Annotated in this window: 52 protein-coding genes and 3 tRNA genes (2 of these 55 only partly in view); 22 read left to right on the top strand and 33 right to left on the bottom strand. The window is 67.7% G+C overall.

The genetic code is table 11. The annotated features are described in order from the left end of the window. The 8 genes in view from PV781_RS05330 to PV781_RS05295 are tightly spaced (at most 37 nt apart) and all read left to right on the top strand, a layout consistent with a single transcriptional unit that may run on beyond the window. A protein-coding gene (locus tag PV781_RS05330) for a DUF2460 domain-containing protein (protein ID WP_274774576.1) crosses the window boundary here: on the top strand, positions 1 to 306 show its 3' end. 333 nt of this gene lie to the left of the window's left edge; the window shows 306 of its 639 coding nt (coding positions 334-639); its start codon lies off the left edge, out of view; it ends in the stop codon at positions 304 to 306. Between the two features lie 31 nt (positions 307 to 337). Next, positions 338 to 1228 carry a DUF2163 domain-containing protein gene (locus tag PV781_RS05325; protein WP_274774575.1) on the top strand — a complete coding sequence of 297 codons (891 nt, stop codon included), beginning with the start codon at positions 338 to 340 and terminating at the stop codon, positions 1226 to 1228. Continuing rightward, positions 1225 to 1662 (top strand): NlpC/P60 family protein, encoded by a 438-nt coding sequence (locus tag PV781_RS05320; RefSeq protein WP_274774574.1) that lies wholly within the window; start codon positions 1225 to 1227, stop codon positions 1660 to 1662. The genes PV781_RS05325 and PV781_RS05320 overlap by 4 nt, the downstream gene beginning before the upstream one ends. 29 nt (positions 1663 to 1691) lie before the next feature. Further along, positions 1692 to 5597, top strand: coding sequence for a baseplate multidomain protein megatron (locus tag PV781_RS05315; protein ID WP_274774573.1), 3906 nt, complete (start codon positions 1692 to 1694; stop codon positions 5595 to 5597). Between the two features lie 36 nt (positions 5598 to 5633). Then, positions 5634 to 6335, top strand: coding sequence for a DUF2793 domain-containing protein (locus tag PV781_RS05310; RefSeq protein WP_274774572.1), 702 nt, complete (start codon positions 5634 to 5636; stop codon positions 6333 to 6335). A gap of 37 nt (positions 6336 to 6372) precedes the next feature. Then, entirely contained in the window at positions 6373 to 6696 is a 324-nt protein-coding gene (locus PV781_RS05305) for a spike base protein, RCAP_Rcc01079 family (protein WP_274774571.1), read from the top strand. 20 nt (positions 6697 to 6716) lie between these two features. Continuing rightward, positions 6717 to 7475 carry a hypothetical protein gene (locus PV781_RS05300; RefSeq protein WP_274774570.1) on the top strand — a complete coding sequence of 253 codons (759 nt, stop codon included), beginning with the start codon at positions 6717 to 6719 and terminating at the stop codon, positions 7473 to 7475. Then, positions 7472 to 7693 carry a hypothetical protein gene (locus PV781_RS05295; RefSeq protein ID WP_274774569.1) on the top strand — a complete coding sequence of 74 codons (222 nt, stop codon included), beginning with the start codon at positions 7472 to 7474 and terminating at the stop codon, positions 7691 to 7693. The genes PV781_RS05300 and PV781_RS05295 overlap by 4 nt, the downstream gene beginning before the upstream one ends. Before the next feature lie 22 nt (positions 7694 to 7715). Here PV781_RS05295 and PV781_RS05290 read toward each other — a convergent pair whose 3' ends face one another. Continuing rightward, positions 7716 to 7928, bottom strand: coding sequence for a hypothetical protein (locus tag PV781_RS05290; RefSeq protein ID WP_274774568.1), 213 nt, complete (start codon positions 7926 to 7928; stop codon positions 7716 to 7718). Positions 7929 to 8038: 110 nt separating this feature from the next. Between PV781_RS05290 and PV781_RS05285 the strand changes: the two genes are divergently transcribed. The 5 genes from PV781_RS05285 to PV781_RS05265 all read left to right on the top strand — a co-directional run bounded on the left by PV781_RS05285 (position 8039) and on the right by PV781_RS05265 (position 12138). Then, positions 8039 to 8896 (top strand): glycoside hydrolase family 108 protein, encoded by an 858-nt coding sequence (locus tag PV781_RS05285; protein ID WP_274774567.1) that lies wholly within the window; start codon positions 8039 to 8041, stop codon positions 8894 to 8896. Beyond that, positions 8893 to 9294: a hypothetical protein gene (locus PV781_RS05280; protein WP_274774566.1), complete on the top strand. Its 402-nt coding sequence runs from the start codon at positions 8893 to 8895 to the stop codon at positions 9292 to 9294. Before PV781_RS05285 ends, PV781_RS05280 begins: the two co-directional genes overlap by 4 nt. A 186-nt stretch (positions 9295 to 9480) precedes the next feature. After that, a complete protein-coding gene (locus PV781_RS05275; protein ID WP_274774565.1) occupies positions 9481 to 10149 on the top strand; it encodes a response regulator transcription factor in 669 nt (222 codons plus the stop codon). A 36-nt stretch (positions 10150 to 10185) separates the two neighbouring features. Then, positions 10186 to 11589 carry a sensor histidine kinase gene (locus PV781_RS05270; RefSeq protein ID WP_274774564.1) on the top strand — a complete coding sequence of 468 codons (1404 nt, stop codon included), beginning with the start codon at positions 10186 to 10188 and terminating at the stop codon, positions 11587 to 11589. Positions 11590 to 11697: 108 nt separating this feature from the next. Further along, positions 11698 to 12138 (top strand): RT0821/Lpp0805 family surface protein, encoded by a 441-nt coding sequence (locus PV781_RS05265; protein ID WP_274774563.1) that lies wholly within the window; start codon positions 11698 to 11700, stop codon positions 12136 to 12138. A 92-nt stretch (positions 12139 to 12230) separates the two neighbouring features. Here the strand turns inward: PV781_RS05265 and PV781_RS05260 are convergent, their stop codons facing one another. From PV781_RS05260 to fabI, 4 genes are all read right to left on the bottom strand, one after another. Next, positions 12231 to 12812: a histidine phosphatase family protein gene (locus PV781_RS05260; protein WP_274774562.1), complete on the bottom strand. Its 582-nt coding sequence runs from the start codon at positions 12810 to 12812 to the stop codon at positions 12231 to 12233. Position 12813: 1 nt separating this feature from the next. Continuing rightward, positions 12814 to 13164: a hypothetical protein gene (locus tag PV781_RS05255; RefSeq protein WP_274774561.1), complete on the bottom strand. Its 351-nt coding sequence runs from the start codon at positions 13162 to 13164 to the stop codon at positions 12814 to 12816. A gap of 101 nt (positions 13165 to 13265) precedes the next feature. Further along, complete coding sequence (locus PV781_RS05250; protein WP_274774560.1) at positions 13266 to 13805, bottom strand: hypothetical protein; 540 nt, start codon at positions 13803 to 13805, stop codon at positions 13266 to 13268. Positions 13806 to 13833: 28 nt separating this feature from the next. Beyond that, positions 13834 to 14661, bottom strand: a complete 828-nt coding sequence (gene fabI / locus PV781_RS05245) for an enoyl-ACP reductase FabI (RefSeq protein ID WP_209104909.1) — start codon at positions 14659 to 14661, stop codon at positions 13834 to 13836. A 170-nt stretch (positions 14662 to 14831) separates the two neighbouring features. Here fabI and PV781_RS05240 point away from each other — a divergent pair. Beyond that, positions 14832 to 14908, top strand: a tRNA-Pro gene (locus tag PV781_RS05240). A 223-nt stretch (positions 14909 to 15131) separates the two neighbouring features. Here PV781_RS05240 and PV781_RS05235 read toward each other — a convergent pair. Continuing rightward, on the bottom strand, positions 15132 to 17942 hold the full coding sequence (locus PV781_RS05235) for a tetratricopeptide repeat protein (RefSeq protein WP_274774559.1): 2811 nt from the start codon (positions 17940 to 17942) through the stop codon (positions 15132 to 15134). Positions 17943 to 18480: 538 nt separating this feature from the next. On the opposite strand from PV781_RS05235, the gene PV781_RS05230 reads away from it, so the two are divergent. Together PV781_RS05230 and PV781_RS05225 are read left to right on the top strand one after the other, a co-directional pair. Next, positions 18481 to 19911 carry a porin gene (locus tag PV781_RS05230; protein ID WP_274774558.1) on the top strand — a complete coding sequence of 477 codons (1431 nt, stop codon included), beginning with the start codon at positions 18481 to 18483 and terminating at the stop codon, positions 19909 to 19911. A gap of 249 nt (positions 19912 to 20160) precedes the next feature. Continuing rightward, positions 20161 to 21423 carry a porin gene (locus PV781_RS05225; protein WP_274774557.1) on the top strand — a complete coding sequence of 421 codons (1263 nt, stop codon included), beginning with the start codon at positions 20161 to 20163 and terminating at the stop codon, positions 21421 to 21423. A 314-nt stretch (positions 21424 to 21737) separates the two neighbouring features. On the opposite strand, the gene PV781_RS05220 is transcribed toward PV781_RS05225, so the two are convergent. From PV781_RS05220 to PV781_RS05165, 12 genes are all read right to left on the bottom strand, one after another. After that, positions 21738 to 21814, bottom strand: a tRNA-Pro gene (locus PV781_RS05220). Between the two features lie 171 nt (positions 21815 to 21985). Continuing rightward, positions 21986 to 22552 (bottom strand): biotin transporter BioY, encoded by a 567-nt coding sequence (locus PV781_RS05215; protein ID WP_274774556.1) that lies wholly within the window; start codon positions 22550 to 22552, stop codon positions 21986 to 21988. 87 nt (positions 22553 to 22639) lie between these two features. Continuing rightward, positions 22640 to 23308 carry a GntR family transcriptional regulator gene (locus PV781_RS05210; RefSeq protein WP_274774555.1) on the bottom strand — a complete coding sequence of 223 codons (669 nt, stop codon included), beginning with the start codon at positions 23306 to 23308 and terminating at the stop codon, positions 22640 to 22642. A gap of 106 nt (positions 23309 to 23414) precedes the next feature. Then, complete coding sequence (locus PV781_RS05205) at positions 23415 to 24440, bottom strand: LacI family DNA-binding transcriptional regulator (protein WP_274774554.1); 1026 nt, start codon at positions 24438 to 24440, stop codon at positions 23415 to 23417. Positions 24441 to 25032: 592 nt separating this feature from the next. Then, positions 25033 to 27084, bottom strand: a complete 2052-nt coding sequence (locus tag PV781_RS05200; RefSeq protein ID WP_274774684.1) for a hydantoinase/oxoprolinase family protein — start codon at positions 27082 to 27084, stop codon at positions 25033 to 25035. Positions 27085 to 27086: 2 nt separating this feature from the next. After that, positions 27087 to 28748: a hydantoinase B/oxoprolinase family protein gene (locus PV781_RS05195; protein ID WP_274774553.1), complete on the bottom strand. Its 1662-nt coding sequence runs from the start codon at positions 28746 to 28748 to the stop codon at positions 27087 to 27089. Positions 28749 to 28845: 97 nt separating this feature from the next. Beyond that, complete coding sequence (locus tag PV781_RS05190; RefSeq protein ID WP_274774552.1) at positions 28846 to 30162, bottom strand: aspartate aminotransferase family protein; 1317 nt, start codon at positions 30160 to 30162, stop codon at positions 28846 to 28848. A 24-nt stretch (positions 30163 to 30186) separates the two neighbouring features. Next, positions 30187 to 30894 (bottom strand): ABC transporter ATP-binding protein, encoded by a 708-nt coding sequence (locus PV781_RS05185; protein WP_274774551.1) that lies wholly within the window; start codon positions 30892 to 30894, stop codon positions 30187 to 30189. Next, positions 30881 to 31618 carry an ABC transporter ATP-binding protein gene (locus PV781_RS05180; RefSeq protein WP_274774550.1) on the bottom strand — a complete coding sequence of 246 codons (738 nt, stop codon included), beginning with the start codon at positions 31616 to 31618 and terminating at the stop codon, positions 30881 to 30883. Before PV781_RS05180 ends, PV781_RS05185 begins: the two co-directional genes overlap by 14 nt. Continuing rightward, a complete protein-coding gene (locus PV781_RS05175; protein WP_274774549.1) occupies positions 31615 to 32568 on the bottom strand; it encodes a branched-chain amino acid ABC transporter permease in 954 nt (317 codons plus the stop codon). The genes PV781_RS05180 and PV781_RS05175 overlap by 4 nt, the downstream gene beginning before the upstream one ends. Before the next feature lie 9 nt (positions 32569 to 32577). Further along, entirely contained in the window at positions 32578 to 33453 is an 876-nt protein-coding gene (locus PV781_RS05170) for a branched-chain amino acid ABC transporter permease (RefSeq protein WP_274774548.1), read from the bottom strand. Positions 33454 to 33584: 131 nt separating this feature from the next. After that, entirely contained in the window at positions 33585 to 34733 is a 1149-nt protein-coding gene (locus PV781_RS05165) for an ABC transporter substrate-binding protein (protein ID WP_274774547.1), read from the bottom strand. Between the two features lie 175 nt (positions 34734 to 34908). Here PV781_RS05165 and PV781_RS05160 point away from each other — a divergent pair, with 175 nt between their 5' ends. Next, positions 34909 to 35697 carry an IclR family transcriptional regulator gene (locus PV781_RS05160; RefSeq protein WP_274774546.1) on the top strand — a complete coding sequence of 263 codons (789 nt, stop codon included), beginning with the start codon at positions 34909 to 34911 and terminating at the stop codon, positions 35695 to 35697. A gap of 28 nt (positions 35698 to 35725) precedes the next feature. Here PV781_RS05160 and PV781_RS05155 read toward each other — a convergent pair. After that, positions 35726 to 35812, bottom strand: a tRNA-Leu gene (locus PV781_RS05155). Positions 35813 to 35908: 96 nt separating this feature from the next. Further along, on the bottom strand, positions 35909 to 37360 hold the full coding sequence (locus PV781_RS05150) for an NAD(P)-binding domain-containing protein (RefSeq protein ID WP_274774545.1): 1452 nt from the start codon (positions 37358 to 37360) through the stop codon (positions 35909 to 35911). A gap of 208 nt (positions 37361 to 37568) precedes the next feature. Here PV781_RS05150 and PV781_RS05145 point away from each other — a divergent pair, with 208 nt between their 5' ends. Beyond that, a complete protein-coding gene (locus PV781_RS05145; RefSeq protein WP_274774544.1) occupies positions 37569 to 38870 on the top strand; it encodes an MFS transporter in 1302 nt (433 codons plus the stop codon). 5 nt (positions 38871 to 38875) lie between these two features. Here PV781_RS05145 and PV781_RS05140 read toward each other — a convergent pair whose 3' ends face one another. From PV781_RS05140 to PV781_RS05110, 7 genes are all read right to left on the bottom strand, one after another. Beyond that, positions 38876 to 39661, bottom strand: coding sequence for an alpha/beta fold hydrolase (locus tag PV781_RS05140; protein ID WP_274774543.1), 786 nt, complete (start codon positions 39659 to 39661; stop codon positions 38876 to 38878). Positions 39662 to 39668: 7 nt separating this feature from the next. Continuing rightward, positions 39669 to 40394 (bottom strand): isochorismatase family protein, encoded by a 726-nt coding sequence (locus PV781_RS05135; protein ID WP_274774542.1) that lies wholly within the window; start codon positions 40392 to 40394, stop codon positions 39669 to 39671. A gap of 4 nt (positions 40395 to 40398) precedes the next feature. Then, positions 40399 to 41217 carry an ABC transporter permease gene (locus PV781_RS05130; protein ID WP_274774541.1) on the bottom strand — a complete coding sequence of 273 codons (819 nt, stop codon included), beginning with the start codon at positions 41215 to 41217 and terminating at the stop codon, positions 40399 to 40401. 57 nt (positions 41218 to 41274) lie between these two features. Continuing rightward, positions 41275 to 42093: an ABC transporter ATP-binding protein gene (locus PV781_RS05125; RefSeq protein ID WP_274774540.1), complete on the bottom strand. Its 819-nt coding sequence runs from the start codon at positions 42091 to 42093 to the stop codon at positions 41275 to 41277. Then, positions 42090 to 43211, bottom strand: coding sequence for an ABC transporter substrate-binding protein (locus PV781_RS05120; protein WP_274774539.1), 1122 nt, complete (start codon positions 43209 to 43211; stop codon positions 42090 to 42092). The genes PV781_RS05125 and PV781_RS05120 overlap by 4 nt, the downstream gene beginning before the upstream one ends. 114 nt (positions 43212 to 43325) lie before the next feature. Next, positions 43326 to 43793 (bottom strand): RidA family protein, encoded by a 468-nt coding sequence (locus PV781_RS05115; protein WP_274774538.1) that lies wholly within the window; start codon positions 43791 to 43793, stop codon positions 43326 to 43328. Between the two features lie 292 nt (positions 43794 to 44085). Then, the gene (locus PV781_RS05110) at positions 44086 to 44832 is read right to left on the bottom strand and encodes a maleate cis-trans isomerase family protein (protein ID WP_274774537.1); all 747 of its coding nucleotides are present in this window, start codon (positions 44830 to 44832) and stop codon (positions 44086 to 44088) included. A gap of 138 nt (positions 44833 to 44970) precedes the next feature. Here PV781_RS05110 and PV781_RS05105 point away from each other — a divergent pair, with 138 nt between their 5' ends. Genes PV781_RS05105 through PV781_RS05095 form a run of 3 tightly spaced genes read left to right on the top strand, consistent with a single transcriptional unit; the run spans position 44971 to position 49420 of the window. Next, the gene (locus PV781_RS05105) at positions 44971 to 45867 is read left to right on the top strand and encodes an FAD binding domain-containing protein (protein ID WP_274774536.1); all 897 of its coding nucleotides are present in this window, start codon (positions 44971 to 44973) and stop codon (positions 45865 to 45867) included. After that, positions 45864 to 48650 (top strand): molybdopterin-dependent oxidoreductase, encoded by a 2787-nt coding sequence (locus PV781_RS05100; RefSeq protein ID WP_274774535.1) that lies wholly within the window; start codon positions 45864 to 45866, stop codon positions 48648 to 48650. Before PV781_RS05105 ends, PV781_RS05100 begins: the two co-directional genes overlap by 4 nt. Then, positions 48647 to 49420, top strand: a complete 774-nt coding sequence (locus PV781_RS05095) for a TetR/AcrR family transcriptional regulator (RefSeq protein ID WP_274774534.1) — start codon at positions 48647 to 48649, stop codon at positions 49418 to 49420. Before PV781_RS05100 ends, PV781_RS05095 begins: the two co-directional genes overlap by 4 nt. Positions 49421 to 49485: 65 nt before the next feature. On the opposite strand, the gene PV781_RS05090 is transcribed toward PV781_RS05095, so the two are convergent. Next, complete coding sequence (locus tag PV781_RS05090; protein WP_274774533.1) at positions 49486 to 50499, bottom strand: 1-aminocyclopropane-1-carboxylate deaminase; 1014 nt, start codon at positions 50497 to 50499, stop codon at positions 49486 to 49488. 146 nt (positions 50500 to 50645) lie between these two features. Here PV781_RS05090 and PV781_RS05085 point away from each other — a divergent pair, with 146 nt between their 5' ends. Next, a complete protein-coding gene (locus tag PV781_RS05085; protein ID WP_274774532.1) occupies positions 50646 to 51125 on the top strand; it encodes an Lrp/AsnC family transcriptional regulator in 480 nt (159 codons plus the stop codon). Positions 51126 to 51194: 69 nt separating this feature from the next. Here the strand turns inward: PV781_RS05085 and PV781_RS05080 are convergent, their stop codons facing one another. The 5 genes in view from PV781_RS05080 to PV781_RS05060 are tightly spaced (at most 30 nt apart) and all read right to left on the bottom strand, a layout consistent with a single transcriptional unit that may run on beyond the window. Beyond that, positions 51195 to 52604, bottom strand: coding sequence for a M20 family metallopeptidase (locus tag PV781_RS05080; RefSeq protein WP_274774531.1), 1410 nt, complete (start codon positions 52602 to 52604; stop codon positions 51195 to 51197). Positions 52605 to 52634: 30 nt separating this feature from the next. Then, positions 52635 to 53612: an ABC transporter ATP-binding protein gene (locus PV781_RS05075; RefSeq protein ID WP_274774530.1), complete on the bottom strand. Its 978-nt coding sequence runs from the start codon at positions 53610 to 53612 to the stop codon at positions 52635 to 52637. Further along, positions 53609 to 54589, bottom strand: coding sequence for an ABC transporter ATP-binding protein (locus tag PV781_RS05070; RefSeq protein ID WP_274774529.1), 981 nt, complete (start codon positions 54587 to 54589; stop codon positions 53609 to 53611). The genes PV781_RS05075 and PV781_RS05070 overlap by 4 nt, the downstream gene beginning before the upstream one ends. Positions 54590 to 54592: 3 nt before the next feature. Next, positions 54593 to 55507: an ABC transporter permease gene (locus PV781_RS05065; RefSeq protein ID WP_274774683.1), complete on the bottom strand. Its 915-nt coding sequence runs from the start codon at positions 55505 to 55507 to the stop codon at positions 54593 to 54595. Between the two features lie 2 nt (positions 55508 to 55509). Next, on the bottom strand, positions 55510 to 55544 hold the 3' portion of the coding sequence (locus PV781_RS05060) for an ABC transporter permease (RefSeq protein WP_274774528.1). The gene runs 883 nt beyond the window's last position; 35 of the gene's 918 nt are visible here — the last part of the coding sequence; its start codon lies off the right edge, out of view; it ends in the stop codon at positions 55510 to 55512.

The raw sequence follows: 55544 nt of genomic DNA, 5'->3' as shown, positions 1-55544 counted from the left end.
CAGCTCGCCAAGACCTATGGCGCCCTTCACGCCCCCTATGTGCGGGCCATCGCCAAGCCCGTGGCGGGCTCGGTGCGGGTGGCCGTGGCGGGGGTGGAAAAGGCGGCCGGCACCTTCGCCTGCGATGTCGCGACCGGCCTCGTCACCTTCCTGCCCAGCCATGCGCCGCCCCTTGGCGCGCGGGTGAGCGCGGGCTTCCTGTTCGACGTGCCCGTGCGCTTCGACACCGACTTCCTGGAGGTGGATCTGAGCGCGTTTGCCGCCGGCGCCATCCCGCGCATCCCGGTGGTGGAAATCCGCCCCTGAGCCTCCCTTCTCCTCCTCCCCTGGAGCCCTCATGCGACAGGTCCCGTCCGCGCTCGCCGCGCAGCTCTCCGGCGGCGTCACCACCTTGTGCCACGGCTGGCGCGTGACCCGCCGCGATGGCCTCCAGCTCGGCTTCACGGACCATGACCGCGACCTTGAAATCGACGGCCTCCCCTTCCTCGCCGCCTCCGGCGTGGCGGGGTCGGAAAGCGTTTCGGCGCAAGGGCTTGCGGTGAGCGGCGCGGAGGTGTCGGGGGCGCTCAGCGCCGCCACCCTCACCGAGGCGGACCTGGCCGCCGGGCGGTTTGATGGGGCTGAGGTCGACCATCTCCTTATCGACTGGTCGGCGCCTGAAAACCACATGCTGCTGCGCCGGGCGACGATTGGCGAGGTGCGGCGGGAGGGCGGGGCCTTCACCGCCGAATTGCGCGCCCTGACCGACGTGCTGAACCAGACCCGCGGCCGCCTGTTCGGCGCCCTGTGCGATGCCGATCTCGGCGACGCGCGGTGCGGTGTCGACCTCACCGCGCCGGCCCATCGGGCGGAGGTGAACGTGGTGGCCGTCGAGGGGCCGCTGCGGCTCGTGGTGTCCGGCCTGTCCGGCCATGATGAAGGCGCCTTCTCCCATGGCCGCCTCGCCTTTTCCGACGGCCCCAATGCGGGCGTGTCGCTGGAGGTGCGCAGCCATTTGCGGGAGAGCGGGGCGGACATTCTGGAGCTGTGGCAGCGCCCGCCGGAAACGGTGATAGCGGGCGACGCAGCGCAGGTCACCGCCGGCTGCGACAAGCGCTTTTCCACCTGCCGCGCGCGGTTCGCCAATGGAGTGAATTTTCGCGGCCATCCGCACATGCCGGGCAATGACTTCCTGCTCACCATCGCGGTGCCCGGCGAGGGCGGCTATGACGGCGGAAGCCTGTCATGAGCGCGCAAGAGTTGCGCGCGTGCATCCTCGCGGAGGCGCGGGCGTGGATCGGCACGCCCTATCTGCACCGCGCCTCCGTGCGCGGCTCCGGTGCCGATTGCCTGGGGCTCGTGCGCGGCGTCTGGCGCGCCGTGATGGGCGCCGAGCCCGAGCCCTTGCCTCCCTATGCCCCCGACTGGGCGGAAGCCGCCCGGCGGGAGACGCTGCGCGACACCGCGCGGCGGCATCTGATGGAAATGGAGATCGCGGCGGCGCAGCCCGGCGACGTGCTGCTCTTCCGCTTCCGGCCCCATCTGCCGGCCAAGCACGCGGCGATCCTCAGCGCGCCAGCCCGCATGATCCACGCCTATGACGGCGTCGCCGTCTGCGAGACCCATCTGACCCCCTGGTGGCGCCGGCACCTGGCAGCCGCCTTCGCCTTTCCCGGCGCCTGAGCGCCTGTCCTGACGCGGAGAAATGACCCATGGCGACACTGCTTCTCGGCGGTGCGGGCGGGCTCGTGGGCGGCGCCCTGTTCGGTCCGCTCGGCGCCATTGCGGGCCGGGCGCTGGGCGCCCTTGGGGGCGCGGTGGCCGATGCGGCGCTCACCGGCGGCGGGCGCAGCCAGGTGGTGCAGGGCGCGCGGCTTTCCGACCTTGATGTGATGACCTCCAATGCGGGGGCGCCGATCCCGCGCATCTATGGGCGCGTGCGGGTGGCGGGGCAGGTCATCTGGGGCACGCGGCTGGAAGAGGTGGTCTCCACCCAGGTGCAATCGACGGGGGGAAAAAGCGCGCGCACCTCCACGCGTACCACCACCATTTCCTATTCCTACTACGCCAATTTCGCGGTGGCCCTGTGCGAGGGGCCGGTGACGCGCATCGGCCGCATCTGGGCCGACGGCAAGCCGCTGGACGCCACCGCCTATGTGATCCGCGCCTATCTGGGGAGCGAGGACCAGCTTCCCGATCCCTGGATCGAGGCGAAGGAAGGGGCGGGCAGGGCGCCGGCCTATCGGAGGCTTGCCTATCTGGTGTTCGAGCGCATGCCGCTCGCCAAGTTCGGCAACCGCCTGCCGCAGATCACGGTGGAGGTGGAGCGGGCGGTGGGGCGGCTGGAGCGGAACCTGAAGGCGGTGACGCTGATCCCCGGTTCCACTGAATTCGGCTATGAGCCGAGCGAGGTGCGGCGCGTCTATGGGCCCGGCGCCTATGACGCGGAAAACCGCCATGTGGCCACCGCCCGCTCGGACTTTGCCGCCTCGCTTGATCATCTCCAGGCCCTGTGCCCGAGCCTGGAGCGCGTCTCGCTGGTGGTGGCCTGGTTCGGCGATGATCTGAGGGCCGGCGCCTGCACGGTGCGCCCCAAGGTGGAGCGGCTCGACAAGACCACATGGCCCACTGCCTGGATGGTGAACGGCCTGCCGCGCCTGCTGGCGAGCGCTTCCAGCCGGCATGAGGGGGTGGCCGCCTATGGCGGCACGCCGTCGGATTCCTCCGTGCTGCATGCCATCGCGGACCTCAAGGCACGCGGCCTGAAGGTGACGCTCAACCCCTTCGTCATGATGGACATTCCCGCCGGCAACGGGCGTCCCGATCCCTGGACGGGCGCGTCCGACCAGCCCGCTCATCCCTGGCGTGGCCGCATCACCTGCGATCCCGCGCCGGGGCGCTCCGGCAGCGCCGATGGCACGGCGCGCGCACGCACGCAGGTGGCCCATCTGTTCGGCAGCGCGGCGCGCTCCGATTTCGGTGTCTATGCGGGACAGGTCTATTATTTCGGCCCAGCCGAATGGAGCCTGCGCCGCATGGTGCTGCATTATGCGCATCTGGCGGCGCTGGCGGGGGGCGTAGAGGCCTTCCTCATCGGCTCCGAATTCGCGGCGCTGACGCGGGTGCGGGCGGAGGATGGCAGCTTCCCGGCGGTGGCGGCCTTGGCGGCGCTGGCGGGCGATGTGAAGGCCATTCTGGGCGCCGGCACGAAGGTCTCGTATGCCGCGGACTGGACCGAATATGGCGCCCAGCTTCTGCCCGGTGGCGACCTGCGGTTCCCCTTGGACGGCCTGTGGGCGTCCCCCGCCATCGACTTCGTGGGGCTGGATTATTATCCGCCTTTGTCCGACTGGCGGGCGGGGGCGACGCATCTTGATCGCGCTTTGGCACGGTCCATCCACGATCCTGCTTACCTCAAGGCCAATCTCAGGGCCGGCGAGGCGTTCGACTGGTTCTATGGGGACGAGGCGGCCCGTGCCGCGCAGGCCCGCACCGCCATCACCGATGGCGCCTATTCCGAGCCGTGGGTCTACCGCCAGAAGGACCTCTGGTCCTGGTGGTCGAACGCCCATCACGAGCGCCTCGGCGGCGTGCGCGCCGCAACGCCCACCGCCTTCGTGCCCAACGGCAAGCCCATCCGCCTCATGGAGGCGGGCTGCCCGGCGGTGGACAAGGGCGCGAACCGGCCGAGCGTCTTTCCCGATGCCAAGTCGGCGGATGGCGGCTATCCGCCCTTCTCCGACCGGCGCCGCGACGACCTGATCCAGCGCCGCGCGCTGGAGGCGGTTCTTTCCACCTTCGACCCGGAATTCGGCGCCGGCGATGCGGACAATCCCCCCCGTCCCGGCGGCGGGCGCATGGTGGAGGCGGGCTGCGTCTTCCTGTGGACCTGGGATGCGCGACCCTATCCCGAATTTCCCCTCGCCACCGAGCTGTGGGCGGACGGCGCCAACTGGCAGACCGGCCACTGGCTCAATGGCCGCCTGGGCACCGCCCCGCTGTCCGACTTGGTGGCCCAGCTCTGCGCCGACCATGGCGCTGGCGATGTGGAGGCGGGCACCTTGGCCGGCGTGGTGGACGGCTATCTGGTGGACCGGCCCATGTCCGCGCGCTCCGCGCTCGAGCCGCTCGGCCGCGCCTTCGGCTTCGATGCGGTGGAGGAGGGCGGCACCCTGGCCTTCCGGCCGCGCGGGGGGCCGGTGGTGGCCTCCCTCACGCAGGATGATCTGGTGGTGGAGGAGGGCGCGGCGCCGCTCGCCTTGACCCGCGCGCAGGAGAGCGAGCTGCCGGTGGAGGTGGGCCTCACCTTCATCGATGGCGCCAGCGATTATCGCACCGCCACCGTCGCCTCCCGCCGCCTGTCGGGGGCGAGCCTCCATGTGGCGCGCACGGAATTGTCCGTGGTGGCTTCCGCCGCCCTCATGGGACGGGCGGCGGATGTGTGGCTCCAGGATTTGTGGGCGGGTCGGGAGACCGCCACCTTTGCGCTGCCGCCCTCCCATCTGGGGCTGACCGCTGGTGACGTGGTGGAGGTGACCTGCGACGGCCGCACGCGCCTCCTGGAAATCACCCGCATCGAGGACACGCAAGTGCGCGCGGTGAGCGCCCGCTCCATTGAGCCGGACTTGTTCGAAGCCTCGCTGCGGGCCGATAGCGGCGGCACCGTACGCCTGCCCGCCGTGTCGGGGCCGCCCGATCTCCAGCTTCTGGACCTGCCGCTGCTGGAGGCGGCCGATCCCGTGCCGCTCCAGCATCTGGCGGCATTCGTGTCGCCTTGGCCCGGCGCGCTCGCGGTCTGGCGTTCGTCCGATGGGGCGAGCTTCGAGGCCATTGCCGCGCTCTCCGCGCCCGCCACCCTCGGGCAGGTGCTGGAGGACCTGCCGCCCGGCCCCGCCTGGCGCTTCGATCGTTCCTCCCGCCTGCTGGTGGAGCTGAATGGCGGATTGTTCCAGGGCCTTTCGGAAGCGCAGGTGCTGGAGGGCGGCAATCTCCTGGCGCTGATCGCAGAAGGGCGGGAGAGCGAGGTGATCCAGTTCGCCAATGCTGAATTGCTGGAGGGGCGCACCTATGCCCTCACCGGCCTCCTGCGCGGGCAGGCGGGCACCGAGGCGGCGGGCGGATCGACATGGCCGGCGGGCACGCGGCTTGTGCTGCTGGACCGCACGCTGGCCGTCCTCGCATCGGGGGCCTCCTCCTATGGCCGCAGCTTCATCTATCGCGTCGGCCGGGCCGATCGAGACCATGGCGACGAAGAGGTGAGCGAGGTGTCCGGCGCCGTCGGCGGGCGGGCATTACGGCCGCTCTCGCCGGTCCATCTCTCCGCGCGCCGCACGGGGGAGGGCATCCGCCTCGCCTGGGTGCGCCGCAGCCGGGTGGATGGGGATTTCGACGCCGCCGACACGCCGCTTGCCGAGGAGGTGGAGGCCTATCGCCTCGACATATTGGACGGCGACAGCCTCCGTCGCTCGGTCACGGTTCCGACGCCAGAATGGCTCTATCCGGCCGCGAGCGAGAGCGCCGATTTCGGTGGCCCGCTTTCGTCCATCACCTTCCGCGTGGCCCAGGTCACCGCCGTGCTGGGGCCGGGCGCGTTCGCCCGCGCCACGCGGGCCGTGTGATCGCTTTTTCCAGTCCTGAACCGAGCGGAGATCGCCATGGCTGAGACCACGGCGCGCCTTGCCTTGCCCTATATCGCGGCGGCCCAGGCGCAGAAGCATGTGACCCACAATGAGGCCATCCGCCGCCTGGATGCGCTCATCCAGCCGCGCCTGGAGAGCCTGACGCTGGCGACGCCTCCCAGCACGCCCGGAGAGGGGCAATGTTGGCTGGTCCCGTCCGACGCCACCGGCGCCTGGGCAGGGCAAACCGGGCGCATCGCCGCCTATGAGGCGGGGGCCTGGGACTTCATCGACCTGCCCTCTGGCCTGCTGGCCTATGTGGCGGATGCACGCCGTGTGCTGCTGTTCGATGGCACACGCTGGGTCTCGCCGCTGGCCGCCAGCGCCCATGGCGCGGCCATCGAGGCGCGGGTGCTGGAGGAGGACGTCGCGCTCTCCGGCTCGGCCGTCTCCACCGCCATCGCCATTCCCGACCGCGCCATCGTGCTGGGCGTCTCCACGAGGACGATCACAGCCGTGACGGGCGCGGCTTCCTATGATTGCGGCACCGCGTCCGAGCGCACCAAGTTCGGCGGGTCGCTGGGGATTTCCGCCGGCGCCTCCAACATGGGCGTCATCGGCCCCACCGCCTTCTATGCCGCGACCCCCGTGCGTCTCTCCGCCAATGGCGGCGCCTTCACCGGAGGCGTGGTGCGGGTGGCGCTCCATGTCCTGCTCTGCCCGGCCCCTGCGGCCTGAACCACAGCCTGTCCTTCCCAAATCCCGGAGACCGACCATGCCCTATGACGCGGCACGCGATCCCCTGCGTGCGCTTTCGCCCTCCGCCTCCTCGCCGGCCCGCGCCCTGCGCCTGGTGAGCCCTTCCGACAGCGCGGACCTCGATCCCTATGCCAAGGGCGTGTGGGTCTATGTGCCCGGCGATGTGTCCGGCGGCTTTGCCACCATCCGCGTCACCGCCGTGGGCGCCGCCAGCGATACAGATACGGTGGATGTGCGCGCCACCCCCGGCCTCCAGCCGCTGCCGCCGGTGCAGGTGCGCCGCATCTGGGCGACCGGAACCAGCACGGGCCTCTTCTTCTATGCCCTGGCCGACCGATGATCCGGCTTGGCACCGGGCTCATGAGCGCCGCCTATTGGCGGCCGAAGGCGGGCCTCCTGCCCGCCACCACCGCTTTGATGGCACGGATGACGTCCGCGCCCCCGGCCGGCCGCGCCGCCGCCATCGATGGGCTGATCCGCGCATTGGTGGCGGCCGGCATATGGTCGCGCCTCGACCTGCTTTATGTGCTGGCGGCCCATGACACCCAGGCGGCCCGGCTGAACTGGATCAGCTCCGCCTACACTCTTGCGGCCTACAACAGTCCGATCTTCACCGCCAATCGCGGCTTCAAGGGGGATGGTTCAACCGCCTGGCTGGATGTGGTGGGCTACAATCCCAGCAGCACGGCCGGGCGGTTTTCCTTGAACGATGCGTCAGCCGGGCTTTGGGTGCTCACGCCCTCGGCCGGGACGGGCATGGACCTATCGGGCATCGTCTGGATGAGCCGGCGGAACACAGGCGTGGATTGGCACTATCGCGTCAACGACGGGACGTCCAGCTTTGGGCAGCCGGGGGATACGCCGGGGTTTTACGCAGGCGACAGGCCGTCCTCTTCGACCAAGCGCCTGTTCAAGAATGGCGCCCAGATCGCAACCCACAACGTGGCAAGCTCGATCCTGAACACGCGGCTGAACATTCTCGGGCAATCCGGGGGCAGCAACAGCTCGGCCGAGCTGGCGGTGGTTTTCGCAGGGGCGTCTCTCACCGAAACCCAGCATGCCGCCCTCTATGCGGCCCTCAGCACCTATCTCCTCACCGTCGGAGCTTTGACATCATGAGCGACCTGTTCATCCTCCTGAGCGCGGCTGAGGCAGAAGGTGTCAGCGGCGAGACCTCACCCGGCGCCTGGCTGGCGCCGGTCCCGCTTGCCGACGGGCAGACCCACATCCTGCCGGAACGGGTGCTGCGGGACCCCGAGCACGCCGCCGTCCGGGCGCGGCTGGAGGGGCGGCCCATCGAGGCCCTCCAGCTTGAAGGCGGCAGCGCCCCGGCCTGAGAGGCCATGGGGAGCCGGCGTGTCAGAACACGTCCTGCCAGATGGGGCAGAAGCCCCGCGCATTGTGGTAAGTCGTCTTTGTGAAATAGGTGCCGGTGAAATAGTGGCAGTCGATTTCATTTGACCTGCGGTGATAGCTGTAGAGCACACCGAGCGCGTTCACCTGAAGATAAAAGACAAAGGTGATGAAAATCAGGGCCAGGATCATGAAGATCCAGGCCAATACACGTTCCATCCGAGATGCCTCTCGCGGACTGGGCCTGCCGTACTGGCAAAAAGCGCCACGGCAAATCGGCCGAACCATCGGGCCCAGGCCCGTCAATTTTCAGACATTAGGAGGTTTGCGTGGCAGCGTCCAGCTTCGCGCCCGCGCTCGTGCGCGTGCTTGCCCATGAAGGCGGCTATTCCAACCATCCCGCCGATCCCGGCGGCCCGACCATGCGCGGCGTCACCCAGCGCGTCTACGACGCCTTCCGCCGCGCCGCCGGCTTGCCCGCGCGGCCGGTGCGAGCGATCACCGAGGACGAGATGCGCGCCATCTATCGCCGCCAGTATTGGGACGCGGTGCGGGCCGACGACTTGCCGCAAGGGCTCGATTATTGCGTGTTCGACGCGGCGGTGAATTCCGGCCCGGCCCAGGCGGCCAAGTGGCTCCAGCGGGCGCTGGGGATCAGCCCGGACGGGCAAGTGGGGGCCCTGACGCTGGACGCGGCCCGGGCGGCGCCGGACCTGCGCCACGTCATCGACGAGATGTGCGACCGTCGCCTTGCCATGCTCCGGGCGCTGAAGACTTGGCCGGTCTTCGGCACCGGATGGGCGCGCCGCGTGGGCGACGTGCGCCTTGCCGCCCGCGCCCTGACCTCCGGCGCCCCTGAGGTTCCGGTGACGGTTGCCGGTGCAGGGACGAGCGCGGTGACCGGCGCCGGAAAGGGGTCGCTCGACAGCCTCCGCCCGCTCCCTCGCCCGGAGGCTGGGCAGGCTGCGGCCGCAGGCGGGCTGGTGGCCACCGCACTGGCCGAGGCGGCGCGCCAGATCGCTCCCCTGGCGCCAGGATCCTCGGCCTTGGCCGTCGTTTTCACCTTGCTGACCCTGGCGGGTCTTGCCGCCACCTGCGCGGGCCTCGCCTTTGCCTGGCGCAGCAGCCGGATGCGTGCGCAGCGCGACAGCGCCCTGGACCTTGGCGCGCCGGGGAGAATGCCGTGATCGGCCCGTCGCTCAATCTCTGGGAGGCTCTCGCCTATGGGCTGCCTTGGTGGCTGCTTGGCGGGCTGGTGATGGCCGGCCTCGCGCTGGTGGCCCTGCGGTTTGGCTGGCGCGCGGCGCTCTTGGCGGGCACGGCGGGCCTCCTTCTCATCGTGGATCGCCGCGCGGCCCAGCGCGGCTGGCGGGACAGGCAACGCAAGGAGGATGCGGATGAAGCCCGAAACCTGGAGACGGCGCGCCTCGCGCGCCTTGATGCCGAGCGTGCTGCTCGCGACCCTGGCCGCCTGCGCGCCGATGACGGCTGGCGGCGGGACGGGGGTGTTCTGCCGGGCGGCCCGCCCCATCAGCTGGTCGCCGGCGGACACCGACACGACCATCCAGGAGGTGAAGGCCCATAATGCGGTCGGTCGCGCTTTGTGCGGCTGGCGGTGAGTGCGGCGCACCGCCGGGTTGAACAGAGCCGGCCGCTGAACTAGCCTGCAAGTTGTTGACGCTGCAAAGTTTCAGGTCGCGCGCACCGGCCTGCCGCGGCCCGCGCCCGGAGGACGTGCTGCGTTACCGTCGGTGGGAGGATCTCGTTCGCCGTGCGCCTGCTTGTGATCGAAGATGATCCGGACCTCAATCGCCAGTTGGTCACCGCTCTGGGAGAGGCTGGCTATGCGGTGGATTCCGCTTTCGATGGAGAGGAGGGGCTCTATCTCGGCGATACCGAGCCCTATGACGCGATCGTCCTGGATATCGGACTGCCCAAACGCGACGGCATATCGGTACTGGAAAGCTGGCGTCGCGCGCGCAAGACCATGCCTGTGCTGATTCTCACGGCACGGGATCGCTGGAGCGACAAGGTGCAGGGCTTCGATGCCGGTGCCGACGACTATGTCGCCAAGCCCTTCCATATGGAGGAGGTGCTCGCCCGTCTGCGGGCCCTGCTGCGGCGCGCCACCGGCCATGCCAGCAGTGAATTGTCGTGCGGTCCGGTGCGGCTCGACACGCGCTCGGGGCGGGTCTCCGTGAACGGCAGCCCGGTGAAGCTCACCAGCCACGAATACCGCCTCCTGTCCTATCTCATGCACCATATGGGCCGCGTGGTCTCGCGCGCGGAGCTGGTGGAGCATCTCTACGACCAGGATTTCGATCGGGATTCCAACACCATCGAGGTGTTTGTCGGGCGCCTGCGCAAGAAGCTGGAATGCGATGTCATCCAGACCGTGCGAGGTCTCGGCTACCTCCTTGTTCCACCGGAGAGCCGGTGATGGAGCGCGCCCCCCGGGGGGCGCAGGCGTGCGGCCATGGCTGAGAAGTCTCAGACAGGCTCGCTCGCGTTCCGCCTGTTCCTGTTCGCCGTCGTCATCACGGCGGCGGTGCTGCTGCTGGTGGGCTTCGTTCTGTCCTCCCTCTATCGCAGCGGCGTGGAGCGGGCCTTCGACCGGCGGCTGGACATCTATCTGAAGACCATTGTCGCGGACGTGGCGGGCGCTCATGGCCCGGACGGGGACGTGCCCAGCCCCGAAGCGCTGAGTGACCCTCTGTTCCTGTTTCCCATGTCAGGCTGGTACTGGCAGGTGAGGCGCCAGGATGGAGCGTCTGCGCACGTGAAGACCTCCAGGTCCCTGGTGGAGTTCGTCCTGCCGGAACTGGAGGCCGGCACGGATACCCCCCGCCTCGGCGCCGTGCGCGAGGGCTATCTCGTGGGGCCCGAGGGCCAGTCGCTTCGCGCCGTGGAACGCAGCATCGACCTTGGGGATGAAGGGCGCTTCGTGGTGACGGTCGCCGGCGACGCGGGGGAAATCAAGGGCGACATGGTCCAGTTCAACCTCGCCCTCATGGGCACATTCGCTGTCCTGGGCGTCGCCTTTCTGCTGATCGTGCTGCTCCAGGTGCGATTCGGCCTCAAGCCGCTCGCGCGGGTCTCCGCGGATCTGGCCGCGGTGCGGTCCGGCCGGACGGAGCGGTTGGAAGGGGACTATCCCGAGGAGATCGTGCCTCTGGTGAGCGAGGTGAACGAGCTTATCGACGCGAACAAGGAGATCGTGGAGCGGGCGCGCACCCATGTGGGAAATCTCGCCCATGCCCTGAAGACACCGCTCTCCGTCCTGCTGAACGAGGCGGCCCAACGCGACGACCCGCTTGCCCAGCGTGTGCGAGACCAGGCCGAGGTGATGCGCAGCCAGGTGGCCCACCACCTGGAGCGCGCGCGCCTCGCCGCGCGCGTCTCTGCCGCGCCTGCCACCGTGTGCGAGGTCCGCCAGATCGTGATTGCGCTGACACGCACCATGGAGAAGATCCACCGGGGCAAGGATATTGATATCGATGTGATCGCGCCGGAGGCCGTGCGCTTCCGGGGCGAGCAGCAGGATGTGGAGGAGATGGTGGGCAACCTGGTGGACAATGCCTGCAAATGGGCCCACGGCCGGATCGAAGTCCGCGTGTTCGCCGAGCGGCCGCGCCATCCCGCGGACCGCACCTTCCTTAGGGTCATCATCGACGATGACGGCCCCGGCCTCGGTGCCGCCAAGCGGGCCGAGGTGGGGCGGCGCGGGCGGCGGCTGGACGAATCCAAGCCCGGCTCTGGCCTCGGCCTGTCTATCGTGCAGGAACTGGCCGATCTCTATGGCGGGCGCGTCGAACTCTCCACGGCGCCCATCGGGGGCCTGCGCGCGGAACTGATCCTGCCGTCCGCGCCTTCCGCTTGAGGGGGAGCACCCCGTTGAAAAATGCCACCCCCCTTGCGACTCTCAGGCATTGAAGTGACGCCGCGCGCGTGCTTATCGGGAAGGCATCGGCTTGAAGGGGATCGCTTGATGAACGCGTGCAGACTGGCGGCTGTGGTGCTCGGCGCCACTCTGCTCGCAGGTTGCGTCACCGACGGCGACACCAAGCCGCCGGGCGGCGGCTTGTTCGCCAGCCTTGGGCCAACCCCCGCGCCGGAAACACGCGGCCTTGTGGCCGCTCCCGGCGGCCTCCTGGGGGGTGCCTTCGGCACTGGCCTCGACGAGACGGACCGCCAGCGCGCCCTGGCCGCCGAGACCACGGCCCTTGAGACCGGCGGGCCGGGCTCGCCCGTGGGATGGCGCGGCGACAATGCGGCCCATGGCACCGTCATCGCCGGGCCGGCTTATTCCCGCACCAATTACGCCCGCTGCCGGGACTTCACCCACACCATCTATCTCCAGGGCAAGCCGCAGCTCTCCCGGGGTGTGGCGTGCCGCACCCAGGAAGGAAACTGGATCGCAGTGACCTGAGGCGCGCCTCCCTGCAGCCGATTGGGCGGCTCAGATCGACGCAAGAGGCAGGGACGGGCGCGCGATGGTCTCGCGCATGCGGCGGATTCGGGTCAGTCGGCGACCTTGAACCGGCCGTCGGCCAGCACATAGATCGCGCCCTGGCGCACGGGCAGGATGGTGGCCTCGCCGGCCGGCATTCCGGCGCGCACGTGGAGGAGGGCGCGGATCACACCCCCATGGGTGACCACCACCGCGTCTCCCGGCAACCGGTCCAGCGCGGCCTCCGCCCGTGCCGCGAGCTGCACATAGCTCTCCCCGCCGGGCGGCACGAAATTCCACGGATCGAGATCGCGCGCCTTCACGTCATCGCCGAAGCGGCGCCGCAGGTCTGGCCAGGTGTGGCCTTCCCACCGGCCAAACGAGAGTTCCGACAGATCGGAATCCTGGGCGAAGTCCTGCGCCGGCAGGTCGAGCGTGGTGCGCAGGATGCGCATGGTCTCCACCGCCCGCGCGAGCGGGCTCGACACATAGGCCAGCCCGCGCACGTCGCCCACCAATTGATGCAGAACCCGGCTCACCTCGGCGGCCTGCAAGCGGCCGAGTCGATTGAGCGGCACGTTGGTGCGGCCCTGGAGCCGCCCGGCGACGTTCCAGTCCGTCTCCCCGTGGCGAACCAGGAAGTGCCGCTTCATCTCAACGGCCTACCGTCAGCGTGTGGTCGTACCACTGGCCGATGGGCGGATAATAGACACGGATCTTGGCCTCGCCGACCCCACTCCCAGTGACCACCGCGCCCGGCAGGCGCTGACCGAGGCAGACCAGATAGCCATAGTCCGTGCCCGTGACCACAAAGGTGCCCGTCTGCACGGAGAGCCGGACGCCGGGGGAGGTGGAGACCACCTCAATGCGCGCCGGCCCCTGGCTGATGCATTGCTGGTTCGCTGTCCCGGCGGCAAACAGGACGCCGTCCTTGCCGCCGCCGGTGAAAAAATTCACCACATAGGCGTCCGGATCGTTGTCGCGCTCCGCGTATGCGGGCGTCATCGCTGCGGCAAGAAGAAGGGCGGCGCAAAGGCTCGCCCTTCCGATCTCTGCGCGCGTGGCCTGCCTCGTCATCCCCGTCTCCCCCTCAAGCGTTCGCGCCGTCAGCGCGCCGGCACGCGCACCACATGGTCATACCATGCGCCGAGCGGCGGGTAGGTCACGCGCAACGTCAAGGTGGCCCCGCCCTTGGGGATGCGGCCGGACACACGCACCACCGCTCCGCTCACGGGACGGCCCAGGCAATAGGTGGAGCCGGCATCGGTGCGGGTCGCCGTGAAGGTGCCGGGCTCGACCGAGATGCGCGCCCCGGGCGGGCCGGAGAGCACCTGGATCACCGGCCGCTGCGAGGCCTGGCACAGCATGTCCGCCGTGGCGGTGCCGAAGACCATGCCCCTCGGGCCGCCCGTGGTACCCGTGAGATAGGCGATGCCCGGGAGCGAGGGGTTTACGTAATCCGGGAAGACCGCGCCGCCTGGCCCCAGCAGCCGGTCCCGCAGCGTGTAGGACTTAAAGTCCGGCGGGGCCTGCGCCGCCGCCGGGGCGGGCGCCGCGACCGCCGCCAGGGCCCCAAGGAGGCTGCCAAGGGCGGCAAGCCGCGGGAGGGAGAACGGCGACCGCTGGGAAAGGGGCAGGGGGCTCATGGTCAACTCCTCGGTCCCGATGCCGCGATCAGTCCCGCACGAGGGCGAGGTCCGGCGCGTCGGGATGCTTCATGCCGACGATATGATAGCCCGCATCCACGTGATGCACCTCGCCCGTAACGCCGCGGGAGAGATCGGAGAGCAGATAGACGCTGGTATCGCCCACTTCGTCGGTGGTCACCGTGCGGCGGAGCGGCGAGTTCAGCTCGTTCCACTTCAGGATGTAGCGGAAATCGCCGATTCCCGAGGCCGCCAGCGTCTTGATGGGGCCAGCCGAGACGGCATTCACACGGATGCCCTTGGGGCCGAGGTCCGCCGCCAGATAGCGCACCGAGGCTTCCAGCGCCGCCTTGGCCACACCCATCACATTGTAGTGCGGCATCCACTTCTCGGCGCCGTAATAGGTGAGCGTCAGCAGCGACCCGCCATCCGCCATCAGCTTCTCCGCCCGCTGCGCGATGGCGGTGAAGGAGTAGCAGGAGATGAGCATGGTCTTGTTGAAATTGTCAGCCGTGGTGTCCACGTAGCGGCCGTCCAGCTCGTCCTTGTTCGAAAAGGCGATGGCGTGGACCAGGAAGTCGAGCTTGCCGAACAGGCGCTCGGTCTCCGCGAAAACCGCGTCCATGGTGGCCGGGTCGGTGACGTCGCAATGGCCCACCAGATGTCCGCCCAATTCCGCCGCCAGAGGCTCCACGCGCTTCTTCAGCGCCTCGCCCTGATAGGTCAGCGCGATTTCCGCCCCATGGGCGCGCGCGGACTTGGCGATGCCATAGGCAATGGATCGATTGTTGGCGACGCCGAGAATCAGCCCGCGCTTGCCGTTCATGAGCCCGCTGGCGCCGACGTCATTCGCCATCTTCGAGTACTCCCTGGTGCCAAGCCTGCCGGTCACATGGCTGTCCGTAACGATACGCCGTGGCAGGCGGCGCCTCCTATGGCATGGGGGCGATGGGGGTTCAAGCGAGGTTGTCCCCAGATCGCCCTTGCGTCCCCGAACAGGCGATGCTAGACGCTCGGCCCTCGGTTCGGAGTGTAGCGCAGTCTGGTAGCGCACCACGTTCGGGACGTGGGGGTCGCAGGTTCAAATCCTGCCACTCCGACCAGCCGACTCAAGGGTTTTCAGAGTTTCAATCCGGTCCCGGGGATTGAGGCGAAGACGAAAACCCAAACCTTCCCCCTTAAAGTCTTGCCGTTGAGCTTCGCCGGTGCGTGGAACTGGCATCGGCATCTCAGGTGCGCGCCTTGCGGTGCTTTCTTACTTCTTCTTGTCCGCGTCAGGTGAGTCGCGGACAATCGATTCGCAGACCGCGTCGGTCTGCGCGCCGCTCAAGGATCGGCCCGCTGAGGTATGAGCGCCGTGTCTTCGGGGCCCCGGTCCTGGCTCTCCTCTGATTGGGGACCGCTCGATCCCCCCGCCTTCGGACGGCTGCCGAACTGCTGCTGCACCCAGTGCATCTGAGTGGATTTGTAGACGGCCCTGAGGCCGCAAGCGACGAAGCTCCGCAGCACGAAGTCCGGCAGGAGGCGTGTCTGCGCTTCCAGTTCGGCGCGCATGGCGTCATCGGTCACGTAAAGCTGGGCGAAGGTGCGGGTGACGAGACCTGGGCCGGTGGACAGCCAGATGGCTTCCGAATGACCCTCGAGCGTGGCCTTCACCGCTCCCATCAGCGCCTTCCCGATGAAGGGGTGGCCCGGACGGCAAGCCATGAAATTATTGCCGATGGAGCCGAGATTTTCGTGCCGCAGGACGAGGCTCGCCCCGGCGCACAACCGATCGAGCGGCCCCCTGCAACGGTCGTCCACGTCGGCATAGACCCCGCCCTCCCGCAGCAGCACGGCCAGGCGGAAGATGTCTGCTTTGTGCGCGGGATGGCGGGCCGCATGGAAGGCCTGGAGAACCGGGCCCGGCATTCCCTGGGCGAGGACTTCCTGCGCCGCGGCGATGTCGTAGAGGCGGCAGGTCCAGCCTGGATTGAGGGCGCGCCAACTCTCGATGAAGGGCGTAAGGTCCTCGGGCGTTTCAGCCGTGTCCCAGAACTGATGCAGGACGCGGGGAATAGGTGAGGTGGTGGGGGCCCGCCCCGGCCGCGGTCCCGGCAGCCGGCCGGCGCGGCGCAGCGCCACCACCAGGGCCACCGCGATGCCGGTGGAATCGGGAAAGTCCCGCACCACCGCTCGCAGCCGATCAAGATCATTGCGTGCCACCGCATCGCTTCCCGCGACCATGGCGGCCGGATCGGTCAAAAGGTCGTTGAAGACTTCGCTATAGAAGCCCAGGACCCGATGGGCGGAATGCACCAGGTCCGGGTCCCCATCGCGCACCAGGGTGCGCAACTGGCGTTGCGCGCGCCGCGCCTCCTCGATGCGCAGGCGGGGCATGGCGGCAAGCAGGCCCTGGATCCAGACCTGATGATTGTCCGGATCTTCCCGCTCCGCCTCCGCCAATGCTGCCGTGGCGTCCTCGAACTGGAGGCGGGAGAGGGCGCCCTTGGCAAGGAAGATCTGGCGCGCGGCACGGTCCTCCGGCGTGTCGGGCAAGGCGTCAAGCCAGGGGCCGACATCGCCGAAGCGACCCGCCGCCTGGCTTTGGTCGATGGCGAGGCGCAGAAGGCTGCGGTGGGTGGGGAAATGTTCCAGGCCTTCCTTCAGCCGCTTCCAGGCGTCTCCATCCTCCCCTCGGCCGAACAGAAGCGTGGCCGCCGTCGCGTAGAGCTCCGGTACCGGGGCCGAGAGGGAAAATCCCAACTCAAGGGTTGCGCGGGCGGCGGCTGCGGACTGGGTTCGCCCCTGAATGTCCGCCAAGGCCGCATAGGCGCGCCCGAAGGTGGGGTCGATCTTCAGCACTTGCTCGATTACGGCCCTGGCTTCGTCGAAGGCCTCCTTGCGCTGAAGGACGCCGCACAGGGTCATAAGTGCGCTGATGTCGCGCGGGTGGACCGCCAGGATGCTCTGGAGCACCTGGAGGGCCTCGCTCGTCCGACCGATGATGCGCAGGTCGCTGACCAGGCGCAAGCCTTCCCGCACTTCGGCCTGTTCGGTGAAGGCGGAGCCCAGAAGCTCTCGCGCTTCGTCCAGCCGGCCCTGCCGTCGCACTGTGGCGGCAAGGTCCAGCCTCAGAAGAAGCGAGGCGGCCCCAACGCCCGATACATCCGGCACCAGGGTCCGCAACATCCCCTCCGCTTCTCCTTCGCGGCCCAGGCTGGACAGGATGCGCGCCGTCTCGCGCACCAGCGATTCCACGGCGGGGGCCTGTGCCAGGCCCTCTTCCAGGATGGCCAGCGCGAGGGTGGGGTCGGCTTCGCGCGCGAGCGCGGCGCGGCGCAGGTAAGGGTTGGGGTCGGCCGGATGGGCGAGGCTCGCCTGGCGAAGGAGCGCGTCGGCCTCCTCCCGGCGCCCCTGCTCCACGCGCCAAGCGGCGAGCGTGATCAAAGTGCGCACGTGCCCAGGCTCCACTTCAAGCCGCAGCGCGATCACCCGCTCGAATTCCTCAGGGTCCGCTGCCGCGCCCTGGGCGGCCACGAGGTCGGCATAGAGGTTGAGCACACCCCTTTCATGAGGGATCGCGGCGTGAGTCGCGCGCAGGAGGGCAAGCGCCTCCTCTGTTCGGCCGGCATCCCGCAGGGCGCGGGCGAGCCGAATCAGCTCCGCGGTCACACCGCGCACGGTGGGGCCGAGGGCTGCAAGTCGCGCCTGGGCCGCCGGAAGGTTGCCTGAGAGCCTCTCCAGTTCGGCCGCTTGGATCACGGCCGCCTCCAGCGGTGGATCCTGCTCCAACAGGGGGAGGATGGCCGCGAACGCGTCCTCCAGGCGTCCCAGGTCCCGCAAGGCCCGCGCCTTGGCCTGGAGGAGAGCGGCACTGCCGGGTCTGCGGGCAAGGCCCTGCTCCAGAAAGTCGAGGGCGACATCAGGCTCGCCCCGCCTCTGGGCGATAAGGGCGAGCTGCTGATAGGCCCTGAGCTGGCGAGGGTCGCGTTCGAGCGCTGTGCGGTAGAGGGGCTCAGCTTCGGCAGGATTGCGCTGCCGCATCCACTCGTCGGCATGTCGCATCAGTTCGCCGGGCGAAAGCGCGGCCTCATCAGAGCGGGTGGCGTGCGTGGGGGCCTGCGTTCCAATGAGATCCACCTGGCTTTCGCTCATCCCCACACCACTCACTCTCTCTGTCCGGACGACATCGTGTCCAAAGTCACCCGCGACCACCCGGCAGGGCGGCATCGCGTATCGGTGATCTTATCAGGCGGGGGAGGGGGCGGGGCAGCTTGATTCGCCGGATCGCGGCGGTGTGACCGGCCAAAAGAAGCTGTGGCGAAGCTGTCCACAGGCCGGCATGGGCAATGCGCAATCCCCTCGGCCGCTTTCCGAAAGGTGATTTCCAAAATATGGCAAATTCTAAGTTTCCAAGGGCATTTACGGTAATAAGGTAGCGATCACGGGCCGTGCTATTCCTGCAACACTCCCCGTAAATCCAGGCTGGAGAGGCGGTTTCGGGCATTTCGGCCGTTGATCCGGGTTTGGCCTTTTGTATGGTGGCTTTGCGACGAAGGGGGGCAGTCCCCGGTCGCCTCTCCGGTATGGGCGCAAATCCGCCGGGGGGGAATCGGGGCGGAACCTCTCTCGCGTGCTCAGGCACACCGAAGCGGCGCTCGCTCCCTCGGAACGAAAATTTTTGGAGGTCACGATGAAGATGGTGAAGAGCCTTCTCCTCGGCAGCGCGGCGGGTCTCGTCGCGGTGGCTGGAGCCCAGGCCGCCGATCTGCCTGTGAAGGCAAAGGCTGTGGAATATGTGAAGGTGTGCTCCGCTTACGGCGCGGGCTACTATTACATTCCCGGCACCGACACCTGCCTCAAGATCGGTGGTTATGCCCGTTTCGACACGTACATCAACGCGGTCGGCACGTTTAACCCCGCGATCTCCAACATCGGCGCCATCGCGTTCAACGCGCCCGGCGGCGGCGTCGCTGGCTATCCGCTCTCCACGACGGACTCGCCCGACTACCTGACCCGCGCTCGCGCCGTGTTCGACATGGACGCCCGCACCGCCACCGACTACGGCGTGCTGCGTTCGTACATCCGCTTCGGCATGAACTGGGATTCGCAGGCGTCTGCAGGCAGCCCGGCTGGTTCCGGCCTGTACTTCGAGCGCGCGTTCATCCAGTTCGCGGGCTTCACCTTCGGTTATACCCAGTCGTTCTTCGACACCGGTATCAACTACGCTCTGACGACGCTGTATGCTGGTTCCTACCAGTGGACCACCGTCCTCGGCTACACCGCGCAGTTCGGCAACGGCTTCTCGGCGACCCTCGCCCTGGAAGACGCCGCCAACCGCATCACCGGCATCCAGTACAACTCCGCCTCCTTCACCAACGCTGGCGGCGGCTACACCAGCTATCAGGACGGCCAGTCCGCTCCCGATATCGTCGCCAACCTGCGCCTCGACCAGGCTTGGGGTACCGCGATGCTCTCCGGCGCCCTGCACCAGGTCGCTGCTATGACCCCCACCGCCGTTCCCGGCGTGGCTTATGTCGGCCAGTCCTCCACGGACAGCTGGGGTTGGGCGCTCGGTGGCTCGGTGGAGTTCAAGCTCCCCATGCTCTCCCCCGGCGACAGCCTGTATATCCAGGCCAACTATGCTGACGGCGCTCTGAGCTACCTCGGCCTCTCTGGCACGTCCCAGGGCCGCGCGACCGCTCTCGGCTCCATCTCCGTGGGCGGCGTGGCCAACGCCATCTCCGGCGCCTACTACCCGCTCGCCGACGCGATCTGGACCGGCACCGGCTTCTCCAAGGAGTCCGGCTGGGCCATCCAGGCTCAGTACCGTCACTTCTGGACCCCCGGCATCCGTTCGGCGGTGTTCGGTGGCTACGTCTCCGTGGACGTGCCCTACAACACCCTCAACGCCTACAGCACCCAGATGTGGCAGGTCGGCGCCAACACCATCTGGTCGCCGGTCAAGAACCTCGACCTCGGTGTGGAAGTCCTCTACTCCAAGGTCGACGGCGACTCGCCGCTCTACGCCCGCGGTGGCAATGCCTCCACGGTTCCCACCACGATCGCCGGTGGCTCCACCGACGTGTGGTCGGGCGGCATCCGCGCCCAGCGCAACTTCTGATCCAGTCTTTCTGGTCTCAGGAAGAACCCCGGCGAGCAATCGCCGGGGTTTTTTATTGTCTAGCGGACGTGGTTCTGTACGCTGTTCTTGGGCCTTGCTTGTTTCTAAATGTTATAATATATCAAAAGTGTGGTTTGGCACTTGAATCGTGCTGTGCAACCTCAGATAAAGTGTCATATTAGCTTGGCAGTTGATTTGGTTCGCCAGAGTGTATTCCCTTTGCGGGACGGGCGAGGCTTGGGGGTTATCATGAACATTCGGGGACTGGGGCTTGCTGTGGCGGCGAGCGTTGCGTCCACGGCCGTTGTGGCGGCCGACCTTCCGGTGAAGGCGGCAGGGGCCACTTATGTGCGCCAGTGCACCGCCGAGGGACCGGGCTTCTATTATGTTCCCGGTAGCGACACCTGCCTCAAGATCGGCGGATACACCTGGGCTGAAGGTTATTATAATACCTATACCGATTATCCCAGCAATTATAACAAGACCTATTCCATCGCCACCTTCGGCCTGCAGGTGGATTCGCGCACGGCGACAGACTACGGCACCCTGCGTGCCTATATGGACGTGCGTTTGCGCTGGCGGACCTCGGACATGTTCTCCGATGGACCCAACACCTCCGAAGTGGCACCCTGGAACATCTATATCCAGTTCGCGGGTTTCACCTTCGGCTACGCCCAGTCTTTCTTTGATTTCTACGCCAACGCCAACGTGATGGGTACCGATCCGGCCACCATCGGCGACGACACCCGCATCACCTTGGCCGGCTACACCTGGGAATTTGCCAACGGTTTCGTGGCCAAGGCATCGCTGGAAGACGCCTCCGTCCGCAATAGCGGCGTGTCTCCCTCCGATCCCGCTTGGCCGGACGTCACCGACAATTACCAGACCGGCGCGCGCATGCCGGAATTCGTCGGTGCCTTCGGCCAGGAGGGCAAGTGGGGCCAGTGGCAGCTGTCCGGCGCTTTGCACCAGGTGGTCGCTTCCACCACGGCCGACTTCCTCGGGCCAACCACCAGCTCCTGGGGCTATGCCTTGCAGGCCGGCGTGATGTTCAACCTTCCCTTCCTGGGTGAGGGTGACAATCTCTACCTGCAGTCGGCCTATGTGGACGGCGCCATCTCCTATCTCGGTCTCATCAATGCCAGCGGCGAGTTCCAGCCGCCGGATGCCTACATCAACGCCAATGGCTCGCTCTCGCGCGTGAGCGGCTGGAACATCGTCGGCCAGTTGCTGCACAATTGGAACGAGAAGTGGAACACCGCCGTGTTTGGCGGCTATGCGCGGTTCGATCTCAACGACCCCACCGCACAGGTGGCGTACGGCGCCACGAGCGGCACCAACTACAATGTGGGCGCCAACCTCACCTGGTCCCCGGTGGAGCCGCTCGCGATCACCCTGCAGTACGACTACAATGTGTGGCAGGCGAATGGTTATGTGGACACCGGCTACGGCTTGCCGGTCTCCTCGCAGAAGGCCCATCAGGTGCTCCTGATGTTTGCCCGCACCTTCTGATCTGCCTGAGGTCTCTTGCATCCTTGCGCAACGGGCGGCCCGAAAGGGTCGCTCGTTTTCGTTTGTTCGGGCGATGGGGCTGGCCCAAGGGAAAGGCGACCTCCTGCTGCGCCGTGGAGGGGAAAGATCGGCTCTTCCATCGAATGAAGCGCGGGATGCCGCCAGCGCAAGCCGCGCCGCTGTTGCCGATATGACCCGTTGATCAGGCTGAGAGATCGGGCAAAGGCGCGGCCATCATGCGCGCAGGCGCGGCACGTGGGGCGCCCTTATCCCCGAAAGGGCTGTGAACGGGCAGCGCTCATGTGCCGAAGTGGTGGTCGGAGCAGCAGGATTTGAACCTGCGACCCTCTGCTCCCAAAGCAGATGCGCTACCAGGCTGCGCTATGCTCCGACAGGCCGACAAGGCGTGGACCGTGCTTACTTTTTCAAGGCGCTGCGTGCAAGGCCAATCGGTGGGGAGCAGGTCAGATCGGCGCGCGCAACACACGCACGCCAATTTGGGGCAGGGGAGGGGGCATGTGAAATGCGCGCCTCTCCCCGGCCCCTTTGCGGGGCTGATGGCTCAGCGCATCAGGCGGGCGATCGCTTCGCGAGAAACCACGAGGGTCAAGCCGGCGGCAAGGGCGGCCTCCACGAGATCGCCGATGATGAAGGGCGTAAAGCCGAAGGCGAGCAGCTTGTCAGCCGGCACATAGAGCGCAAGCCAGGACAGGCCGAGGCCATAAATGGCGGCCACACCGGCCAGCATCGCGGCCGTCCGGCCCAGAAGACCCCGGCCTTCCGCGGCGCGGCTGGTCACGACGGTGGCCACGAGGAAGCCCGCCAGATAGCCGGCGGTGGGACCCATCATATAGGCAAGGCCAATGCCGCGTTCCGGCGTGCCGGCGAACACGGGCAAGCCGGCGGCGCCCGCGCCGAGATAGGCGAGCATCGTCGCCACGGCGAGGCGAGGCCCGAGCGTCGTCGCCAGTGCCAGAACGGCGAAGGTCTGGAGGGTGATCGGAACCGGGCCGAGGGGAATGCGAATCTTGGCGCTCAGCGTCAGCAGCGCCACTCCGGCGATCAGGGCAAGGCCCTGCCGGGCAGTGATGCGCCAGGCCGCGGGCGATTGGGTGAGGGACGGGTGCATGGGCTCTCCTCAAACTATAGATAAAAATCTATCCTCTCTATGATGAAGGCAGATGATCGCCCTGAAAAGCAATTAAACTATAGATAATCAGCCGACGATGGCGAAGACATCCCGGGCGGCACCACCCTTTCCCGCAACGGGCCGATGGCCGATCCACTGGACATGACGAGCCAGGATCGCGCAGGCGCCGTCCACCTCCCCCTTGCGCAAGGCCGCGAGGATGGCGCGATGGTCGTGGTCGGTGCGGGCCTCCCAGTTGGAGCGCCATGCGGCGAACAGGAAGCGGGCGCTGGCCGCATGCAGGTCGTCGATGGTTGTCAGCAGGCGCCCCATGCCGCACGGCGTGACGATGAGGCGGTGAAAGCGCCGATTGGCCTCCTCGAAGGCCCGCACATCGCTGGAATTGTCGCAGGCGCGGGCGGCATCTTCCGCCGCGTCGAGGTCCGACGGGCTCAGCCTGAGAGCGGCGTGTCGCAGGGCCAGAACCTCAAGGGCGGCGCGCATCTGCGCCACTTCCTTCACTTCTGCCAGATCGAAGGCTGCCACCCGCACGCCCCGGCGCGGCTCGCTCACCGCCAGACCTTGGGCCTCCAGGCGGCGGAAGGCTTCCCGAACCGGCACGTGGCTGGCGCCGAATTCCTCCGCCACATGGTCCTGCCGCAGTCGCGCGCCGGGCTCGATCTCCCCGGAAATGATCCGCTCCGCCAGAATGCGGCTGATGCGGGCGGCCCGTGTCTCCTGGGTGTCCGGCGGCATGTCCCTCTCCAATGCGCCCTGTCAGCGGGAGTGGAGGGAGGATTATAGATAAAGACCTCTCGCCGCCAGTTCGTCTGGACCGGCAGCGCCCCGACCGGTCCGGGTCTCACCGGCGGGGCGAAGCGGTGGAGCGTCGGGGGATCAGTGTGGGGGCGGCAATGCGGAGGCGTGCGCCGGCCATGTCCGGGGGGCGGGTCATCAGTTCCAGCGCGGCGCTTGCGATCTGGTCGAAGGGCACGCGCACAGTGGTGAGCGGAATGGGCAGGCGGCTGACAATGGGAATGTCGTTATAGCCCACCAGTGACACATCTCCCGGCACCGAGAGCCCGCGCCGAGCGAGGGTGGAGAGGGCGCCGATGGCGGTGTTGTCGTTCACCGCGAAGAGCGCGGTGGGTGGCTGCGGCAGGTCCATCAGCCGTTCGGCCGCCTCCGCCCCCGAATCGATTCCGAAGGTGGATTCCACCACCAGCGCCGGATCGAGCGGAACGCCCGCCTCCCGCAGCGCCTGCTCATAACCTTCAAGGCGCCCCTTGCTGGAGGAGGCATAGCCCGGCCCGGCAATGATGCCGATGCGCCGGTGGCCGAGGTCGAGAAGGTGGCGGGTGGCGAGATAGCCGCCCAGGCGATCATCCCCGACTGATGCAAGGCTGCGCCCATCGCTGCGCAGGGCCAGCACGAACGGAACCCCGCGGTCGGCCAGCTCGCCTGCAAAGTCATCGCCTTCCCGCGCCGTGGAGAGCACCAGCCCGTCGACTCCCCGTTGAAGCAACGTCTGGGCGGCGGTGCGGTCCGCGTGCGGCTCGTCCTCGGTGGTGGCCACGATGGCGAAGCGGCCCGAGCGGGCGCAGGCCCGCGCCAGGGCCTCGTAGAGCATCGCCATGACCGTGTCGGTGAGGCGAGGCACGATGACGCCGATGGTGTTGGTCTGTCCGCGCCTAAGGCTGGCGGCGGACACATCGCGCACATAGCCGAGCCGTGTCGCCACTTCGCGCACGCGCCGCGCCGTGTCGCTCTCGGAACGGGGCAGGCGTTCATCCAGAATGCGGGAGACCGTCGACTTGGAGACGCCGGCGGCCGCAGCCACGTCATGTATGGTGACCCGCCCGTGTCGCTCGTTTGCCTCCTCGTCCAAGCCGCCTTCTCCATCCCATCAGCCGAACTCACTTAACGAGTGTGGATCCATCTGCACAAGATACAATGTGGGACCGTTGCAGGAACGTTCCCGATATTGCTCCGCACGCGCTCATGCCGAGCGTGTCCCCGCCCTTGTGTCGGCACGGGTCACAGCGGGCGGAACGTGTGGTGATCGAGCGGGTCCAGCGGGCGGCCTTATCTGCGATCACCTTGCAACTAATAATATATTCCGAGATCGCCGCGCTCTTCCAGGCTATGGGCTGGCGCGATGACGGGCTGGCGCACGGCCCCGATCGTACGCCTTTGGAGAGGCGGCCGAACGGGCGAGGTGGGTCGAGTTCAAGGGTGGGGGCGCCTTGGACACCGGCATCCTGCGCGCACCCCCGGCGTGAGGTTGCGCAAGGAACGGACCGCAGGGCACGCCAACTGCGGACCACGGAATTGAGGATGATCCAACCGGGTTGACCCGCGACCCGAGGGGAGACGCCTTCAAAGCCGTTGAGCCTGGTCCAGTGCGGGGATCCCCGCCGGACCGGGCTCGTTCTCCATGTCAGGTTCGACCCGTTCCGGTGCGCCCATCATTTGGATGGTCAGGCACCTTTTCCCACCTGGATGTCCAGCCAGCCGAGCGCATTCACCCGAAGCCTATCGGGGACGCCGATCAGGACTGTGGTTGTCTCCGACACAACCAGGGCCGGCCCCTCCACCGCATGGCCGGGGCGCAGGTCCTCGAATCGATAGACCGGCACGCGCATTTGGGTCGGAAAGCGGATTTCGCGCGTGGCATGGATGGGAGGCATCCCCGCCATCGGGGCTGACCCGTTATCCTCGCTCACATTCGGCACCGTTCCTACCGCCGAGACACGGGCGTTCACGAAGACGACCTCCTGGTTCGGAGCGGCGTAGGTGTAGAGCTCCTCATGCCGGCGATGGAAGCGGGCGTCCATCTGCGCGAGGAAGTCGGGCGCGGCAAGATCCAGGCCGTCCAGGTCCACGTCAATCTCGAACACCTGCTCGCCATAGCGCATCTCGGCCGAGCGCTCGAGCCGGACCGGCCCGTCGTACCAGGCTTGCATGCGGGCGCGGGCGGTCTCTTCGAGCTCTTGGAAGACCGCCCGAATGGCGCCGGCCCGGTCCGCCTCGCCCGTGTCGATGCTGGTGCGGCTGACCTCGTAGCGCAGGTCGCTGGCCAGCATGCCCCAGGCGGACAGCACGGAAGCCGCAACCGGGACGACCACGCGGGGGATTTCCAGTTCGCGCGCCACTTCGACCGCATGAAGGCCAGCGGCGCCGCCGAAGCTGACCATGGCGAACCGGCGGGGGTCGACGCCCCGGCGCAGGGTCATCAGGCGAATGCCATCCGCCATGGACAGGTTGACCAGCCGGTAGATGCCGGCCGCCGCCGCGTCTCGCGAAATGCCGAGGGCGGTGCCGATGGTGTCGACGGCCGCGGCCGCCGCCTCCGTGTCCAGTCGCCGCCGACCGCCCATGAAGGCGTCGGGATCCAGCGTGCCCAGCACCACATTGGCGTCGGTGACGGTGGGCGCCGTCCCCCCGTTCCCGTAGGCGGCCGGGCCGGGTTGGGAGCCGGCACTGGCCGGGCCCACATGCAGCGTGCCGCCGGCATCCACTGCGGCGATGGAACCACCCCCCGCCGCGATGCTGGCAATGTCGAGGCTGCGCAGGGCGATGCGTTGGCCCGCCAGTCCGGCATCGGCGGTCAGCATGGCGCGGCCATCGGCAATCAACGAGATGTCGGTGCTGGTGCCGCCCATGTCGAAGGGGATGAGGTCGGCGATGCCGAGCAGCTCGGCGCAGCGCCGGCAACCGGAAATGCCGCCCGCCGGGCCGGAAAGCGCCGTGCCGGCCGCCAGCCGCGCCGCCTCCTCCACGGGCGCCATGCCGCCGTGGGACAGGATGATGAAAAGCGATCCCGAAAAACCTGCCTCGGCGAGGCTGCGCTCCAGATTGCGCAGATAAAGCTGCACCGCCGGACCCACATAGGAATTGACCACGGTGGTGGAGACCCGCTCATATTCCTTGATCTGCGGCCACACATCGCTGGAGCGGGACACATAGAGGCCGGGCAGTTCGCGCTTCAGGCGCTCCACCGTCTCGATCTCATGGGCGGGGTTGCGATAGGCGTGGAGATAGCAGACCGCCACAGAGGTGGCCCCCGAGCGCTTGACGGCTTCGATCGCCTCTCCCAGGGAGGCGGGATCGAGGGGAATGCGCACTGCGCCGTCCGGCCCGATGCGCTCCCGAACGCCCAGGCGCAGCTCGCGCGGCACCAGCGGTTCCGGCGGGGGCGTGCGCAGGTCGTAGCGGTCGCCCTTCAGTCCCTCCCGCATTTCCAGCACATCGCGATGGCCATGCGTGGTCAGCAACGCCACCTTCGCGCCCTTGCGCTCCAGAAGCGCGTTGGTGGCCACCGTCGTGCCGTGGACGAGCCGTGACGTGCGCGACAACAGGTCCGCGCGCGTCAGGCCGACCCTCGCCGCCAGGTCCTCAAGACCAGCCATGACCCCCACGGACTGGTCGGCTGGGGTGGAGGGCGCCTTCGCAAAGACGGCCTTGCGGTCGGGGCCGATCACCACCAGATCCGTGAAGGTGCCGCCCACATCGATGCCGATGGCGTACATGGTCACTGTTCCTTCCGGGTGATCGTAACAAGGCCCTGGGCCAGATCGCGCGCGTGCGCCGCCGCCGCCCGCTTCTCCGCCGGTCCCCATCCGCCCCCGCCGGCCGAGCGGATTTCCAGCATGTCGCCCGGGCGAAGCTCGATGCCCACTTCCTTGGTCTTCAACGGCCGGGGCGGGTGGCCCTCAGAGAGGAGGCGATAGGCGTGAGGCACGCCGTCCTCGCCACCCTGGAGGCCGCAGGCGCCGTGGCGCGCGCCGTCGCCGGCGGTGTTGGCGAGCGCGGGCTTCTCTGTCTCCAGCACCAAATCGAGCGCCACGCCGAGGCCGCCGCGGTGCTGTCCACGTCCCCCGGAATCCGGGCGAAACTCGTGGTGGCGGAAATGCAGAGGAAAACGCGCCTCGGCCACCTCGATGGGGCCGAACTTGATGCCGCCCACCGTGTGCCATTCGCCAATGGACGACCATCCATCGCCCCCCGGCGAGGCGCCACCCCCTGGCCGGGCCTGGAACATGTGCCAGATGAAGGGGCGGCCGTTGCGCGGATCCTCTCCCTGGATCGCCACGCGGAAGCGCCGGCTCCAGCCCGCCATGGCCCGGTCCGGGCAGCATTGGGCCATGGCCTTGATGACCGCCTCCACGATCTCGTTGGAGGGATGGCTGGTGCACATGGTCACGGGGCGGCCGGGATCGGCCCACACGATGGTGCCTTGCTTCAGAACCACCTTCAGCGGGCGGAGCGCGCCGTCATTCTTGGGCGTCTGCGGGTCGATGAGATAGGCGAACGCCATGGCCACGGCCGCCTGGGTATTGGCGTGGGAGGAATTCACGAACCGGTCCGTTTGCGGATCGGACTGGGTGAGGTCCACCTCAATGTCGCTTCCCGACTTGGTGACGCGAGCGGCGATTCGCAGGTCCGTGCGGGTGTGGCCGTCATCGTCGAGGAAAGCCTCACCTTCGAAGACGCCGTCCCGCCAGCCGGCCACCACCGTGCGGGTCTGGTGCTCGGCGGCGTCCAGGATGGCCTCCACAGCGCGCTCCACCATGTCGAGCCCGAACTCGGCGAACAGCTTTTCGAGCTGGCGCTGGCCGAGGTGCGCGGCCCCAACCATGGCGGCAAGGTCGCCCCGGAAGTCGCGGGGATTGCGCACATTGAGGGCCAAGAGGTCGAGAAAGTCCGCCCGCAGCTTGCCCGCGTCATAGAGCCGGACGGGGGGCACGCGCAGGCCCTCCTGCCAGATTTCGCTGGCCTGCGGATTATAGCCGCCATGGGTGGCGCCGCCGATGTCGCTCTGGTGGGCGCGCACGATGGTCCACAGCATGCGCCGGCCCTGCGCGAACACGGGGACGAAGGCGGTGAGGTCCGGCAGATGACTGCCGCCATGATAGGGGTCGTTCAGCAGGAACACGTCGCCGGGGGCGATGTCGTCGAACCGCGCCTCCACCGCCCGCGTCGCCCAAGGCAGGGCGCCCACATGGACGGGGATATGGTCCGCCTGGGCGATCAGCCGGGAGCGGGTGTCGCAGATGCCGATGGAGAAGTCGCGGCTGGAATTGAGGATCTGGGAATAGGAGGTCCGCAGCATCGCCTCCCCCATCTCCGCCACGATGGAGGAGAGACGGTGCTGGACGACGGAGCGCGTGATGGGATCGACCGCGGTCGACATGGGCATGCCTTTTCGTCGCGTGTGCACGGGCATCCGGCGTCCGGTGGGACGCCGCGGCCCTCGCGCATCGGTTGCAAGCGGGACTTGGGGGATGAGATTACATGGCCGCCACGTCGGCGATGGAGGCCGAGATGGCTTCGACGATGTGGTCGAGATCGCCGTCGCTCATGGGGGTCGAGAGGGCAAAGAGGCCATAGCCGGCCGCGAGCACCCCTCGATTCAGGAGGCCCAGATTGAAGCGGGCGAGGCGTGCGGCTTCCTGCGGGGTCTGGTAGGCGCTGCGATAATCGCGCACTGGCCGGTCGGTGAAATGGATCTTGGCCAGCGAGCCGAGACCCACCGCGCGGCCAGGCACGCCATGACGGGCGAAGGCTTCGTTGGTGCCGGCGCGCATGCGCTCGCCGATGGCATCGAGGCGGGCGAAGGCGGCCTCATCCAGCATCTCCATGGCCGCATGGCCGGCCCGCATGGTGACCGGATTGGCCGAGAAGGTGCCGCCATGGGGCAAGGCCGGCTTGCCGGAGGTGGGATCGAACACGGCCATGAACTCAGCCCCACCCGACACCGCGCCCACGGGAAAGCCGCCGCCGATGATCTTGCCGAGAGTGGTCAGATCCGGCCGGATGCCCCACAGGCCCTGCGCCCCCTTGTAGCCAAGGCGGAAGGTGATGACCTCGTCGAAGATGAGAAGGGCGCCCACTTCGCGGGACACCTCCCGCAGGGCCTCAAGATAGGCCCGGTCCGCCGGCACCAGGCCCGCCCGGTTGGGCATGGGGTCCACCAGGATGCAGGCAAGGTCCTGCCCATGTTCCCGGATGAGGCTGACCGCCGCGTCCACATCGTTAAAGGGCAAGGTGAGGGTGTCGGCGAGCACGTTGGGCGGCGTGCCCTTGGCATAGGCCACAGAGACCGGCGCATTGGCTCCCCAGGTTTCCGGGCCGGGATCGAGGCTCACTTCGGCATAGTCATAGGAGCCGTGATAGGCCCCCTCGCACTTGGCGATGCGGGCGCGGCCCGTATAGGCGCGCGCCGCTTTCAGCGCCATCATCACCGCCTCGGTGCCGGAATTGCAGAAGCGCACATGGTCGACGCTGTCGAGGCGTTCGGCGAGCAGTTCGGCGAGGTCGATCTCCGCCTCGGTGGGCATACCGAAGGCGCTGCCGAGCGCGATCTGCCGGGTGGCCGCCTCCACCAGGCGCGGATGGGCGTGGCCATGGATGCCGGCAGTGAAATTGTTGATGCAGTCGATGCGCGATACGCCGTCCACATCGATCACCCGGCAGCCTTCGCCCCGTGCCGCATAGACCGGATAGGGCTTCATGAAGACGGTGGTGCGGGTATTGCCGCCGGGCAGGCTCTTCAGGGCGCGGTTATAGAGGGCCTGGGAGCGGGAGGAGGGGTCGGGATAGGTCATGGATGACACTCCGTCGGCGCCGGTTCAGCGGCCGAGATAGGCTTGGCGGACGCGGTCGTCCTGCCGGAGGGATGGGGCGCTGCCTTCGGCGGCGATGCGGCCGTTTTCCAGCACATAGCCGCGGTCGGCGACCGCAAGCGCGAGCACGGTGTTCTGCTCCACCACCAGGATGGTGAGGCCCGCGGCGGCGATCTGCCGGATGCGCTCATAGACCTCTTCCGCGAGGCGCGGGGCGAGGCCAAGGGAGGGTTCATCCAGCAGCAAAAGGCGCGGGCGGGCCATGATGGCCCGGCCGATGGCCAGCATCTGCTGCTCGCCGCCCGACAGTGACCAGCCGAGCTGGACGCGGCGCTCCTTCAGGCGCGGGAAGAGATCGAACACCTGAGCCAGATCGTCGGCCACCGATTGGCCCATCCGCCGCCAGGGTGTGGCGCCGAGGATGAGATTTTCTTCCACCGTGAGCCCGGGAAAGATCCGCCGCCCCTCGGGCGCCTGGGCGATGCCGAGCTTCACGCGCTTTTCGCTTGCGAGACCTGTAATGGCGCGTCCTTCGAACAGGATGGCGCCGGAGGCGACGGGGTTGAGCCCCGATATGGCCCGCAGCAAGGTGGTCTTGCCCGCGCCATTGGCGCCGATCAGCGCCACCGTCTCGCCTGCCCTCACATGGAGGGAGAGACCGTGCAGCGCGACATTGCCGCCATAGGCGACCACCAGGTTTTCAGTCGCCAGCATGGCTGTAGCCCTCCCCGAGATAAGCGGACAGGACGGCGGGATCGCTCTGCACCTGCGCCGGCGTACCCTCGGCGATGCGGCAGCCGAAATTCAGCACCAGGATGCGCTCGGCGAGCCGCATGACCATGCCCATATTGTGCTCGATGAGGACCACGGCGAGGCTGTGCTCCGCCCGCAGCGCCGTGAGGCGCTCCATCAGCAGTTCCACTTCTCCCAAATTGAGACCGGCGGCCGGCTCGTCGAGGAGGAGGAGGCGGGGGCCGCAAGCGAGCGCCCGGCACAATTCCACCATGCGGCGCTGGCCATAGGAGAGGGCGCCCACCATGCGGTCCGCCGCGTCGGCAAGGCCCATGCGGGCGAGGATCGCGAGCGAGTCCTCCCGCAACTGGCGTTCGCTGCGGCGGGGCTGGATGGCCGCGCCGGTCATCACGTTCTCCAGCACCGTGAGGCGCGGAAACAGCCGGCCATGCTGGAAGGTGCGCCCGAGGCCCGCCCGGATGCGGCCGTGGGTGGGCGTGCGGGTGATGTCCCGGCCATCAAAGTGGACCGTGCCGGTGGTTGGGAGGTCGAGCCCTGTCAGCACATTCAGGAAGGTGGACTTGCCCGCCCCATTGGGGCCGATGACGGCGACGAATTCCCCCGCCGCAACGGTGAAGTCCACGTCGGTCAGGGCCATCAGCCCGCCATATCGCTTCGAGATTGCGCGCGCCTGGAGCAATGTCATGGCGTCGACCTCTTCGCAGTCTTCTTCGCGAGGTCCCGCACGCGGCCGACCAGACCGACGAGACCGGTGGGAAGGAAGATGAGGATCAGGAGCAGCATCAGGCCGAAGAAGGCGAGGTAAGCGTCGCCCAGGAAGCGCAGCCATTCCGGCAGGAAGGTCAGCAGCACCGCGCCGATGATGGCCCCCGCCACGGACCCCTCGCCGCCCACGATCAGCATCGCCAGATAGACGATGGAGTGGGCGTAGTTGAAATCCTCCGGCGCCACGAAGCGCATGTGGGTGGCGAACAAGACGCCGGCGAGGCCGGCGAACGCCGCCGACAGGCACAGCGCCGCGATCTTCACCCGCGTCACGTCGATGCCGATCATGCGCGCGGCGGTCTCGTCGTCGCGCACCGCCATCATGGCGCGGCCATGACGGGAGTGCTGGAGCGCGATGGCGATGGCCGCGCAGAGCGCCAGGAAGAAAAGGGCGAGCCACAGGAAGCGCCGCTCGTCATCGAAGGCGAAGCCCGCAAGGCTCAGCCCCGGAATGTTGGAAATGCCGTTGGTGCCGCCGGTGAGGCTGATCCAATTGGTGGCCACGATGGTGAAGCTGACATTCAGCCCGAGCGTCGCCAGCGCCAGATAGTGCCCCTTCAGCCGCAGCAATGGCGTGCCGATGATCGCCGCGAAGAGCGTGGTCACCACGATGGCGACGATCATGGCCAGCCAGGGCGACCAGCCTGCCGTGGTGGTCAGGATGGCCAGCGTATAGGCGCCGAACCCCACGAAGGCGGCACTGCCCAGCGAGATCAGGCCGGCCAGGCCGAAGGCGAAATTGAAGCCGATGACGGCGATGGCGGAGATCACCGACACATTCAGGAGCCGCAGCCTGTAGTCGGCGAGCACCAGGGAAAGCAACCCGCCAAGAACGAGGATGACAAGGGCGGCGAGGAGGGGATGGCGCATCCGCATGGTTCAGCCCCTGTCCTGGATGCGCTCGCCGAACACGCCCTGCGGGCGCACGAGCAGGAAGAGGATCATCACGACGAAGGCGATAAGGTCCTTGTAGGCCGAGGAGATGTAGGAAGCGCCCAGAAGTTCGGTCAAGCCGACGATGAGGCCGCCGGCAATGGCTCCCGGCAGGCTGCCGAAGCCGCCGATGATGGTGGCCGCGAAAGCCTTGAGCGCGATGGGATCGCCCATGTTCACGTCGGCGAACCACATGGGGCCAAGCAGCAGGCCGGCAATGCCGGCCAGCACAGCGGCCAGCACCCAGGTGAGCGCCAGCAGCAGGTTGACATTCAGCCCCATGAGGCGGGCGGCTTCGATGTCCTGTGCCACCGCCCGCATGCCGATGCCGAGCGCCGTGCGGTAGAACAGCAGCCAGATGAGGCCCACCAGCACCGCCGTGACCACGACGGTGAGCGCTGCATGGGCGGTGATGACCGCGCCGGCAATGTCGAGGGTGACCCCTTCCAGCGGCGAGGTGAGGCGGAAAGGCCAGGAGCCGAAGCCCAGCAGCGCCGCATTTTGCAGGATGATGCCCACCGCCACGGTTCCGATGATGACGGTAACCACGGGACTGGCCCGCAGCGGCAGATAGACCAGGATGAAGAACAGCACCCCGAAGGCCACCATGGCCAGCAAGGCGGCGCCATATCCAACAGGCCAGGGCAGGCCCAGATTGACCATCATGGCCACACCCGAGAAGGTGCCCAGCATCACGAACTGGCCGGCGGCAAAATTCACCACGCCGGTGGCGGAATAGACGATCACGAAGCCCAGGGCGGCCAGCGCATAGACGCTGCCGAGCGCGAGCCCGTTGACGAACAACTGGATGAAATCTGCCATGCTGGGCTCGCGATGTGTCGTTCGCACCGGAGCGGGGCTCCGGGCGGGACGGCGGGGCGGTCTTGGCGATATCCGTTTGCTGAACGTGGAAGGCGGCCGGCGAGGGGGGCGCCGGCCGCGTCCCCGAGCGGTCAGTTGACCGTGATGGTCTTGACCAGCTCGAAGGTCTTGGTGCCGGGCTTGGCCTTCACCACGGCGAGATCGTGCACGCCATTGCCCTTGGCATCAAAGGAATAGACATGGCCGATGCCCTTCCAGTCGCGCACCTGGGCGAGCCAGTCGCGGAGCGCCTTCGGGTCGGTGCCCACCTTGCGCATGCCCTCGGCCATGATGAGCGCGCCGTCATAATAGGCGAGGCCATAGGGATCGGGATCGATGCCGAACTCGGCCCGGTAGCGTTCGATGAACTCCTTCATGCGCCCGCCTGCGGCCGGGTCCATATAGGCGTCCACCACGCCCGAGACATTCTCAAGGTCTGCGGGCGAGATGAGTTGGAGCGCGGCGGGCACCAGGGCGGCCGATGAGGTGACGATGGGCATCTTCAGGCCCAGCATCTTCGCCTGCCGCAGGAGCAGCGCGCCATCCTGGGGGTAGACGAACATCAAGATGGCATCCGCGCCTTTGCTGCGCAGGGCCAGCATCTGGGCGGAGAAATCCTTGTCGTTCTGGCCATAGGCCTCCATGCCCACCACCGGCGTGCCGGCGGCTTCGAAGAGCTTGGCCGCGATCTGCGCGCCGCCCTGGCCGAAATCGTTCTGGATGAAGAGGATGCCGGGCTTCTTGGCGCCGATCAGCTTGGCGGCCTCGACCATGCCGGCGGCGGAGACGCTGTCGGCTGGGCGCACGCGGAACAGCCATTCATTGCCGCCCTCCGCCACCACGTCGGCACCACCGGCATACATGGCGGGAACCGCCACCTTCTTCAGCTCGGGCGACACGGCCAGGTTCTGGGTGGAATAGCTCGACAGGAAATAGAAGGCGGGCTTCACCTCCTGCGCCAGCTTCATGAAGGCGTTCACGGCGGTGCCGTTGGAGGCCTGCGTGTCCTCGAACACGAACTTGACCTTGCGGCCATTGATGCCACCGGCCGCGTTGATGTCCTGCTCAGCCATGCGCAGCGAGTTGTGATACTGCTTGCCCGTCAGGGAGAGCGGACCCGTCATCGGCACGGTCGCGCCCACGAGGATCTCTCCCTGCTGGGCCAGGGCCGCGCCCGCCCCGATGGACGCAAGGCCGGCGGCCAGCGCCAGCTTCAGAAACTGCTGTCTCGTGAAATCCATCTTGGAACCCTCTGTTGAAAGGCTTCGGGGGCTGCGTTGAGCGGCTGCACCTTCGTGCCGGCCGCCTGCACCGCTCTCTTGACATATTCCGATAATCGGAATATCATTCTGTTTATTGAATGAACCTTAGAAGTCTCTCCCGGTGCTGTCAACAACCGGGCGGGAGGGAGTCGCCATGGCGGACGAGGCAGGCACGGAAAGCCCACTTGAGCGCTACATGCGCCTCTTGGAACTCATTGCTGGTTTTCCCGGCGGCCTCGCTCTGGCCGACGTGGCGGAATTGTCGGATCTGCCCAAGACCACCGCACATCGTCTCTTGAAGGGCCTCGTGAAGGCGGGGCTGGCGGCGGGAGGGCAGGGAGGCAAGGCCTATGTGATCGGCCCGCGCCTCTCGCGCATGCTGCACTCCACTGCCGATGATGGCTGGCTGGAGGTTTTGGTGCGCCCCGTTTTGGTGGCGCTGGCGGAGCAATCGGGCGAGGCCTGCTACGTCACCCGGCTCGTCGGCAGTCGTGTCTTCGTGGTCGCCTCACAGGCGCCGGAGGTGCGCTGGCGCAGCTATGTCCAGCCGGGCATCGAGATGCCCCCCAACGCCGCCGCCACCAGCAAGGCCATCGTTGCCTTCCAGAACGAGGCGGTGATCCGCCAGGCGCTGGCCGCCGACCTGCCGAAGCTGACGGTAAATACCCACACGGACGAGGCCTGGATCCGGGAGGAGTTCGCCCGCGTGCGCGCCCAGGGCTATGCCACCTGCGTCGGCGAGGTGGACGAGGGGCTCGCCGCGCTTGGCGCGCCGGTGCGCCAGGCGGATGGGCAGGTCCTTTATGCGGTGGGCCTGACTGGCCCCCTGCCGCGCATCATGAATGAAGATCTGCCCTCGCGTGTCTCCATGCTAAGCGCCGCCGCAAATGAACTTGCAGGAAAGCTTGCGCTCGGAACCCGGTTGGTGCGGGAGGCGTCCTGAGACGCGTGTATCGGATCAGGGAGGGGAGTGGTGCGGGCGGTCGGACTCGAACCGACATATCCGTGAGGACGGCGGATTTTGAGTCCGCTGCGTCTACCAGTTCCGCCACGCCCGCATCGCTGCCTTCAATATAGGGTCGCGGGCGCACCGCCAACAAAAAACACGCCTTTGCCCACCGCCACGGATGTCCCAGGTTCCGTCGCCCGGAGGCCTATGGCGCATCGGGTCGGGCATATTCCTCGCCGGTGAGGTCCGGCTCGTCGAAGGATTTCAGCCGCGTCACATGGTGCGCCGCGTCGGCCAGGAACAGGTCCCGGCTGATGGCGCGGACGAGGCGGGGAACGCCGTGCTTCAGACTGCCGATGTCGCCGGCGCCGCGGGCGTGGCTGGTGGTGGCGGCCATGTTGTAGAGGTGGATGTCCCTCAGATAAGGCGCCTGCCCCGGCTCCTTCTCCTGGAAGGCGAAGCCGCCGTCGAGATAGGGGCTGAGACCGAGGGATGCGCTTTCAAGGCCGGAAGGGGGGCTGTAGCGGTCCCGCCAGAGGGCGACATGCTCCGCAATACCGTCGAGCTCGGGACGGGTGGAGAGGTCCACATCGTAGCCCGTGCCGGCAATGACCACGTCGAAATGATATGTCGCCTTCGGCGTGACGATCTCCACCCCCGCGCCATCGGCGCGCGCGCCCGTCCAGCCTTCGCCCAGGTGCAGGCGGAAGGCCGCCAGTTCCGTGGCGCGCCGCACGGTATCCGCGATCGGCCCCACCGCTCGGCTACGATAGAAGGACATCAGCTCCCAGCGGCTCGCGTCCGGCAAATCGTGGAAATTGTCCAGCACGCCTGCATAGGACATGGCCTTCAGTGTGTTGACGCGGTTGAGGTCCGGGCTGCGGCAGAAGAGGTCGGCGCTCTCCGCTCCCCGCTCCACCGCCGTCGCCGCCGCGTCGAAGGCCGCGGACGCCGCGCCCAATATGCCGATGCGTTTGCCGCGCAAGGCGTCGAAATCGATCTCCTGCTCCGAATGCAGGCGCAAATGCGGGGGCAAGGCCGTGAGAAGCGCCGGCATGTGGGGCCGTCCGCCGCCCGCCATGCCTGTGGCCAGCAAGACTTTTCGCACTGTTTCCGTGGTCTCGACCCCATGGTCGGACAGGTGCACCCGAAACCCTTCCGCCAAGGGTTCGATGCGACGGAGGCGCACCGCGTTGCGCACGGGGACCTGCACCGCCTTGCGGAACCATTCCACATAGTCCGCCCAGTCCTCCCGCCCGCACCGCACGAGCGCCTCATAAGCGGGCGCACCGAACTTGGCCTCATACCAGGCGCGGAAGCTCAAGGAGGGGATACCCACCTCGGGTCCCGGCAGCGTCTTGGCGGAGCGCAGGGTGCGCATGCGGGCAGTATTGCGCCACACGCCTTCCCGGCCGGCGGGCGCCGCATCGATCACGCTGGTCCGCGTGACACCGGCGCGGCGCAGAGCAAAGGCCACCGCGCATCCGGTCTGCCCGCCGCCGACAATCAGCACGTCGTGATCAAACTCGGGCCGTTCCGGCACCCAGCCCGGCGCGTCATCACCGAGGAGCGCCACATCTCGGGCTGCGGCCTCGGCCAGCGCGTCGAGCGCCTGCTGCGCGTGGGGGAGCGGGAGGGGGGCTTCGAAGGGGGGCATGGGGCAACTCGGAAGGCGGCTCAAGGCGGGGACCCATAAGGGCGCGTCTGGACGGATTCATCAACACACTTTGTGCGTTGCACCACAACCCAGTGCCTGGGGTTCGCCCGCAGGCGACAAGCGATGCAGGTCTGACACTCCCCGTCGTTGACGCCGCCGCTTCGGCGCTCCACAAGCGCCATGGGACGTGCAAAGGGTGGGGGCGATCGTGCATCAGGCAATTTCCGGCGCGAGCGACGTTGAAACACGGGCATTCGCCAAGGCTGTGCGCCGGCTGATTCCCTTCATGATGCTGCTTTACCTGGTCAGCTTCCTGGACCGGGTGAATGTGGGCTTCGCGGCCCTCACCATGAATGCCGATCTGGGCTTCACCCCAGAAATCTATGGTTGGGGCGCCGGCATTCTCTTCATCGGCTATTTCCTGTTCGAGGTGCCGAGCAACCTGGTGCTGGAGCGGGTGGGGGCGCGGCTCTGGATCTGCCGCATCATGGTCACCTGGGGCCTGATCTCGGCGGCGACGGCCTGGGTGTCGGACACCACCTCCTTCTACATACTGCGCTTTCTCCTAGGGGCGGCGGAGGCGGGCTTCCTGCCGGGCATGATCCTTTATCTCGGCTATTGGTTTCCCCTCGCCATGCGCGCCCGCTACATCGCGCTCTTCATGGCGGCAGTTCCGATCGCCAGCGCCGTGGGAGCCCCCCTTTCGGCTGCGATCCTGGAGACGCATGGCTTCCTCGGACTTGCCGGCTGGCAATGGCTCTTCATCATCGAAGGCGTGCCCGCCTGCATCCTGGGCGTGATGGTGCTGTTCTTCCTGCCGGACGGCCCGCAGGATGCCCACTGGCTGGACCCGCAGGAGAAGGCCGCCATCGTGGCGCGCCTCGCGGCCGACCATGCCGGAGAGGATGCCGCCACCCACCATGCCTTGTGGCCTGCCCTGCGGGACCACCGGGTGCTGCTGCTGGGCGTCATCTATCTCGGCATTGTGGTGGGCATTTACGGCATCGGCCTGTGGCTGCCCCAGATCATTCATGCGCTTGGCTATTCCACGCGCGAGGTGGGCTTCATCCTGATCCTGCCCTATGCCTTGAGCGCGGTGGGGATGCTCGTCTGGGGCCGGCATTCCGATCACTCGCGCGAGCGCATCCTGCATGTGGCCGGGGCGGCCTTTCTCGGCGCCATCGGCTTGGTGGCGAGCGTCCACACCTCCTCCCACATCCTGGCCATCCTGGCGGTCACGGCGGCGTCCGTGGGCCTTTATGGCGCGCTCGGTCCCTTCTGGTCCGTGCCGCCGCTCTTCCTGCGCGGCACGGCCGCAGCGGCGGGCATCGCGCTTATCAATTCCATCGGCAACCTGGGCGGCTTCTTTGGCCCCTATCTGGTGGGCTTCATCAAGGAGCATACAGGCCGCTTCACCGCCGGCTTCGAGGTGCTGGCCCTGGTGGTGTGTGTGGCCGGGCTTCTAACCCTCCTGCTGAAGCGGCTGATCGGGACCCGGCGCGCGTCCTGAAAGTCTCACGCCAAGGCGGGCAGGAGGGCCTCCAGAAAGGCGTCGGGCGCGGTCTGCGAGGCGCAATGCGCCCCCCAGGGCAGGCGGGCGAGACGGGCACCGGGAATCGCGTCGGCCATCTCCTGCGACAGGTGCAGAGGTGTCAGCTGGTCGTCGTCGGCGCACAGCACCAGCGTTCGCGCCTTGATCCGCCCCAGATGCCGGCGGCGGTCGAAGGCGAGCAGCATGTCCACCCGCGCGGCCATGGTCTCGGCCGGCGGGCTCGTGGCGATCATGCCGGCGATCAGGGCGTCGAGCCGTCCTTGGTCGGCGCCGATCCAGCTGGGCGGATAGAGGAAGAGCGGGGTGGCGCGGTGATAGGCGTCAGGCCCGGCTGCCAGCAGCAACGCCTTGCGCACCTTGAAGCACAGGTCGAAATGGGGATCCGGGCCGGCCCAGCCCGCATAGAGCACCAGCGCGCCGAGCCGCAGCGGCGCCTCTGCCCCGATGATCTGCCCCACCGCAGCCCCCGTGGAATGGCCGACCAGATGGGCCTTCGCCAGACCCAGATGGTCCATGAGCGCCACCACGTCGGCGGCGAGCGCCTCCACGGTGTGATGGCTGCGGCGGCTCAGGGTGTCCCCCGTGCCCATATGGTCGTGGGTGACCACCGTGAAGCGCGCCGTGAGCGTCGGCAGGAGGTTGGACCAGTAATGGCGCGAGCCGCCGAGGCCCGTCACCAGGAAGAGGGGAGGGCCACTGCCGGCCACCTCATAGACCAGCGTGCCGTCGGGGCGTTCCAGTGTCAGCATGGGGACCTCAGGCGGCGTGCCGGGCGGCGGTGGCGAGGGCGGAGACCACGGCCTCGGCCGGAGCGGTCCAGCCCAGGAAACGTTCCACATTGAAGACGCTGGCGTCAAAAATGTGCTGGGGGCCGGCCTGCAAGGTGGCGTCAGGCACCATGAGGCCGAAGAATTCCCGATGGTAGGCATCCCGCAGGGTCGATTCCACGCACACATTGGTGTTCACGCCCACCAGGATGAGCGTGGTGATGCCGCGGGCGCGCAGCAGCTGTTCCAGATTGGTGGCGGCAAAGCCGCTATAGCGCGCCTTCGGCACGACCGCCTCGCCGGGCAGGGGCTTCAGCTCCTCGACGATCTCATGGTCCCAGGTGCCGTGGGTGATGAGGCTGCCCCGCGCCTCCGGGTGGGCGCGCATATATTTGAGGGCGTTGGACTTGTGCCAGACCGGAGAGGTCGGCCCGCCGGCTTCCTTCAGATCTTCCGAGAAGCCGTTCTGCAGATGGGCGACGAACAGCGCCGCCTGACGCGCCGCCGCGAGCACGCGGGCGGCGGCTGCGATCACCGGCGGGCTAGTGGAGACATCAAAGCCCACCCGGTCCAGATAGCCGCCTTTGGAGAGATAGGCGTTCTGCATGTCCACCACCACCAGGGCGGTGGTAGCGGGCGCGATGGCGATGGGCTCGGGACGCGCGGGGATGACGAGATCGGCGCCGGGCGCGGTTGAAATGGCGGGGCTGGTCACGCGTTCAGGCTCCATAGCGTTTCAGGGCGATGGCCTCCGCCAACACCACCAGGGCGTAGAGGGCGAGGCCGATGATGCACAGCAGGACGATGGAGGCAAAGATGAGCGCCATCTCCGCCTGCGAGGCCGCGAACAGGATCATGTAGCCAAGCCCGGCCTGGGCGGTGATGAACTCGCCCACGATCACCCCGATCATGGCGAAGGTGATGGCGATCTTGAGCCCTGAGAAGATGTGCGGCACGGCAGCGGGAAAGCGCACCTGGGTATAGACCTTCCAGCCCCGCGCCCCCACCGCCTTGCACAGGCGCAGCAGGTCCCGGTCCACCGATGTGAGCCCCGTCAGCGTCGCCACCACCACCGGGAAGAAGGAAATGAACACCGAGAAGGTGACGCGCGAGGAGGAGCCGATGCCCAGCCAGACAATGAAGAGCGGGGCGAGGGCGATTTTCGGGATCAGCTGGAAGAAGACGATATTGGGATAGAGCGCCTCGCGGGCAAAGCGCGAGGCGCAGACCAGCACCGCGAGAGACACGCCGAGCACGGTGGAGATGGCAAAGCCGGCGATGGTCTCCAGCGTCGTCGGCACCGCCTGCTGGAGCAGGAAGGGCAGCGTCTCCCACAGCCGCACCGCCACCGCCGAGGGGGCCGGCAGCAGCACGTCGGGAATATTGCGCCAGCGCACCACCCCTTCCCACAGAAGGACGATGAGGGCTGCCGTCGCCAAGGGCAGCAACAGCGGGCGCGTCCGTGTCTTGAGGCCCGACGCCAGGCGGGCGAAGGGGCCGGGGAGGGGCGGGCCGGACGGAGCGCGGGATTGTGTCATCGGATGGATCGCCGTCATGGAGAAGGGGTCATCCTCGGGCCGGTGCGGATCGCGCCGTCACTGGAGCGGCGGCGCGCGGTGAATGGACGCCTTCAGGTGCAGATAAAGGTCGTTGAAGGCCGGGTCCGCCTCGACGCTCGGTGAGCGGGGGCGGGGAAAGGGCACGCGGATGTCCTCGATGATGGTGGAGGGCCGGCGCCCCATCACCAGGATCCGGTCCGAGAGGAAAATGGCCTCGCGGATGGAATGGGTGATGAAGATGGCGGTCTTGCGCGTGGTGTCCCAGATGCGCGCCAAGGCCAGGCCCATCTCGTCGCGGGTGATCGCGTCGAGGGCGGAGAAGGGCTCGTCCATCAACAGGATGCGCGGATCCTTGATGAGCGCGCGGGCGAGCGCCACGCGTTGTCGCATGCCTCCCGACAACTCCCGCGGCCGCTTGTCCCGGAACGGCCACAAATCGACCATGCGCAGGAGCTGTTCCGCCCGCGCAAGGTCGTCGGGCATCACCGGGCGGCACATGGAGACGGGGAAGAGCACATTGTCCAGCACCGAGCGCCAGGGCAGCAAAGTGGGATCCTGGAACATCATGCCCGCCTCGGTCTGCGGCGCGGTGACCGGCAGGCCGTCCAGCGTGATGGTGCCGGAGGAGGCGGGCTCCAGGCCCGCCACCATGAGCATCAAGGTGCTCTTGCCGCAGCCCGAGGGGCCGAGGATGGACACGAAGTCCCCCCGGGCGATCTCGAAGCTCGCCTGCGCCACGGCCTCCACCGGTCCGGAAGCCGTGGAATAGACCTTGCGCACGCCGGTCGCCGTAATGGCGTTGAACGCGCCCTCCGCTTCCTCGCGCGGCGCTGGGGCGGCGAGAGCGAGGCTCATCCCAGGATCGCCGCGTATTCCGCGACGTTCTTCTTCACCGTCGCCCACTGGTCTGGCGTGAGCTTGCCGACATCGCTGACGAAGTCATTGGAGAAGAGGGTGGACGGGTCCGGGCGCTTGGCATCCTTGGGCGCGCCATATTCCATGACCATGTCCACCATGCTGGTGACCTTGGCCATGTCCGTGTAGCCGATGGCATGCTGCTCGGCCTCGGGCGCCACCACCGTATAGTGCATGAGGCCCTGCGCGATGACCGCATTCTCGCGCCCGCCCTTGGCGACCCCGATCTCCGGCACTTCCTTCAGGAAGATATCGACGCCCGCCTCCGGGTCCTTCAGCGCGAAGACGAGGCCTTCCACCAAAGCGTCCGTGACCGCCTTGCACAGCTCCCGGTCCTTGGCGAGCGTCTCGGCGCGCGTGACCACCTGGCCCGCATAGAGAGACACGCCGGACTTGCTCCACAGCATGAAGCGGCAGGGCTGCTTCAGGGCCATCATCACGGGCACCGAGGAGGTGGCGATGGCTGTGATGGCATCCACCTGGTTGTTGATGACGGACTGCTCCAGGACGCGATTGTCCATCTGCACCATGGTGATGCCGGCCGTGTCGATGCCGGCCTTGCGGGCGAAGGCCGGCCAATAGGGCGCCTCGGCGGAGGTTGGCACGGTGCCGATCTTCTTGCCTTCCAGGTCTTTCGGCACCTTGATGGGGCTGTCGGCGCGCACCAGCGTACCCATGGTGGCGTCATAGGCGAGCGTCCCCATGGCGACCAGCGGCAGGCCGCGCGCGGCGCCCAGGATCACGCCGCCGGCGAACACGAAGCCGAAATCAAACTCGCCCGCACCCACCGCCTGCGCGGCCGCCACCGAGCCGAAGCCTCTGGAGATGGTCACGTCGATGCCGCGCTTCTTGAAGAAGCCCTGGTTCTTGGCGACGTAGGTGAACAGCGTCGAGCCGTTGGCAAGCCAGGGCAAGGTGAGCTTGATGGCGCGGGTCTGGGCGATGGCGGGGGTGGGAAAGCGCACGCCCGCGGCCGCGCCGAGGGCAAGCGCGCCGCCCGCCTTCAGCAGGGTGCGGCGCGACGGGGTGGTCAGGGAAAAGCGCGTGTCGTGGGACATGACGGTCAAGGTCCTCGCTCTGGTTTATGCAGAAGACGCTTACTTGTTTCCGCGCCATCCCAAGCCAGAATCGTGCCAGCTTGGGATGGGGTCGGCAGAGATGGCGCGGTGGGGTCAGGCGACCTCGAAAATGCCGTCCACCTCTACGCTCGCTCCGGCCGGAAGGGTGGCGACACCCACCGCCGTCCGGGCATGGCGCCCGGCTTCGCCGAACAGGGCGAACATGAGGTCCGATGCCCCGTTAATGACCTTCGGCACGTCGGGATAGCCAGGCGTGGCATAGACAAAGCCGCCCAGGCGATGGCATGCCACCACCCGGTCGAGATCCCCGTCGAGCGCCAGGGACAGCGAAGCCAAGAGGTTGAGCGCGCACAATTGCGCGGCCTTCTGGCCCGCCTCCAGGCCATGCATCGCGCCTATAGGCCCGGCCAGACGGACTTCGCCGTCCCACTCGCAGATCTGTCCCGCCAGATAAAGGGTGGAGCCCATCCGCGAGAAGGGCTTGAAGGCGCCGCGGGGCGGCGGCACAGGCGGCAGGGCAAGCCCGAGGGCGGCCAGGCGGCCGGCGACCAAACCGCTCATCGCTCGGCCCCCCACACGCGGACGGCAGGCGTGCACACGGGCGCGCCAGCGGCCGTCATCTTTGCGTAATTACGCATAAGATGCTTACTTAATGCCCAAGAAATGGGCGTGAGCTGCTTCATTGTCATTTCCTTGAATCCACTATCTTTTTTGGAATGAGCGTGAAGACGTTAAGGGCAGTTTCGATCCAGGCTTTTTGGCTTTTGAGGTGCTAAAGCACCGCTTTGCCCAATTCCCGTCGCCCAGAGACCAGAAAACGCGAGCCGTTTGTGCAGATGGGGCGCTCCCCCCATCAATGGGTGGCAAGCAGCATGCCGCGCCCGGTGACCTTGTCGGCAATCCCCGCATGGCGCAGCGCATGCCAATAGGTGGCGGCGTTGATGGCGATCACCGGCAGGCCGAGCCAGCGTTCCGCCTCGTCGGCGATGTCGGTTACGGCGAGGTCCGTGCCCGCCTGAACGATGGCATCGACGCCAGCTGCGGCAAGGGTTTTCAGGCCGTCGCGGATGTCTGCTTCGGTGGCGTGGGCGATCTGTACTTCGCTCGGGCGCTTCAGGGAATGCACCAGCGCCACCTCATAGCCGTGATCGGCGAAATAGCGCGCCACATGGGCATCACCCACAGGCTGATAGGGCGTCAGGATGCCGATGCGCCGGACCTTGGGAAAGCATTGCAGCGCCTCGACGCAGGCCGCTGATCCCATGCTCACCGGCACGCCCGCGCGCGCCTCCATGCGGGCGAGCAGGGCATCGCTGCCAGCCTTTCCGCCCCAGAAGGTGGGAATGGACATGGCCATGACGAGGCGATCCGGCTTGCAGGTCATCACCCGGTCGACGGCCCCGAACAGGTCCGGTCCGATGGCCTCCACCATGGCCTCGAACTCGGTGTCGCTGGTGAGGGGAAGATCAGGAATATGAATGCGTCCCACATGGTTGGTGACGCCCGCCGGCCGCATGGAATCGGTCTCCGGCTGCACGGTGGTGTTGGTGGAAGGAATGATGATGCCGATCTTCAGGCGATAGCCGAGCCGGTCTGTCATGGCGGGGTCCTCGTCGGTTCCGTGACGGCTGCTTGTGGCCTCCTCCCGGCATCTGGCAAACGCCTTGCAAGGAGAGGTGCACCCCGCGCTGCAAGTTGGATGCCGGTTTGCAGGGCGGGCACATCAAGACCGGACGCCATGCCCAACACAGCCCTCGCCGCCGCCGTGCCTCCGCTCGCCGTGCATCGGTCGCGCCACCTCATCCCCCCCTTCGCCTTTCATCGCCCGGAGAGCTTCGCCGAGGCCCGCGCCCTTCTCGACACCCTGCCGGATGCGACGGTCATGGCGGGGGGCCTTGATGTGGTGAACCGCATGAAGGAGGGTCGCGCGCCGGCCGCCATCGTATGGCTCGGCGCCATCCCGGCGGCGGACGAGGTGATCCGCCGCGACGGCGAGCTGGTTGCGGGCGCACTGCTACGTCACGACCAGATGGCGCAGGACGCCGAGGTGCGGGCGGCCTTTCCCGATCTGGCCACCATATGGGGGGCGCTCGCCAATATCCGCGTCCGCAGCCAGGGCACCATTGTCGGCAATCTGCTGGCGGAGGTTCCGGCCTATGAGGCGGCCATCCTCCTCATGGCGGTGGAGGCGCGCCTTGAGGGGTTGGCCCCAGGCGGCGCGTTCTTCGATATCGCGGCGACCGCGCTCTCGGACGGGCAAGGGGGCGCCGTGCCCTGTCCGGGCCTGGTCACCGCCTTGCGGATTCCTCTGCCTGGACCGGCCCGCATGCGGCGGCTGGTCTATGACCGCACCTTGCGCCCGGCGCTCAGCGTGGCCCTGTGCCTCGATAGCGAGAATGGCCGGATCACCCGCGCCTGCGCGGTGGTGGGCGGGGGCCATGCCCGCCCCGTGATGCGCCCGCTGGCCGCCGAGGGCTGGACGCCGACCGACCTCGCGTTGCGCGCGCGCCATATGGCCGAGGGCGCGCTGCACGACCTGCCCGCTTTCACCACCCCTTGGACCGGCGCTGCCGATTATCGCGGGCGGATCGCCCCCGTGCTGCTCACCCGGCTGATCGAGGAGGCCTGCCGGTGAGCGTGCCCGTCTCCTTCATCCTCGACGGGGAACCCGTCAGCCTTCCCGCCGACGCACCCGTGGTCCTGGCCGATGCCCTTGCCGGCCCCTGCGCTCGCTCCGGCGTGCGCGTGGCGTGCGACCATGGGGCGTGCGGCGCCTGCACCGTTCTCGTTGATGGCCGCCCCACCACCTCCTGCTGCACCCTGACGGGGACGGTGGAGGGGGCCCACGTCTCTACCATCCAGGGCGTCATGCCCGCCGGCGCCGCCCCCAGCGCGGTTCAGCAGGCCTTTGTGGAGGGCGGCGCGTTCCAGTGCGGCATGTGCACCCCGGGCATGGTGATGCTGGCCGAGGCGCTGCTCGCCCGCACGCCCGATCCCAGCCGCGCCGAGGTTCGGGCCTGGATGGGCGCCAATGTCTGCCGCTGCACCGGCTACAGGGCCATCGAGGATGCGGTGCTCGCCGCCGCGCGCCTGAAGGCGAACGGCGCGCCGGAGACGCGTGAAGCTCCTTGGCGGCCGGAGCAAACGGCAAAGGTGACCGGCGCTGCCTTCTTCACCTCCGACATGAGCCTGCCCGGGCAATTGGAGGCCAAGGTCCTGCGCAGTCCCCACGCCCATGCCCGCATCCGCGCCATTCGCACCGAAGCAGCGCGTGCCTTGCCCGGCGTACATGCGGTGGTGACAGGGGCGGACGTGGCGGCGCTCCCGGAGCCCTATTATGGGCTTTGGGTAAAGGACCAGCCGCTGCTGGCGATTGATCGCGTGCGGCACCAGGGCGACATGGTGGCGGCGGTGGCTGCCACAGATGCGCAGACGGCGCTCAAGGCCCTCGCCCTCATCGAGGTGGATTACGAGCGTCTGCCCGTGGTTGCGGACATGGAGGCCGCGCTTGCGCCCGATGCGCCCGTCCTGTTCGACGCTCCCAGCCTCGGCGCTGTTCCCGCCCATGGCGAAGGGGTCACCTGCCTGAAGGAGCCCGCGCCCAATATCCTCTACAGCTTCCATCACCAGATGGGCGATGTGGACGCCGGCTTCGCTGCCGCCGACCATGTATTCGAGCACAGTTTTGCCTTCTCCCGCATGGCCCATGGGGCGCTCGAGCCCATCATTACCCTGGCGCGCCCAATGGGGGGCGGCTTCGAGCTTTGGTCCTCAAACCAGGATCCCTTCCTGCTGCGCCAGGACATTGCCGAGATCTTTGGCCTCGCCGAGCATGAGGTGCGGGTCCACACCCTGCATATTGGCGGCGCCTTCGGCATCAAGAGCTTCTGCAAGCTGGAGCCGCTCACCGCCTTGCTGGCGCGCAAGAGCGGGCGGGCGGTGCGTCTGGCGTTGACCATGGACGAGGGCTTCGTGACCTTGTCCCAGCACGCGGCGCGGATCGACCTTGAGACCGCCGTCAGCTCGGATGGGCGCTTCCTCGCGCGGCGGTCCCGCATTCGCATCGATGGCGGGGCCTATGCGGATGGCAGCGCCCTGGTGGCGGACAAGGTCGGCTATCGCATCGGCGGTCCCTATCTGTGGCAGGCGCTCGACAGCCGGGCGGAGGCGGTGCGCACCAATACCGTTCCCGCCGGCTCGTTCCGGGGGTTCGGCGGCACGCAGGCCTCCTGGGCCTCCGAAAGCCAGATCGACATGATCGCCCGTGCCCTTCACATCGACCCGGTGGAACTGCGGCGCCGCAACCTGCTGCGCCCCGGCGAGCCCTATCGGCCCGGCGACAGCGCGTTGGATTGCGACCTGGAGGCCGGGCTCGACGTGGTCGCCGCGCGCATCGGCTGGGGCACGCCGGCGCCCCGCCGCGCGCCGCATCTGGCGCGGGGCCGGGGCATCGCCATCGGCTTCAAGGATGCCGGCGGGCAGGGGCGCTATGCCCAGGCGCGGGTGAAGGTGGTGGGGGACGGTCACGCGGTCATCAGTTGCGCCACGGTCGACATGGGCCAGGGCGCCACCGAGGCGTTCCGGCATATCGTGGGAACGGTTCTGAAAATCGATCCCGCCTGGGTCAGCCGCGCCGAGGTGGACACCGACCAGACCGCCTTCGACCAGGGCACGCACGCCTCCTCGGCCACCGCCGTGACCGGCGAGGCGATCCGCCGGGCGGCAGAGGCGGTGCGGGGGCGCATTCTCGACTTCGCCTCCACGCGGCTATCTGTCCAGCGCTCCGAACTGGATTATGCGGGGGGCTTCGTGCTCCACGGCAATGCCCGCACCTCGCTCAAAAGCCTTGTGCGCGGCTATTATGGTGGGCTTGGCTCGGAGTTCGTGGGCGAGGGCGACGTGAAGGTGGAAACCTGCAACGCAGCGGCATTGAATGCCCAGATCGTCTATTGGATGCCCAATTGGGTGGGGGTGGACCTGGAAGTGGATCTGGAGACCGGCCGCATCGGCCTCATCCACTTGATCACCGCCGCCGATGCCGGCCGGGCCCTGGTGCCGCAGGCCGTGCGCGGGCAGATCGAGGGGGCGAGCATGCAGGCGGTGGGGCAGGCGCTGTTCGAGCAATTGGTGTTCGAGGAGGGGCGGCTTCTCACCGACACGCCCCAACGCTACCGCATGCCGCTCGCCACCGACCAGCCTGAACTGTTCGAGGCCTTAACCCTCGAGCAGGGAATGGGGCGGGGGCCCTTCGGTGCCAAGGGGGTTGGCGAGGCCGGGATTCTCGGCGTCGCCAGTGCCATCGCCAATGCGCTGGAGGATGCGGCGGGCATCCGCATCACCTCCCTGCCGCTCACGCCGGACAAGGTGCTCGCGGCGCTGGATGCGCGCCGCGCCGCCGCCGGAAAGGAGGCCCCGTGAGCCCTGCTCGCACGCTCGACAGACTGGATATCCCGCCAGAGGGAGCCACGGTGGAGGACGCGCCCAAGGCGCGCCGGGTCCGCAAGTCGCCCGTCCGCGCGCCCGAGCCGGACCCCGCACCGGCCCGGGGGCGGCGGCCGCGCGACGCGGCGGCGACGCAGGAGCGCATTCTCCAGGCGGCCATCGAGGAGTTTGCCGAGCACGGCTATAACGGCGCGCGCATCGATGCCATCGCCCGCCGGGCGGATGCCAATATGCGCATGCTCTATCACTATTTCGGAAGCAAGACGGCGCTCTATCTGGCGGTCCTGGAGACGGTCTTCGAGGACATCCGTGTCCAGGAGCAGCGGCTCAATTTGCGGGATCTTGCGCCGGTGCCCGCCATGATGAAGCTGTTCGACTTCACCTATGCGCATTTTGCCGCCAACCCGCTCTTCATCCGCCTGCTGGCCAGCGAGAACCTCTTGGGCGGGCGCTATCTGAAGCGGTCCAAGAAGGCGCCCGTCATCTCCTCGCCGCTCATGGAGGCCATCCGCGATGTGCTGGCGCGGGGCGAGGCGGAGGGTGTCTTCCGGGCGGGGGTCGACCCGCTCCAGCTCTATGTGACCATGGTGGCGCTGAGCTACTTCCACATTTCCAACGCGCCCACCTTGTCCCACCTCTTCAGCGTCAATCTGGGCACGGCCCGCTGGCGGGCGGACCGGCGTCGCCATGCCAGCGAAATGCTGCTGGCCTATCTGCGCTCGGGGCCCGACGGCACCTCGGTGTGAAGCCTTAAAAAAGGGAGGCGCCCTCCCGCGGACGCCTCCCTTCCAAGCGCAAGCCTTCGTCAAGGTCAGCCGTTGCGGAAGGCGTAGCCATAGCCGTTGAGGGCCGGCGCGCCGCCCAGGTGCGCGTAGAGCACCTTGGAGCCTTCCGGGAAATAGCCCTTCTTCACCAGATCGATCATGCCCTGCATGGACTTGCCCTCATAGACGGGGTCCGTGATCATGGCTTCGAGGCGCGCGACGAGGCGGATGGCGTCCTTGGTCTCTTCCGAGGGCACGCCATAGACCGGGTAGGCATAGTCCTCCACCAGCACCACATCGTCGTCGGTGATCTCGCGGCCGAGCTCCACCAGGTCGGCCGTGCGCTTGGCGATCTCCAGCACCTGCGCCTTGGTCTGGGCGGGGGTGGCGGATGCGTCGATGCCGATCACGCGCTGCGAGCGGCCGTCCTTGGCAAAGCCCACCGTCATTCCCGCGTGGGTGGAGCCGGTGACCGTGCAGACGATGATGTAGTCGAACTTGAAGCCGAGCGCCTCTTCCTGCGCCCGCACTTCCTCGGCAAAGCCCACATAGCCGAGCCCGCCCTTGGGGTGCACCGAGGCACCGGCCGGGATGGCATATGGCTTGCCTCCGGCGGCCTTCACCTCGGCGATGGCGTCTTCCCAGCTCTTGCGGATGCCGATGTCGAAGCCGTCATCCACGCAGCGCACGTCGGCGCCCATGATGCGCGAGAGCATGATGTTGCCCACCCGGTCATAGACCGCATCCTCGTGCGGCACCCAGGCTTCCTGCACCAGGCGGCACTTGAAGCCGATCTTGGCCGCCACGGCCGCGATCATGCGGGTATGGTTGGACTGCACGCCGCCGATGGAGACCAGCGTATCGGCATTGGAGGCGATGGCATCGGGGATGATGTATTCGAGCTTGCGCAGCTTGTTGCCGCCATAGGCAAGGCCCGAATTGCAATCCTCACGCTTGGCATAGAGCTCCACCTTGCCGCCGAGATGGTCGGTGAGGCGGGAGAGCTTCTCAATGGGGGTGACGCCGAAGGTGAGGGGATAACGTTCGAATTTGGAGAGCATGGCCGATCCCGTGGAAGGTGTTCTGATGGGCCGGATGCTAGCCGCAAGCGATATGAAATGTCCTTTCTTTATAAGGCGGGATTATGCTTCTCTTTCTGTCTTATGATGGGTATTTTGAACGAAATTCAGCATGAATTGCAAATAGAATGAAAGAAGCTTTCAGCACTGATCCCCTTGACCGAACCGACCTGAAAATCCTGCGTCTCCTGCAGCAGGATGGGCGGATGTCCAATGCGGAACTGGCGGAAAAGGTGGCGCTGAGCCCGGCCACCTGCCACCGGCGCACCCAGGCTTTGGTGCGCGAGGGCTATATTTCCGGTTTCCGGGGCATGGTGGCGCCGCAGCAGGTGAACCGTGGGGCGCTGGTGATGGTGGGCGTGGTGCTCGACCGCTCGACGCCGGAGAGCTTCGCCGCCTTCGAGGCCGCGGCGGCGGCACTCAGTTTCGTATTGGATTGCCATCTGGTGGCCGGGGATTTCGACTATTTTCTCAAGATCCGGGTGTCCGACATGGCGGACTTCAACCGCATCCATGCCAATTGCCTGATCGCCCTGCCGGGCGTTCGGCAGACCCGCACCTTCTTCGTCATCAAGGAGGTGGTGGACAATCGGCCGCTGGACTTCTGATCGCGGGCTGCAAAAAACAAAAGGCCGCCCCGAGGGACGGCCTTTCTCTTGCGCAGCGCTGCAGAGGGATCAGGCCGCGCGCGCCTCCAGCACCGCGCCGCCTTCCTCGCCCAGATCATAGAACAGCCCGGCCATGAGCTGGAGGGCTTCTCGCGCCACGGAGGCCAGCAGGTGCTCATTGGGGGCGTGCTGGGAGCAGGCGGGATAGGAGTGGGGCACCCACACTGTGGGCATGCCCAGGATCAGCGCGAACACGTCATTTGGCAGCGATCCGCCGAGATTGGGCAGCAGGGCCGGGGTCTTGCCGGTGGTGCGGGCGATGGAGGCGAGCGCCCAGTCCACCCAGGGGTCCGATGGGTCAAGCCGGGTGGCCTCGAAGGTGGCCGAGCGCGCGGGGCGGGCCTTCACCATGCCGAGGCCCCGCGCCGCCAGATGGGCCTCCACCAGGGGAATCACGGTTTCCGGGTCGGTGCCAACCACGAAACGCAACTGCATGGTGGCCTTGGCGGAGGGGGGCACCGCATTGGCCGGCTTGTCGGGCGCGCCGGTGACGAAGGCGAGCACCTCCAGCGTGTTCCAGGCATAGACCTTCTCCGCCGGGGTGAGGCCCGGCTCGCCCCATTCCGGGTCGATGTCCGGATCGCCCATGCCCTGCTCCAGGGAAATGCCGTCCAGCGCGGCGCGCACGGAGGCCGGGATCTCCTTGGGCTTGAGGCCATCCACCAGGATGCGGCCCTTGGAGTCCACGAGGCTGGCAATGGCGTGGGCGAGCAGCGTGCCCGCATTGGAGAGCGCGCCGCCCCAATTGCCGGAATGGTGTCCGCCGGCGCGCAGATTGACTTCCAGCTCGAAATTGAAGGCGCCCCGCGAGCCCAGGAACACCGTGGGCCGCACCGCCGATAGGCGCGGGCCGTCAGAGCCGATCAGAACATCCGCCTTCAGCGCGTCCCGTTCCTGCCGGGCGAGCTCGCGCAGGCCCGGCGAGCCGGCTTCCTCGCCCATCTCGATGAGCAGTTTGCAATTGAAGCCGAGCCGCCCGCCGCGCACGGCGAGCACCTGCTCAAGGGCCGCGAGATTGATGGAGTGCTGGCCCTTGTTGTCGGCGGTGCCGCGGCCGTACCAGCGGTCGCCTTCCTCCACCAGCGCCCAGGGCTTCAGGCCCTCGCGCCAACCGGCATCCTGGCCGAACACCACGTCGCCATGGCCATAGAGCAGCACCGTTGGCAGCCCTTCCGCCTCGTGGCGGTCGGCGATGAGGAACGGGCCATGGCCGGGCGCGGGATTGTCGACGATACGGGACGAAAACCCGAGCTTGCCGACGGTGGGGATGATCTCGTCGGTGAGATAGGCGCGCAGCGCATCCAGGCTCTGCCCGGTCTGGCTCTCCGTGGGCATGGCGACCCGGCGGGCCAGGTCGGTGCGGAAGTCGCCACGGTCAAAATAGTTCGCCGCTTGGGCGACGGCATCTTGTCGGCTCATGATGTCAACGGGACCTTGATGGAAAAGGGATCAGGCGGCGCTCGGCAAGGCGGCCGGCGTGGCGAAATGGCAGGCGGCGTAGCCGTCCGGCAGCGGCTGGGCCACCGGGGAAATGCGCTGGCACAAGTCGCGCGCCGAAGGGCAGCGCGGGTGGAAGGCGCAGCCGGGCGTGGGCGTCAGCGGATTGGGGAAGACGGCGCCCAGATGCGTGTCCGGTACGCCGAGATCGGGGTCAGGCGTCAGCACAGACTCCAGCAGCGCCCGGCTATAGGGATGCTGCGGCCCGGCAAACAGGCCGGCACGGGTGCGCTCCTCCACGAAGCGGCCGAGATACATGACGGCCACCCGGTCTGCCAGATGCTCCACCACCGCCAGATTGTGGCTGATGAAGAAATAGGTCAGCCCCAGTTCGCGCTTCAATTCCAGCAGCAGATTGAGGATCTGCGCCTGCACGGAGACGTCGAGCGCGGAGGTCGGCTCGTCGCAGATCACCACTTCCGGCCGCATGATGAGGGCACGGGCGATGGCGACCCGCTGGCGCTGGCCGCCGGACAATTGGCTCGGTCCGGCATCGAGGAGACGGCGCGGCAGACCCACCACGTCCAGCATCTCCAGCACCTTCTTGCGCCGTTCGGCCGCGCTGCCGATGCCATGCACCACCAGCGGCAAGGCGATGAGGTCGGCGATGGACTTGCGCGGATTGAGCGAGGAATAGGGGTCCTGGAAAATGGGCTGGATGCGCCGCGCCACCGCGATGCGGTTGGTCTCGGCGATGGGCGTGCCGTCGATGCGGATCTCGCCGGACGAGGGCGGCAGGAGGCCCAGCAGCATCTTGGCCAGCGTCGACTTGCCCGAGCCACTTTCCCCCACCAGGGCATAGACCTCGCCCCGGCGCACCTGGAGCGAGACCCCCGCGACGGCGGTGAGCGTCGCCTTCGGGCGGAACATGCCCTGCGAGACCTGGAAGGTGCGCGTAACGTCTTTCAGTTCAAGGACGATGTCGCTCATGCCGCGGCCTCCGGGATGCTGGCGTGCAGGCAGCGCACGTCATGGGCGGGCTCGGGGTGGAGAAGGGGGATGGCGCCGGCACATTCGGGACCGGCCAGATCGCATCGGTTGCGGAAGGCGCAGCCCTCCAGGCGGCCGATCAGGTTCGGCACCTGCCCGCGTATGGCGCCCAGCGGCGCGCCGGGCACCGTGCGGCCGGGGACCGGGATGCAATCCAGCAGGCCGCGCGTATAGGGATGGGCGGGATGGCGGAAGAGGGTGCGGGCGGCGCCCGTCTCCACCAGGCGCCCGGCATACATCACCCCCACCTTGTCGGCGACCCGCGCCACGACGCCGAGATCGTGGGTGATGAGGATCACCGCCATGCCGAATTCCTTCTGCAGGTCGGCGATGAGGTGAAGGATCTGCGCCTGGATGGTCACGTCGAGGGCGGTGGTGGGCTCGTCGGCGATGATGAGCTCGGGGCCGCACATGAGCGCCATGGCGATCATCACCCGCTGGCGCAGCCCCCCCGAGAGCTGATGGGGATATTGCGACAGGCGCCGGGCGGCAGCGGTGATGCCCACCTTTTCCAGAAGATAAACCGCCCGGTCAGTGGCCTCCCGCGCCGAGACCTTGCGGTGGCAGGTGAGCGCCTCGGTGAGCTGGTTCCCGATCGTGTAGGCCGGGTTCAGTGATGTCATGGGCTCCTGGAAGATCATCGCCATCCGGTTTCCCCGCAGGCGGCGCATGCCGGAGGCGGAGAGGGTCGTCAGGTCGATGCCGTCGAAGGAGAGCCGTGCGGCCTTGCGCTGAACGCGCCTGGGCAGGAGATCCATGAGCGCCAGCGAGGTCAGGGACTTGCCCGAGCCGCTCTCCCCCACGATGGCCAGCGTTTCGCCCCGCTCCAAGGAAAAGGAAACGCCGCTGACCGCATGCAGCACCCCCGCGCCGGTGGGGATGTCGATGACGAGGTCTTTTACCTCCAGGAGGGCCATGGCTCAGTTCCTGTTCTCGGGCGCGGTGATGTCGCGCAGCCCGTCGCCCATGAGATTGATGGCCAGCACCAGCACCACGAGCGCGGTCGCGGGAATGGCGATCACCCAGGGGCTGAAGAACATGTATTGCTTGCCCTCGGCGATCATCAGGCCCCACGAGGGCAAGGGCGGCTGCACCCCCAGCCCGAGGAAGGACAGCGCCGCCTCCAGCAGGATGGCGTGGGCCATTTCCAGCGTCGCGACCACGATGAGCGGGTTGAGGATGTTGGGCAGAACCTCTGAGAGGATGATGCGGGGTGTGGAGCAGCCGATGGCGCTGGCGGCGGCGATATAGTCCGAGCCCACCACCTGCTGCGTGGCCGAGCGGGTGACCACCGCGAACCGATCCCACAGCAGAAGGCCGAGCACGATGATGACGCCTTGCAGGGAACTGCCCACCAGGGCCGCCGAGGCGAGCGCCACCAGGACCACGGGGAGCGCAAGGCGCGTGGTGACGATGTAGCTCAGAACCGCATCCACCCGGCCGCCGAAATAGCCGGCGCACACGCCAAGCACCGTTCCGATTGTGCCGGAAATGATGACGGTGACCGTTCCGATCAGCAGCGAGATCTGTGCGCCATAGAGCAGGCGGCTCAGATAGTCGCGGCCCAGTTTGTCGGTGCCGAGAATGTGGTTCCAGCTGCCCTTGGCATCCCAGACGGGCGGCACGAGCCGCTGGGCGAGGTTTTGCGCATAGGGATCGTGCGGGGCGATGAGCGGTGCGGCGAGCGCGATCAGCACGATGAAGGCCAGGAGCCCCGCGCCCACCATGAAGCCACCATGGCCGAGGCTCTTCAGCAGAAAGGTGTGGAACGGCGCGCGGCGGACCGGGGGCTGGTCGAGCGGGCCGGGCTCGGATGTGGCGGATGTGAGGGTCATGGTCATGCGACGCGCATCCGGGGATCGAGCAAAGCGT

It is taken from the genome of Aquabacter sediminis (assembly GCF_028863665.1).
GTDB lineage: Bacteria > Pseudomonadota > Alphaproteobacteria > Rhizobiales > Xanthobacteraceae > L1I39.
Note: the sequence above shows the minus strand (reverse complement) of the source record. Positions and strands in the feature narration are given on the sequence as shown.

Excerpts from the sequence above, each read along its gene's own strand:
- PV781_RS05210 (WP_274774555.1), bottom strand. The coding sequence starts at position 23,308 with ATGCCGCCGGACACCCAGGAGACACGGGCCGCCCGCATCAGCCGCATT.
- PV781_RS05075 (WP_274774530.1), bottom strand. The coding sequence starts at position 53,612 with ATGAGCGACATCGTCCTTGAACTGAAAGACGTTACGCGCACCTTCCAG.
- PV781_RS05200 (WP_274774684.1), bottom strand. The coding sequence starts at position 27,084 with ATGTACGCCATCGGCATCGATGTGGGCGGCACCTTCACGGATCTGGTG.
- PV781_RS05295 (WP_274774569.1), top strand. The coding sequence starts at position 7,472 with ATGAGCGACCTGTTCATCCTCCTGAGCGCGGCTGAGGCAGAAGGTGTC.
- PV781_RS05305 (WP_274774571.1), top strand. The coding sequence starts at position 6,373 with ATGCCCTATGACGCGGCACGCGATCCCCTGCGTGCGCTTTCGCCCTCC.
- PV781_RS05140 (WP_274774543.1), bottom strand. The coding sequence starts at position 39,661 with ATGCTGACACTGGAACGCCCCGACGGCACGCTGGTCTATGAGGTGGCC.
- PV781_RS05180 (WP_274774550.1), bottom strand. The coding sequence starts at position 31,618 with ATGACATTGCTCCAGGCGCGCGCAATCTCGAAGCGATATGGCGGGCTG.
- PV781_RS05175 (WP_274774549.1), bottom strand. The coding sequence starts at position 32,568 with ATGCGCCATCCCCTCCTCGCCGCCCTTGTCATCCTCGTTCTTGGCGGG.
- PV781_RS05250 (WP_274774560.1), bottom strand. The coding sequence starts at position 13,805 with ATGAGCCCCCTGCCCCTTTCCCAGCGGTCGCCGTTCTCCCTCCCGCGG.
- PV781_RS05110 (WP_274774537.1), bottom strand. The coding sequence starts at position 44,832 with ATGACAGACCGGCTCGGCTATCGCCTGAAGATCGGCATCATCATTCCT.
- PV781_RS05195 (WP_274774553.1), bottom strand. The coding sequence starts at position 28,748 with ATGTCGACCGCGGTCGATCCCATCACGCGCTCCGTCGTCCAGCACCGT.
- fabI (WP_209104909.1), bottom strand. The coding sequence starts at position 14,661 with ATGGCGAATGACGTCGGCGCCAGCGGGCTCATGAACGGCAAGCGCGGG.
- PV781_RS05270 (WP_274774564.1), top strand. The coding sequence starts at position 10,186 with ATGGCTGAGAAGTCTCAGACAGGCTCGCTCGCGTTCCGCCTGTTCCTG.
- PV781_RS05235 (WP_274774559.1), bottom strand. The coding sequence starts at position 17,942 with ATGAGCGAAAGCCAGGTGGATCTCATTGGAACGCAGGCCCCCACGCAC.
- PV781_RS05170 (WP_274774548.1), bottom strand. The coding sequence starts at position 33,453 with ATGGCAGATTTCATCCAGTTGTTCGTCAACGGGCTCGCGCTCGGCAGC.
- PV781_RS05165 (WP_274774547.1), bottom strand. The coding sequence starts at position 34,733 with ATGGATTTCACGAGACAGCAGTTTCTGAAGCTGGCGCTGGCCGCCGGC.
- PV781_RS05160 (WP_274774546.1), top strand. The coding sequence starts at position 34,909 with ATGGCGGACGAGGCAGGCACGGAAAGCCCACTTGAGCGCTACATGCGC.
- PV781_RS05230 (WP_274774558.1), top strand. The coding sequence starts at position 18,481 with ATGAAGATGGTGAAGAGCCTTCTCCTCGGCAGCGCGGCGGGTCTCGTC.
- PV781_RS05255 (WP_274774561.1), bottom strand. The coding sequence starts at position 13,164 with ATGACGCCCGCATACGCGGAGCGCGACAACGATCCGGACGCCTATGTG.
- PV781_RS05320 (WP_274774574.1), top strand. The coding sequence starts at position 1,225 with ATGAGCGCGCAAGAGTTGCGCGCGTGCATCCTCGCGGAGGCGCGGGCG.
- PV781_RS05070 (WP_274774529.1), bottom strand. The coding sequence starts at position 54,589 with ATGGCCCTCCTGGAGGTAAAAGACCTCGTCATCGACATCCCCACCGGC.
- PV781_RS05265 (WP_274774563.1), top strand. The coding sequence starts at position 11,698 with ATGAACGCGTGCAGACTGGCGGCTGTGGTGCTCGGCGCCACTCTGCTC.
- PV781_RS05300 (WP_274774570.1), top strand. The coding sequence starts at position 6,717 with ATGAGCGCCGCCTATTGGCGGCCGAAGGCGGGCCTCCTGCCCGCCACC.
- PV781_RS05120 (WP_274774539.1), bottom strand. The coding sequence starts at position 43,211 with ATGTCCCACGACACGCGCTTTTCCCTGACCACCCCGTCGCGCCGCACC.
- PV781_RS05325 (WP_274774575.1), top strand. The coding sequence starts at position 338 with ATGCGACAGGTCCCGTCCGCGCTCGCCGCGCAGCTCTCCGGCGGCGTC.
- PV781_RS05260 (WP_274774562.1), bottom strand. The coding sequence starts at position 12,812 with ATGAAGCGGCACTTCCTGGTTCGCCACGGGGAGACGGACTGGAACGTC.
- PV781_RS05290 (WP_274774568.1), bottom strand. The coding sequence starts at position 7,928 with ATGGAACGTGTATTGGCCTGGATCTTCATGATCCTGGCCCTGATTTTC.
- PV781_RS05310 (WP_274774572.1), top strand. The coding sequence starts at position 5,634 with ATGGCTGAGACCACGGCGCGCCTTGCCTTGCCCTATATCGCGGCGGCC.
- PV781_RS05225 (WP_274774557.1), top strand. The coding sequence starts at position 20,161 with ATGAACATTCGGGGACTGGGGCTTGCTGTGGCGGCGAGCGTTGCGTCC.
- PV781_RS05185 (WP_274774551.1), bottom strand. The coding sequence starts at position 30,894 with ATGCTGGCGACTGAAAACCTGGTGGTCGCCTATGGCGGCAATGTCGCG.
- PV781_RS05150 (WP_274774545.1), bottom strand. The coding sequence starts at position 37,360 with ATGCCCCCCTTCGAAGCCCCCCTCCCGCTCCCCCACGCGCAGCAGGCG.
- PV781_RS05130 (WP_274774541.1), bottom strand. The coding sequence starts at position 41,217 with ATGACACAATCCCGCGCTCCGTCCGGCCCGCCCCTCCCCGGCCCCTTC.
- PV781_RS05090 (WP_274774533.1), bottom strand. The coding sequence starts at position 50,499 with ATGCTCTCCAAATTCGAACGTTATCCCCTCACCTTCGGCGTCACCCCC.
- PV781_RS05065 (WP_274774683.1), bottom strand. The coding sequence starts at position 55,507 with ATGACCCTCACATCCGCCACATCCGAGCCCGGCCCGCTCGACCAGCCC.
- PV781_RS05115 (WP_274774538.1), bottom strand. The coding sequence starts at position 43,793 with ATGAGCGGTTTGGTCGCCGGCCGCCTGGCCGCCCTCGGGCTTGCCCTG.
- PV781_RS05215 (WP_274774556.1), bottom strand. The coding sequence starts at position 22,552 with ATGCACCCGTCCCTCACCCAATCGCCCGCGGCCTGGCGCATCACTGCC.
- PV781_RS05080 (WP_274774531.1), bottom strand. The coding sequence starts at position 52,604 with ATGAGCCGACAAGATGCCGTCGCCCAAGCGGCGAACTATTTTGACCGT.
- PV781_RS05085 (WP_274774532.1), top strand. The coding sequence starts at position 50,646 with ATGAAAGAAGCTTTCAGCACTGATCCCCTTGACCGAACCGACCTGAAA.
- PV781_RS05190 (WP_274774552.1), bottom strand. The coding sequence starts at position 30,162 with ATGACCTATCCCGACCCCTCCTCCCGCTCCCAGGCCCTCTATAACCGC.
- PV781_RS05105 (WP_274774536.1), top strand. The coding sequence starts at position 44,971 with ATGCCCAACACAGCCCTCGCCGCCGCCGTGCCTCCGCTCGCCGTGCAT.
- PV781_RS05315 (WP_274774573.1), top strand. The coding sequence starts at position 1,692 with ATGGCGACACTGCTTCTCGGCGGTGCGGGCGGGCTCGTGGGCGGCGCC.
- PV781_RS05125 (WP_274774540.1), bottom strand. The coding sequence starts at position 42,093 with ATGAGCCTCGCTCTCGCCGCCCCAGCGCCGCGCGAGGAAGCGGAGGGC.